Source organism: Paenibacillus sedimenti (genome assembly GCF_014534655.1).
Taxonomy (GTDB): Bacteria; Bacillota; Bacilli; order Paenibacillales; family NBRC-103111; genus Paenibacillus_E; species Paenibacillus_E sedimenti.
Genome location: NZ_JACVVD010000005.1, coordinates 402,984 through 443,976, shown reverse-complemented (window position 1 = coordinate 443,976; position 40,993 = coordinate 402,984). Strand labels below are relative to the sequence as shown.

Here is a 40,993-nt window from a genome sequence, read left to right as displayed (position 1 = left end):
ATAAAAGGCATATGCGCTCATCTCCTTAGATACAGAGATTCGACAAAGAACATCCATTTTCATGCCAAAAACGGATATTTTTTAATAATCGTTAGACAGACTGACGTGCGGAATTCCCGCATACGGCTCTTCAAATCATCTTACTGAACAACGGCCTTAGCCTTGCGTTTTCCATAGATATTCACATAAATGCGGGGTTCCGGCAAGGGATTTCGCTTAAGAAATTGGTTGAAACTCTCCCAATTGAAACTTTGTTTCTGGCTTCTGCGGTTTAACCATTTCATCAGCGCCTTTTCCACTTCTCTCTTGAATTTGGCTAGATTCGGGTGATTATCCGCGATCCCATAATATTGGTAATGCCCGGTTAATTTCCTGCGAATCGTTGCCATCAAGATTTCCAGCTTTTCATGGCGATGCTGTTTCATCCAGCTCCCGAAAGCCTTGAGTTTGATCTTGTATTTCTTCGCGCTTGTTTTGCGCTTTGCCCGGAAGGATGTCCCCTTTGCATTCTTGCTGCAATAATGAGTGAAACCTAGGAAGTCAAAAGTGGACGGTCTTCCACCACCATTCCTTTTGTACCAATCTTCCGCTTTACTTCCGAAGCGAATGATCTTCGTCTTCTCTTCCGCAATGCTCAGGTTGAACTCTTTTAAACGTTGGATCAGTGCCTCATAGAACTCTCTCGCATCCGCCTCGTATTGAAAGCAGCAAACAAAATCATCAGCATATCGCACCATGAATGCTTTTCCTCGACTCTGCCTCTTCACACGTTTCACGAACCATAGATCGAGAACATAGTGCAGGTAGATGTTCGCAAGCAGTGGGGAGATAATAGAACCCTGTGGGGTTCCTTCTTCCGTCGGCTCCAGTCGTCCCTCTTCCTGCACACCCGCTTTCAACATTCGGCGGATGAGGTGGAGGATATTTGGATCTCCGATGCGGAGTTTCAGGAACTTTAGCAACCACTCGTGATCTACGTGATTGAAGAAACCGGATATGTCCGCATCCACGATGAATTGAATCGATTGTTTATCGATGATCTGATCCAACTGGATGAGGGCTCCATGACAGCTTCGGTGCGGGCGAAATCCGTAGGAGCAGTCTAAGAAATCTTGCTCATAGATTCGCTGCAGCAGCTTATTTAACGCCGATTGTACGATTTTATCTTCATATGCTGCGATGCCTAACGGCCGTTTGCTTTTCTCATCCTTTGGGATGTACGTTCGGCGTGCGGGTTGCGGTTGGTACCCTTTCCGCTTGAGCCGTCCCACTAAATCCTCGAGGTTTTCTTCCAACCGCTCGGCATACTTCGCCTTAGTCACTTGGTCCACCCCGATTGCTTTGTTCGGATCCAGTTCTTCATGGCACTGTCGCAACAGTTCCTTATTCAGCAAGTGGTACATCGATGTGAATTGTTCTTTGGGTTGTCTTTTCGCAATTTCAGCTATTCTTGCTAGTTTTGTTTCCATGTGTGCACCTACCCCTGTGTGTAGCTCATGTTTCCTTAGCGAGAGTGATAATTTGTAACCTCCTTCCAGATGCCCTTCGGACAACTGTACTATGAAGTTATCCGACTTCCTATCGTGCCATTTGAACATCCTCTCTTTCCGGGTTGTCTGTTCATACTGCGGGAGTTTTCCTAAAGAGTACTCGTCTGCCGCAGAGCCGATAGGATCTCTCAAGATCCCATGTCATCATTGTCTAACATGCCCTGCTCTCTGACCCCGGGGAAGAGGCAAACAACTCGCCTGTTACGCTGTTTGTCTTGTGGTCTTCCGAGAGTTCAAAATCCGTCTTCCCTTTGGTGAATAAATTCCAAGTAAAAGAGGCCATCAAACGTTAGCTATGTTTTATTGTCACTTTTGTCTTTCTTAATCTTTCCTTCTAGCCTTTTGAATAATGAGAACACAAGTAGAAACAGAAGCTTTTTGAATGATCCTATCGTCTGATTTTAAATACATTCGAACACACTCATTATAGTCTTTTAAATCCTCTTCTGAAAGAGAGTCAAATAACTTACTATGCTTGTCCAATATCTCTTTTAGTAACAATTATTTCTCTTTATCAGTCCTTGTAATTTACTCCCATGTTCTATCTACTACGGAATTGTCGTCTCCTAAAAAAGTCCATTGATACTCCTGTAATCGGTTATGGTCTTCTGTTTAAGTAGCCCTTGGCTAATTGTTTTTATTTTCAAATAAATCCCATTGCTCTACACCTTTTAAGATCACTATAATAAGCACCTAGCCTACAATATAAGTAAGAACATACTCAATCAATAATACACTTACTAATCAAGTATGCTCTTTTAATGCAGATTACCGCTTCGCCTTATAAAACTCATGATACAGCTTCATCAGCGCCCGCTTCTCAATCCGCGACACATACGACCTGCTGATGCCCAGCTCCTTTGCAATCTCCCGCTGCGTCCGTTCTTCTCCGCCAAGCTCCAACCCAAAGCGACCCACCACAACTTCTTTTTCCCGATCATCCAATATATCTAAATTTTTATAAATCTTCGACTTCTCAATCTTCAGCTGCACCTTATCCACGACATCGTCGGCTTCTGTGCCGAGAATATCGATCAACGTAATCTCATTCCCCTCTTTGTCTGTGCCGATGGGATCGTGCAAGGACACATCCTTGCGCGTTTTCTTCAACGAACGCAGATGCATCAGGATCTCGTTCTCGATACAGCGAGCAGCGAAAGTCGCCAGCTTCGTCCCCTTGTTCGGCGAGAATGACTCAATCGCTTTAATCAGCCCAATAGTCCCAATGCTAATCAAATCCTCCAAATCTTCACCCGTATTGTCGAATTTTTTGACGATATGAACACAAAGCAACGTAAAATGTCTTGTTGCCGTAATGAGCAACCTTGATGAATACATAATTTCACATGAAAAATGTCACTTAACCCATAAGTTTGCCTGTTCTGCATGCTTATGCTTCCAATTCAGAACGTATCATTCAACATTTTAATCAACTAGGCGTAATATCCGCCCTTTGCAAGGTATTCATGGTGTTCAAGATAATGCTTATAGATCTTTCCAAATACTCTGTTGGCCATAGCCTTTGATTGATAATCATTAATTAATTTGACTACTTCATCCATTGGAGTTTCCATAGAAGTTTCCCCGCTTATCAATTTGGGTAAATCTATTTCGAACATCCCGTCCAGTTCCTCTAAGCATTTGCCAAACCTATACTTGGCAATGGTCTCTCTGATTTCAATTAATTCAAAATTCAAACAAATAGCCATTTCATAAGCCTCACTTTTGAGCTATAGTTTCCGTCCCTCGGTTTAGTTTAGATCTTCACTGTAGATACTTCATTAAATTCATTTTTTTCTCTTCCACATACTTAAACAAATTATCAAATATACTGTCATTGTCACGATAAAGATATAATTGATCAGCTTGTGTTGCAATTTTATTTAATAATTCCACATTTTGATTATCGTGTATTTCTGAGGAGTTGGTAACTTGATAAAGGGATAAATTATTTACATCTTCCCTTAGTTTTTTTGTACTAATCCCATTTAAGCTTAACAAGACTTTGATATCATTCATGATCTTAAAGTCTTTGGTTGCATTAATCCGATCCAGTGACAGTATCGTTTCTTCAATATAGTTGCCCGTTGAATTTTCTAAAAACCCAATAATTCCGTTCATTTGTAGTTCAATATCAAAGTCTAATATCAGTATTATGTCTTGTAGTATAACTGGAAGTTGAATGAAAATTTCTTCTTGACGGAGACTTTTGAAATTTTCATCATAAATATTCATTGCAATTTTTTCAACATGGTCCGCCTCATTAAATAATTAATCTATAAGCAGTATTTTAATATAAATATTTGGGGAGGGGGGTTCCCTTGATAATGAAAACTGCTTGTTTAATATGTGCCTCTTAAATAATCTGACTTAACCATTCCATAGTATACTAAGTCCTCATATTTCCCCGACTTCATTATGTGCTGAGGGAATGTACCTTCGTATTTCATCCCAATTTTACTCATAACTATATAAGAACTTGGGTTTTTCGTCATTGCAGTCGCTTTGGGCAGCCTCTGTTGCAAACCCTTGCCCCCAAAAAGGCTGACCTACCCAGTAGGCAAGTTCAGCGTGATTATGATTTTTAGAAATACGCAAGCTGACACATCCAATCAGTATTTCAACATCCTTTTTTACAATAGCTAAAGCATAGATATCCCCTTTTTCAGCGGATAGTCGAGTTCGTTCAATCCATGCTTCAGCTGCACCATCTGGATATGGGCGAGGAATAGAGAGAGACCTCCGCATAAAGAACTATCATTGAAAATTTCAAGATAATTACAAAAACATTCTTTTTTTGCTAAACTTATAATTATTTCAATAAAGGCTGCCATTCTTTTGGCAGCCTTTGCATGTTAATATCGTTCTTCGTTAACTTGAGTCCCCCGTTCCTTCAAGTTGATTGATTATTTTCTCTAAATTATAATACACCCCTTCGCCGCTGTACGATACAAGAAGGCGCTCAGGCGTACTATGATTTGCTCTTTGCGCTATACGCGGAATGGGGCGTCGATTTCATCAAGGTCGATGATCTTGCGGCCTCCAAACTATATGACACGCATCAGCCGGAAATACAGTTTACCGTAACGCTCCTTCCACAATAAGGGAGGGATTGTGGCCCTCCCCCTGCAATTCAAGTTACTTTCCGGCCGCATTCTGATCGAGCAGCTTATCGCCTTGCTCTTGAGCTTTCTTGAGAGTCGTAGCCACATCTTGCTTTCCTTGGATGAATAATTCAATATTTGGCATCAAACCGTCAACTTCCATAACGGAGTATCCCGGATGCTGCGAACGAATCTTCGCAAATTCCAACGTCTCCATGAACGGTTTCCAGTTCGGGTCATCCTTGAAAAACGGATCCTGCAGCGCCGGCTTATAGCCTGGCAGATTTAAGCTTGTTTTCTCCCATAACAGCGCATTGTCCTTATTAGGTGAACCGCCCTAGGTCGCCGCTGTCAGAAATTTCGTGATCATATCTTCCTGCAGAACATATTTGACTCTAATCTTATCTTGAGATTTATTGAAGGCATCCGCCATCATAACGAACTGTTTCTCACCTTCACCGCCCCAGTCTCCCCAAAACGTTATTTCTACGGGGGCTGCTTTAGCTGTTGCTGCCGGTGCAGTAGAGTCCTCAGTTTTTTTTGCTTTCTGCCGCTTGACCCCCTTAGTTGGTATGACGCAAATATGTCGATATGAATTTTTCACACTATTTAAATATCATTTGGATATATCAATATATCAATAAAAAAAGACCGCTAGATTAGCAGTCTCTGGTTGTCGCTTCCTATTCTGACTCCGTTTCTGATCATTTGGCAGGTCCTGTTGACTCCCCAATGATGAGTTTGGCGGCCAGACTTACTTTATTGGCCACCTTCTCCCCACGCTTAAGCTTCAATACGTTTTCAACCGCCAACTTACCGATTTCTTCCTCAGCCTGTATCAAATGAGTAAATTGATAGCCACCCCCAAGCGTCGTCGGAGGACTATCAAAACAAATAATGGATATATCATCGGGAATCCGAAGCCCCAACTGTTCCACTGCAACCTTGGCTAACAAGGCAATATTATATTCAATGGCGAACAAGGCAGTAATTTGCGGATTGTTCTGCAGATGCGCCTTAATCATGCTGATATCTTTCTCAATATTTGGTGAATGAAATGAATTTGGAAGTGTTGAGGTAATTTCATCTAACCAAAGCGAACGGTCAACCAAAACCCCGCGTTCCGCGTGGGCTCGGACAAAGCCTTCAATTCGGTCCTCAATAGCTGTTGTATCCATAGGCGGTGGTGTAAGCAAGCAAATCTGCTTATGTCCTAGATCAAGCAAGTAGTCAGTCCCCATGTGAGCAGCACTTATGTTATCGGTGCTTATCGAAGCCGCGGCTACACCTTTGAGATGGCGGTCAACAAGAACTAAAGGAAATTGCTTGATGACCAACTTAAGGATCTCAGCATTATAGAATTCTCCTTGTGCAGGAAATACAATGATGCCATCAACACCTAAATCAAGAAATGCACGAATGGCTTTTTCTTCATTCTCGGGCACACCGAACGATCGGCGCAGCACCAAGAAGCTGTCGTGCTCAGCGGAAGCCCACTCCATTCCATAAATCATCCCCGTACCGAAGGTATTTCCAAAATCAGTCATGACCAAACCGATCAGAGTTTGCCTGGATCTTTCAGTTCTCTCTCCCAAAGCTAGCCCTTCAGACTGAACTCCTCCCCTTTCCGCGACAAAAGATCCTCTCCCTGGCTTACGAACAATGATACCTTCTTCTGCAAGCATCTCCAGCGCCTTTTTACTTGTAATTCTGCTCACGTTATATTCATCCGCTAATTCCTTCTCCGAAGGAACACGGTCTCCAACATCGTATTTACGTTGCAAAATTTCTTCACGCAGCGTTTCAAATATTCGTTCGTATATGGGTCTAGAATCCGTTGACAATGCTTCCTACCTCCTGTGCCCAAACAAATGTTATATCAAATAATATTATTAATATATCATGTTATACCGACTTTGGAAAGAAGGTGCATTGATAAAAGAAGGACTGCAGTCCCCCCTCTAATATTAAAGTGCCCTTTTAGGCCTTTGTTTTGACGGAATTACTAAAAATGAACAAAAAAACACAGTCGCGTAATGGACCATGTTTAATAATGGCGATTACTATCCAAGGTTATCTCCGTGGGCCCTTTCCCCTTTTGAACCCATTTATTCCACTTTGGCAGAGCCGAATAGCCGTTCCATTACGGTTTAAACCCAGGGAGGAAGTTAACCGGAGACGGATATTGGAAGCGGCAAGAGAGCTTTTTATCGAACAAGGCGTTGAGAACGTAAATATGCATCAGATTGCCAAAGCAGTAGGAGTCGGGCAGGCAATTATGAAGTGATCGTGAGATATGTTTCCTTTTTGGAGTCTAAGGTTCCCTGGCTTTGTGCAGTCAGCCGGGCATCTACCGGACATCGCCCGCTTCAATCGCCCCTATGTCAATGGATGCGTACAACATGCAGGAGTTTGTATATCGATGCTTTAGAAAACGGCGATATTTCGGACGTTGACGTCTCGTACACCGTGGAAGTTTTATTGGCAGCTCTCCACAACATCGATTTTCATTTAAATGATGAAGAGCTTATGACGAATCAAATCTTACAAGGGATTGGAGTAACTATACCATGTCCATATCCTCCGGAAGTGTTCAAAAGCTTTTTCTTGAACAAGTCAAACGGCCGATTGATACTGCCTTAGCAGAGAAAATTGCGAATTTACTTTCCCCAATGATAGATGAACTGAATTCTATTGAACTTGCAATGAATGTACAGCCAAGTCTTGTGTTCCAGCCTATACATAGACGCGTAGAAAGGTGAAATTTCTGTGAGTCAAAACTTGGCCACCCTTTCCGTGTCGAAATTAGCGCCACTCATATACTCTCGACAGATATCACCTGTAGAATTAACGCAGGAAGTATTCCATCAAATTGAGGCAGTAGAACCACTGGTAAACGCCTATATCACCATTTTGAAGCAACAGGCGCTAGCTGACGCCCACGCTGCTGAGTACAACATTCTCAAGGGTAATTACCTGGGGCCGTTTCACGGCATTCCGATAGGCCTTAAAGATATGATAAAAACTCGAGGAATACGTACCACCGCAGGTTCAGCAATTTTAGCTAACTGTATAACTAATTATGATGCCTCCTGCGTCGTTCGGCTCCGGCAAGCCGGTGCTATTCTTGTAGGAAAACAAAATTGCCATGAGTTTGCTTTTGGGTCGACGAATAATAATCTTACTTTCGGCCCTGTTCATAACCCTTGGAATCTTGAATATATTCCAGGCGGGTCAAGCGGCGGGTCTGCGGCAGCGGTGTCAGCATCCGAATGTATTGCCGCCATCGGGACTGATACCGGTGGGTCAGTTCGTAATCCTGCAGCCTGTTGCGGCATAGTTGGGCTCAAACCAACCTATGACAGAGCAAGCACATGTGGAGTATTTCCCCTCAGTTGGTCAATGGATACCCTTGGTTTGCTAACAAAGACAGTCACAGATGCTGCCCTAACATTGCAAATTGTTGCCGGATACGATCCGTTTGATATAACCACGAGTTCTCGTCCTGTGCCCGACTATACTTCCGGGATTGAGGATGGAATTAAAGGACTTCTTGTTGGGATACCACGAAACTACTTCTTTGACCGAATCGATTCCGAAGTGAAAGAGCGGGTCGAGAGCGCGATTCACATGCTTACTAACTTAGGTGCCATCCCTGTTGAGATCACGTTACCCAATGTGGAGTTATCATTGCTATGCACATATACGATCATTTTCGCAGAGGCGAGCAGCTGCCATGAGCCTTTGCTGCAAAATTGGGCTAACTTGTACTCGCCTGATGTCCGGTTGTACCTTGAATCAGGCGAGTCATTGACAGCTACCAAATACCTAAAGGCACAGCGATTGCGAACCTTAATCAAACAAAGTCTCAATTCAATCATGGAACACGTGGACGTGATTGTTGCTCCAACCGTACCATCTCCGGCAGTGAAGATCGGTCAGAACTCCGTGGTGATTAACGGCCAAGTAGAGAGTATCACAGATGCCATGTTCCGATATACTTGCCCCTTTAATTTATCCGGACAGCCGTCACTTGCTGTTCCGTGCGGATTTTCGGAGAATGGGTTGCCGATCAGCCTGCAGATCGTGGGTCGCCCCTTTGACGAAAAGACTGTTTTGAGGGTAGGAAGAGCATTTGAGGCTTCTACGAAATGGCATTCCATACAACCGGCATTGAATAGCATTATTAAGGATTAGGCGGTTTCCCCAAAATAAGATTAATCATCATAGCAATAATATGGTCCGGACTAAAAGGTTCATTCATTTTAATGGTTATCCAAACGGATAAACCTATTGTCGTTATGAGAATATACATGAATTTTTCTTTTTTCGTGCTCCTCATTCTTTTTTTGAACATGAACGGAATTGCAATGGTTACCATGTATGGAATGATGACTGCCAGCACTCTTTCACCCTGCTTTCTTCAGACGCTTCAATTTAGTTACAATGAGCAACAAAATCGGTATGATAACTGCATACAACATTGTATAAATAAACATATATTTTTTATCCCACTCACGGAAATCGATTAAACTTGTATGGTTTGATAAAGCAAATCCTGAGATAACCCAAATAAGGGGTATCGAAATCATTGTTTTATTGCGTATGTTAAATAATGTGCAAATCCCCAAGACAATGTTGTAATATACCACACAAAGTTTAAAGAAAACGGTATAAAGAACTGCGATGGAAACGATAGCTTCAACGTGTTCAATAAATGCGTAAATTCGTAATTCTTGGAAAACAGTGAATAACGGGTACGTCAAGTGGGATGCCCTGGTAATCCCAATCACTCCGATCATGATAAAAATCATCAGACTGATAAACGTCGCAGTAAATAAAATGCCACTGAACACTGGTTTCATTTTCGATGTAGACATAAAAGGAAATATCATAGTTAAACAAATCGCCGTATCCATAAATGGAATTGCAAGTATATCGGTCGTTTCTTTCATCGTGTTAAATAGATCCAATCGAAAAGAGGGCATAAATCTTTCCCAGCTCCATTCACTAACAAGCGCAAGATATGTCACCCAAAACATGATAAAAATTAATGGAGCAATAAACTCGTTGACCCTTACGATAGCTGTAATTTCTTTTAGGGAAGCATAGCAAGCCAAACTAAGGAACATGATATGAAACATGGTGATTGGTGTTTTCGGCATAAGAGTTAGATGCATAAAGTCACCCACGCTTCGAGTTATCCAACTCGATAACTGGATAAAATAAAAAATGTAAACAAGCGACAAGAAACCGCCAATTGTCTTACCAAGAACTAGAGTATTTATCTCGACCATGTTTAAACCATTATGCAAATGTGACAAATATATCTATAAGGTCGCCACGATGATCCCAAATATCCCTGCCCATAAAGGTATCATCCACGCATCTTGCTTCCCCGTTGCAATTAAACCGCTCGGCCGTTGAAAAAATGAAGCGCCCAAGGAATACGATACAATTAATAAAAAGGTTTGCCAGCCTGTCATGCGTGCATATTCCACCCTCTATTCCTCCTTGATATCCGAAATATAAGGTCTCATCAACGTCCCTCCGGTAGACATGACAGCCTTCACATGAATAACAAATCGAGTCTTCTTCCATAATTCCGAATCTTTGTCTAATGCAGTCTTCCACTCTTTCGACCTTTGATATGCAATTTGATCATGGATCCCCAGTAAATCCCACCCTTTCTCGGTAGCCCTTTTAATAAAATCCCCTGCTTCTTTTTCAGCTATTGCATTAAATGCACTCTCGATCCGATTAACCTTATCTGTTCTCATTTCTTCAGCTGTATTATCGCTTCGCAACCTCAAATCAGAAGTAATTTGAAATGTGTAGATAGGTATTCCATCAGAAATTATTAATTTCTTTTTAACCTTTGATTTCCCGACTTCTACTTCCATCGGGAACCTATCAATAGTCAGATGTTGAAGAAATGATTCGGCATTCTCCGTTAGGTAAGAATACCATGTGATATCATTAATCGAGATTTTCCCGACCATCCTATCTCGTAAAAAAACAGCTCCCCCGTTCAAGACAAAGCTCCGTTGATAAGCGTCAATTTTCTCCAGATTCTTGGTTGTATTATCTGATTTATTTGCATTTAAACGTATGAAATTAACTACTGTTGCCTTCGAGCTATCTACTTTTTCAATTAAGTCCTTGAATCTAGAATTTTTTACAGCTCTTGCAGAGGTCTTCGATTGAATATTGATGATGGAAGTAAGAGACTTCCCGGGTATTTTTTCAAAGGGGATGTATGTATTCATTACCTTATTCATGGGCGAATCGGTCACTACCAATTCCACGTTTGCTCGACGATTGGATTGCAGTTCATAGGAGTTAAGCAATCTAGATATTCCATAGCGAGCAAAGGTTTCTGAAATAATTATTGCTTGATAATGATCCGGAAATAATTGACGGGGTAGAATATCTGAAACCTCATACGTAAAACTTGCATGAGCGCTGCTTCCAGTGACTTTATAAGTATAGACAGGCGAGCTTGGTCCACCACCTTGTTTTGCCGCAACACCTGAGGGGTTAATGCTTTGATAGTAAAGCTCCAAGGTTGGCTGGCCCGGAATTTTGTTGACACCCAACATGTTAATAATGGCCAACTGATTAATTTCTCTTTGGTCCCAGCATCCGCTAAGCGGAATGGGAATCCCTATTAAGATCACGATTGCCACTACATTTCGAATCCGCCCATACATCTTTATCACCTGTTTTTCTGTTTTGGTTGGAGCAACTTGGGGAACGTGCGCATCCAATGTCGAGGTACCCGAATCAGCTTATCTCTCCAGTCAGAAAGTACTGTCGGTGCAAATGGAGACAAATACGGGACTGAGAATGAATCTAGCGAAGCTAAATGAATCAGCACAAATAAAACACCACATAATATTCCGAACAATCCCATGAAGCCGGCAAGAAGCATAAAACTAAACTGGATCAAGCGTTGAGTAATCCCGAAAGTATAAGTCGGGGATACAAAGTTAGCAATGGCTGTTAGAGATACAACGATCACCATGGATGCAGAAACCAAACCAGCTTCTACTGCCGCTTGTCCTAGCACTAATGCACCAACGATCGAGATTGCTTGTCCGGAAATCCTAGGCATTCTCAGCCCAGCCTCACGCAAAATTTCAAATACACTCTGCATCAGCAATGCTTCGATTAATCCTGGAAACGGTACGCCTTCCCTTTGCGCGGATAGACTAATCAACAATGATGTAGGGAGTAATGCTTGGTGGAAAGTACAACGGCAATATATATTGCCGGGGTCGAACATGAGATCAAAAACGAGAAAAATCGCACGAAACGGAGCATGGTGGCAATATCCGCTTTTTGGTAATAATCTTCAGGCGTGCTGAAAAATTGAAAGAAAGTAACAGGTCCAATAAGAGCCATTGGTGTGCCATCCGTTAATATGGAAATACGTCCTTCTAGAATGTTGGCAGCTACTACATCAGGTCTTTCCGTATTAAGCACTGTAGGGAACGGGCTAAAGGCGCGGCTTTGTATCAACTCCGGTGATTCACCTTTTGAACTTCAATAATAAAACCTTTACTCTCCCCTTCTCCAAACAATAGCAAGCATTGTCCATTCAATAATCCTTTTACGCATTCTTTTATGTCCTTTGCCTCCGAAATGTCGGGGATTGGAATCAGATTCTTGATCCAAGCCAAATCGGGCTTCTGCTGTTCCGGCTCGCCTATTACATCTATCGTAAGCAGCGGGAGAAGAATAAGACGTTCTATTTTATTTCTATCTACAAGAGTTTCAAAAAAAATACAAACTGCATGCTCTCCAATCTTAGATGGCAGATGATACACAACGAGATCGGTTGGATTTCCCAAGGCCAGAACAACTTCTTGATAACTACCTTGCATGAAATTTGCCCCCCGTTTAGAAAAAGGTGAAAGATGTCTGTTTTAATATAACCAAATATTGCAAACATCATGTGTAACTACCTTCACTTTTTGTGAAAGTATCGCTTAATCACGTATATAGCTGTAGACAAAATAAAAACCCTCGAAGCTCTTGACATATCGATAATTCTCGATATTATTATGTATATGGAGCCTATCGAAATCTTTAAAGCATTGTCCAACGAGTCGAGATTGCAAATTCTTCATTGGTTAAAGGAACCCGAACAACATTTTACGCCCCATGAAGGGATTGATATGAGAAATATTGGGGTATGCGTCAGCCAGTTCACTGAAAAATTGAATATGACCCAATCAACCGCATCTCAATATTTGTCCATTCTCCAACGAGCCGGACTGATCAAGACAAAGCGTATAGGCAAATATACGTACTATACCAGAGATGAGGATCAAATACGTGAAATTGGCGCTTTTTTTAATAACCAAATATAACCGAAATTAAACTGAATGCTTCTAGAGTATTCAGTTTAATTTCAAAAATACATATCGACATATTCCGATATGTTGGTTATAATGTTGATTGAATCGACAATATCGAATATGTAGATGTGTATTTATGGAAGGAGCGATGTTCATGTCGGGAACATGAAAGTTTTAATTATTGGCACTGATTACATATCGACATATCACGATATGTAGAATATAATTTTATTCATCGACAGTAAATTGGGACATCTAAGAATGTGATTTCGGGATCCTAGATAAGATTTCAGGTAATAGGGAACTATTACATTAATTATTAATTTATTAAGGAGTGACAATTATGTCGAGTACATGGAAGATTTATTTTTTGGCATTGGTCAGTTTTTAGTTGGGACATCAGAGTATGTGATTTCGGGCATTATGGATAAGATCTCGGGTACCATGGGCATTTCAATCACAGCGGCAGGCCAACTTGTTACCATTTTTTCATTGGTTTATGCAATTTCTACGCCAATCATGATGGCACTAACTGCGAAAATAGATAGGAAGAGACTTCTCTTAAGTGCGTTAGGTATTTTTGTGATAGCCAATATTTTGTCATTTGCTCTACCAAAATTTGAACTATTTATCATAGCCCGTGTGATTATGGCTTTAGGAGCAGGGGTGGTCGTTGTGACTGCCTTGGATATCGCGGCCAAGATCGCGCCTGCAGGAAAGCAGGCAAGTTCGATCGCAACCGTAATTATGGGGTTCACCGCATCTTTAATTATTGGTATTCCCCTTGGACGCACGGCAGCCGCTGCATTTGGATGGCAATCCGTATTCGGTTTCATTGCGATAGCAGGACTTTTGGCGATCTTTGTCCTATCCCGGACAATTCCGCGAGTGAAAGGAGATGAGCCCGTACCTCTTGCTAAGCAGTTATCACTATTGAAAAACAAGAAAGTGGCACTTGGTTTATCGATTACGTTCTTTTGGCTGGGTGGGTATTCTATCGCATATACCTATATTTCTCCTTATCTTCTCGAAGTTGCAGGCATGAATGAGCAACTTTTGAGCGGGACTTTATTAGCGTTCGGCGTAGCCAGTCTGATCGGATCCAAATTCGGTGGTTACAGCACGGACAAATGGGGAGTATCTTCAACATTACTTGGTGGAATGCTCCTTCATGTCGCAGCTCTCATTTTGCTCTCCGTTACAGTTACTATCACTCATGAACCGTTTACGGTGATCGCTATATTGGTGTTATGGTCTTTCGCTGCATGGTCTTCAGGACCTACGCAACAGTTTAATTTGGTACGGATTGAACCGAATAATTCAGGGATCATGCTTGGCATTAACCAATCCATGATGCAGCTCGCAATGGCCGCGGGAGCCGGGATCGGGGGCATCGCTGTTGATCAAATATCCTTATCGTCCATTACATGGTTTGGTACGGTTGGCTTGGCGATCGCCATCCTTGCTTCAATTCTTTTAAATTTTGCATTAAAAGAAAAAAAGGTTAGACAACCTAATAGAAATTTACAAAAGCAACCCTCATAAACCGCCATCGAAAATCATATGGCCTTGACGGCAATGCTAAGCCTCAAGAAAGTCCCGTTCATCGTACCGGGGCTTTCTTTTTTGTTGAACCCCACCGCCTTCCAGACATTTTTCAGATAAAAAGTGACCAACTCTTGATCTGACCGGTCTAACTATTGTAAAGAATAAAACATATAGAAAGGAGCCGCTGAATGGAGACAAAAGATCTTGTTGCAAAAGCGACGGCAGGCGATTCCGATGCTTTTATAAAGCTCGTCAAGCAGTTGGAAAGTTCTCTGTATTATATGGCCAAATCCATCTTATATAAAGACGAAGACGTGGCCGATGCCCTGCAGGAAACCATCCTCAAAGCCTATAAAGCATTGCCATCTCTTCGTGAACCCAAGTTTTTTAAAACCTGGATGTTCCGGATATTGATTAACGAATGCAATAACATTATAGCTCACCGTTCCGGTACCGTGGTTTATGCGGAACTCCCACCGGTTGCCTCTCGCTCGGACGACTACGAGAAGGTTGACCTGAGAGAAGCCGTGGACCGTTTGGACGAACCCCATCGCATTGCGGTCATTCTTCATTATTTTGAGGACCTTCCGCTGCGTCAAGTGGCTCAAGTCCTCGAGATCTCGGAAAGCGCCGTGAAGATGCGTCTTTTTCGAGCCCGTGAAGCTTTGCAGAAAACTTTAGCTAATATACATGAAGGGAAGTTGAGCTATGGAAAATTTTAATATTGAGAAGGAATTGAAAAAGCTCGAATCTATGAATACCGAGATGTCGCCACTTGTCCGATCACGTTTGGATGAGACATATAGAATCCTTTCAAGGCAGACGCCGCACATTGGCAGAAAGAAATCTTCTCTTCTTCGACAGTTAACCTTATCAACGGCAGCGGCAGGCGTTTTAGGGATAGGGATGTTCGCTTCCGCTTTCTTGTCGCCGGTTATGGCGGAGACGCTAAAGCAGGTTCCGGGCATTGGCAGTATATTCAGCACGATACAAAGAGACATCGGACTTCGCACAGCCGGTGATTTCGGTCTCACTTCCAACGTTAATCGTACAGTTTCATATAAAGACGTAAAACTTGAAGTGACCGAAACCCTTTATGACGGTAACCGGGCTGCATTTGTGCTCAATGTGACGGCGCCGAATCTGGATAACGGAACTTATAACAATGGGAAAAAGAATATGAAACTCAGTGACGCGATTGAGAATGTCTTCTTCACGGTGGACGGCAAGCGCTTGAACGAAGGGGGCTTCTACGGAAGCGCTGGTGAGGCCCATCCCAATACACTGGTCTTTGAACACGTTGTTGACCCGAAAACCACCCCCGATTCCTTCAACAGCACAGTTATGATTAAGTTAGACGGGATCGACCATGAATTTGCCGTTGATATCCCCTTCTTGAAAACAACGAAAAAAGGGATCGAGATAAGCCCCAATATCGTTACTGCGGGCGGCGACCTTTCCTTCTCTCTCTCCCAGGTCTGGGTAACGCCGATCACGACCCGACTGACGACTACCACTAGCCTAACGGGTGCGGAAACATTGACTCACAAGGAGGAAAACCGTTTAATCAAGATCGGAATAGCCGTTTTTGACGATCAAGGACGCAGGCTGCCTGCCTTGAACGGGGATGGCATTATTGAAGGGAACCGTCTTATCTTTGACCGCCGCTACGCTTCCACCCCGGGAACGAGCAAATATTTGACGGTAAAACCCTTTGTCATTAAGGATGACTTCACAGAGGATGTACAAGAAGATCAGTATTTGAAAGCACTGGAAATGAAGATTGACCTTCCATCTGCCAACTGAACAGAGAAACAGACTGCGGGATCATTCACCGCAGTCTATCTGTTTATCGTTATTTCATAATTCAATCGATTAAAGGAGCGCCCCCATTTGTCTATACAATTTACTATTCCATCTTGGTATATTTTAGTTCCGCTGTTTCTGGTTCTAATCATTTTCTTTGGAATTAAGACTTTTAGAAGCAGGGTTTATTCGGTGGAGCAGTTTATCCTGCTGCTGACGTTTATCATCTATTCCCTGGCTGTTCTTCATTTAGTCTTTTTCCCGATTGACGTGAATATCGGGCTATATGCCAACCAGACACCATGGTATAAAAGCATTAATTTGATTCCGGTCTTAACCATTGACATAAAGACCTTTTTACTGAATATTCTCATGATGGTACCGTTGGGAATCAGCTTACCCTTGCTGAGATCTAAATCTAGCAACGCAGCGAGTGTCGCGAAGCTCACACTTTGCGCCAGTCTTTCGCTTGAGGTTATGCAGATGGTTATCCGGGTTACCCTTGGCAGCGGCAGAAGTTCCGATATTAACGACATCATTGCTAACACGCTCGGAGGTGTGTTCGGTTTCCTGATTTATAATAAGATGACACAATTGAAGGCCGTTCGATGGTTGACAGACCGATTTCGACTAGGGTAGTCTTTCCTGTCACGCATTACTAACCATTAAGTCTATCCTTAAGCGGAGTCATGTGGAACATCATTGATAAAACCATTCATTTTGAAGAGCGTGAAGGTAAAAGAAATTATTTATCTGAAATATATGTTCAGCAATTCCAAAAAACGGTTTAATAGTTGTTTATTTTATTAGACAAAGTCCTTGAATCCCAAGGACTTTTTTGTTCTTTAAAGACACGTTAATTTCGCCATTATAAGATCTGCAGCCCCTGTCTAAAAATTTTGAATCGGGACAAACTAAAGGCACCCGAGTCGGCGTTCAGCTGTAATGACGATGTGAATTCATCGAGCATGAGTTTCTTTCTATTATTTTACTATCAACAATAACATTTGCAGATAACTCGCCCTGCAGTACGCCCAATTGACTCATTAACAATCTGACGGACTGAGTACCTAATTCCGATGGCTGCAAATCCATGCTAGTCAAAGGGGGGTTCGATTGAACCATCATGGAGAGGTCTCCGCAAATAACGAATAGTGATATATCTCCGGGCACTGTTAGATTCAAATCCTTGATAGCATTAAGAACACTGAATGCTGTACGGTCGTCATCCGCAATAATCGCTGTTACCTCTATTTTCTGTTTACCGAGAATACGTATCGTCTCTTCATATCCATAGTCCATGTACTCGCTTGAGTGCAGAGCGGGCTTATGCTGAATCATGTGCTCTTCAACGTCCAGTCCATGATCATTCATTACTTTTATAAAGCTGGATTTTCTATCGATGGACACAGTCATCAGCTCGTTTGCATTTAAAAACAATATGTTTGTATGACCTTTGCCTATCAAATATTCACATATGTTGTACATAATTTTATGGTTATCATTATCTACGCTAGACATGTTATCCATATTTTTATTCATGACTCTACCGACAGTAACAAAGGGAATTTGCCCCACATGCATCAGATTGATTCGCTCATCTTCTGTTATGGGACTCATAACAATAGCGCCATCAATCGGATAACTCGTTAGAAAGGGTGTTTTTACCTGTTGCGTCGGAATAATGTCCAGCAATACCCTATATCCAAAATAGGATGCCTCTAAAATAACTCCATTGATAAACTGTGTATGAAACGCGCTAAAAAAGAAGTTGCCATGAGGTATTGTTAATCCAATCGCCATCGTTTTCTTCGTAACCAAGCTACGTGCAGTATGATTAGGCACATAATTTAATTGTCTAGAAACGTTCAATACCCGCTCTCTCACTTCGCTGCTTGTCGGCCTTTTTTGGCTGAATACATTGGAGACTGTCCCTTTTGAGACTTTTGCTAATCTTGCAACATCATCAATTTTAGCCATGGTTGGGTAAACATCCCTTCATTCCAATATCCAATTATTCTAATTGTTCATTTAGTTTTTCTACTAAATCAATTAATTCCATCGGATTGTTAATCGTATAATCGGGAATTTCACTTTCATCTGCATGAACTTTCGGATATCTAGAAGTCCAGTTCAAGAAAATGCTGGTTATTCCCATTTGATTCGCTCCTTTCACATCCCGGCTCAAATTGTTCCCTACCATAACGATTCTATAGCAATCCTGTTCACTGAGATCCAACGCGCCAATAGCCGCTTTAAACATACGAGGACTTGGTTTAGAAGCTTTAATCGTTTCTGAGTAAATCATCGTTGTAAAATAATCGTACACGCCATTTTGCGTTAACATATTTTTGAACGATTGCGCTCTGCCGTCGGCTACAAGGGCAAGTATATAGCCGCGTTCGGCGAGCGTTTTCACCATAAGATCGGCCCCCGGTATCACATCGGCTTGGATCACAACATCGTGTTCATCTCTAATTTCGGTACCTTCATCAATGATCGTATCTCCGCAATCGAGAAAAACAATAAGCTTCTTCGCATTAGGATCGATGGTTGTCGTATCATTCGTTGTCGTTTTATGCATGGTTTACACCTCTCAAATTTAATTGCATTGCATAATGACACGCAACATAATGCTTGTCGCTTATATCCTGCAGCTCTGGTTCTTGCTGAACACACTTGTCAGTCTTATACATGCACCTTGGATGAAAGTGACATCCGCTTGGCGGATTGGCAGGGTTGGGCACTTCGCCTTCAAGTATGATGCGATCCTTCTTATAATCTGGATCAGGTTCAGGTACAGCAGACAAAAGAGCCTCTGTATATGGATGCTTAGGATGCTCAAAGAGCGAATCTACTGGTGCTATTTCTACAATTTTACCCAAGTGCATGACCGCTACCCGATCGGAAATGTTTTGCACAATAGACAAATCGTGGGATATGAAAATATAAGTGATTTGCAGCTGCTGCTGCAGATCCTTCAACAAATTGATAATTTGTGCTTTAATTGAGACGTCCAATGCTGAAACGGCTTCATCGCAAACGATAAGCCTCGGTTGTGAAATAAGTGCCCTCGCTATCGCGATACGCTGTCTTTGACCTCCGGAAAAGGCATGAGGGTAGCGTTTGAGATAGCTGACATTTAAACCTGTTTGTTCTGCAATATGGGTAACTCTTTCATTCAACTCCGTTTTAGTCAGCTTAAAGTTGGCAAGCAGCGGCTCGGCAATGATGTCATAAACACTCATTCTTGGACTTAGAGATGAATATGGATCCTGAAAAATCATTTGAATATCTTTTCTGTATTTCTTGAACGCTTTACCGCGCAGGTTTAAAAAATCGACTTGTTCTTCATCCTCCGCCCGATACATGACTTGCCCTGAAGTGGCGTCCACTCCCCGCACAATACATCGGCCTAGTGTCGTTTTCCCGCAGCCTGATTCACCGACAATGCTTAACGTCTCACCCTCCATAAGTTCAAAAGAAATGTTATTCAAAACTCGAATATAGGAAGGCTTGCTAAACAACTTTTTATCGGATTTCACTTGAAAATCCTTATTTAGATGATTTACAGCCAATATGGTTTTTGACATCCTTATCCTTCCTCACTCTCATCTTTATAAAGAAAACATCTAACCAAGTGGTTATCGGATATTCGCGTTTTAGGCACCACTTGTTTATTGCAAACGCCTTCAATTCTATCCTTGCATCGATCGTAAAAACCGCACATCGGAGGCATGTTGGTTGCCATTGGAACTGTTCCATCGATCGAATCCAGGCGCGTATTTCGATCAGCACCTAATCTTGGCATCGATTTGAGCAAGCCTTTTGTATAGGGGTGTTTCGGGTTTTTAAAGATCTCTCCAACTGTGGATTGCTCAACAATTTTCCCCAAATACATGACCGCCACTTCGTCACACATTTCTGCGATAATGCCAAGATCATGCGTCACTAACAAAATGGCCATCCCAAATTCCTTCTGAAGCCCCTTCATCAGTTCCATTACCTGTGCTTGAATCGTTACATCCAGCGCTGTCGTAGGTTCATCGGCAATTAACAATTCCGGATTGCAAGATAAGGCCATCGAGATCATCGCACGCTGACGCATGCCGCCGGAAAATTCATGCGGATATTGGTTAAAGCGCTTCTCTTCATCGGAAATACCTACTTTGCTAAGCATTTCCAACGCAATTTTTTTAGCTTCTTTTTTATCCTTGGTGCGGTGAATTAAAATGGATTCCATGATCTGATTGCCGATCGTATACATGGGCGAAAACGCCGTCATTGGCTCTTGAAAGATCATGGAAATTTTTTGACCGCGAATTGATCGTATCTTTTTACCTCGTGGATCTAAGGATAACAAGTCTAAATTCCCGGAGTCAGAGTTATAAATAATTTTTCCCGAGGCTTCGCACTCTTTCGGATTTATACGAATGATAGCTCTACTCGTCAAACTTTTGCCGCAACCTGACTCTCCAACAAGACCTAAAGTTTTCCCCTTCTTGATTTCGAAATCTACACCGTCTACAGCGTTCATTACCCCGTTGTCCATTTGAATGCGGATCTTTAAATCTTGAATGGACAATAGAGGCTGATCGGATAGTGGAACTGAAGCTTGAGATGCCATGCATATCCCTCTCCTTGCTCTAATATAAAATTATTTCTTGTATGGATCGGCAGCATCACGCAATCCGTCTCCTAGAAAGTTAAAGGTTAATACCGCCATGATAACAAAGCCTAAAGGGATTAACTTCCATGGATACAAAGCAACATTCTCGATCTGCTGTGCCTCCTGGAGCAGAACTCCCCAGCTGGTCGCAGGCGAGCGTATTCCAAGTCCAAGGAAGCTCATTGCTGTCTCGCCGAGAATCATCCCGGGTATCGCCAGTGTGGTAGCGACAACCAGGTAGCTGATAAAACCAGGCAATAGATGCTTAATAATGATTTTAGCGTCATTAACACCGGCTATTTTTGCTGCTAATACATATTCTTCATTTTTCAACGAGATAAACTTCCCTCTAGCCACCCTTGCCAGATCCGTCCAACCTATAAACGCGAAAATAATGACGATGTACAAATACATGGTTACTACCGGTATGCGCGCCGGAATTGCAGCAGACAACGCCATCCAAAGCGGAAGTGTCGGAAATGAACGAATAATTTCAATGAATCGCTGAATAACCGAATCCAGCCAACCTCCGAAATACCCCGATACCCCTCCGATAAATAAACCTAAAACAAAACTTATAGAAACGCCGATAAGAGGAATGCTTAATGAAATTTGACTTCCCAAAAGAATCCGTGATAATAAATCTCTGCCCATCCCATCCGTGCCGAATATAAAAATGCGGCCGGGCTCATCCGTCCCGAATAGATGTAGATTCGTACGAAACAAGCCTAAAAATTTGTAGTTTTCACCCTCGACCAAAAACCGGATCGGGTAGCGAACCGTTTCATCCTTTACAAAAGTCTTTCTTAATGTAACTGGATCTCTGCCTGACTTTAGCCCATATACAAACGGTCGCAAATGCAGCTTACCGTCTTCATCCTTGAAGCTCACCTTGGCCGGAGGCGCATTTACATATTTACTATCGTAACTCTCTAAACCATAAGGCGCTAAAAACTGTGCAAAGATAGCACCAATATAGAAACAGGCTAGAATAACTAAACTGATACGAGCTAATTTATGCTTTTTCAATCTGCGATACATAAGTCGCCATTGTGAGCTGTAATACACATCGCTGTTTTTTCGCGTCTTGATTTTATCCGATATTTGTTTTTCCGTTAATGGTATTGTTTTCATAGGTTACATACCTCTGAACGCTGTGCGAATTTTTGGATCGAGCCATGCCAGTAAAATATCCGATATCAATGTCCCGATAACCGTTAACACGGACATAAATAATAACCACGTACCTGCCAAATACATATCCTGTGCCAATAATGCGTTATACATAACGGGTCCCTGAATAGGCAAATTTAGAACAATAGCAGTAATGGTCGAACCTGTAAAAATGGACGTCAGCGACCATCCGATGGTGCTAACGATCGGATTCAAAGCGGCTCGCGTCGGATATTTGAGCAATATTTTTGTTTCCGATAAGCCTTTGGATCTTGCCGTAACTACATTCGGCTTATTCAATTCATCTAACATTTGACCTCTCATCACTCGAATCAATTCAGCCGTGTTTGCGAGCCCAATGACAATGACAGGTATAATCATATGCTTTAATAAGTCCAATATTTTGCCTAGCGACCATTCGGCATTGACGTAATCACTGGAGAAAAGACCTAGCAATGGATCACCGAAATAAACGTAAGAAAGATACATTAAAATAATTGCCATCAAAAAGTGAGGCGTAGCCATACCCAGGAAACCGAATGCCGAGAAGATATAATCGCCTATCGAATATTGCCTTACCGCACAGTAAATGCCAATTGGAATCGCAATGCCATATGTAAACAGCATCGTTACCAAAGAGACAATCAGCGTTAGCGCCATATATTGTGAAATTACGGCCGTAACAGGCTTGTTATAGCTAAAGGAATAACCAAAGTTGAAATGCAAAACAATATTTTTCATCCAATCAAGATATTGGATAAACCAAGGTTGATCTAGTTTCAAGTTAGCTCTCATTACATCAATATCGTGTTGTGTCATGACCTCGCCCGCCGCAGACATTTTAGCCGCATAAGAGGAAACAAAATCGCCGGGCGGAAGCTGAATGATGTAAAAGACGATAATTGAGATGAAAACAATAACAGGTATTACCAAGATAAATCTTCTTAAAATATATTGGAGCATCTCAATCCTATCCTCTCCGATTAATTCGATAATACCTATGAAGAGAATAATGGGAGAAAATAAAATTCTCCCATTACTCTTTAACAGAAAACTTATTATTTAATGAAGAATTGCGCTGGATGACCGTGTCCAATACTGCGGAATTCATCTGCAAAGACTAATTCTTTAGGCACGTTGCCCATTTTGTTGGATACAACAATCAACTTCGGCGTTGGGCCCGTATAACCGATCAGCCACTGATTCTTTTGATGGAGTTTAATAATTTCATTGCTCCATTTCGCTATTTCCTCTTTGGTTGCAGATGCTTTCACTTTATTCCAGTAATCCAGAATTAAAGCTATATCCCCTTCAGGTTTAACGCCATCTTTCCCGTTAGATGAAGTATGCAATCCATAGCTTCCTAGCCATGGCGTCAATACTCTCAGTGGTACTAAGGTATCAGGCCTGAAAGCAACATTAACGAGTGATATGTTTTCTGTAGTTACAGGAATCTTATTCGCGTACTTGAGATCATTGTGAGTCCCGATATCGACAACCTTCAGATCAACCTTGAGACCAATTTGCTCAAAATATTTTTTTATTAATTCCAGGAAAGTTCCTGTTTTTGTGTCCGCTTCGATAATCGTAATGGTCAAATCAGAGCCGTCTGCATGTAATCGGAAGTTATTTTTATCTCGCTTCGTTAAACCGATCTCATCCAGTAATTGATTAGCGCGCTGCTGGTCGAACTTGCTCCATTGATCCGCCCAACCTTTTTGGAACCCTACCAAACCTTCCGGGACAGAAGCCTGTTGAGGAACACCTAAACCATTCGTAACAATCTCTGAAATTTCTTTTCGGTCAACCGCTACGGAAACGGCTTCTCTAAAACGTATGTCCTGAAACAACTTGCGGAGATTAGGATCTCCAATTGTTTGATTAAATTGAAGACCCGTACTCGACCAGTTTGGCGTCGTCCAAGGCAATACACTGTATCCGGCTTTTTTCTCGTTCTCTTTTAGTACAGTGAAATCTTTAAAGTCAAAATCAAGAAGATTGTAATCCCCAGCTAATGCGCCAAGAACTCTTTGGGCAGAATCCTGAACTTTGGTAGCGACGATACGGTCCATATAAGGCAGCTGATTTCCTTGCGCATCGACTTTCCAATAGTATGGATTACGCTCCATAATATATTGATTGCTATTTGGATCATTTTTAGCTACCCAAGCTCTTAAGGTTGGGATTTGCGGGTTAATCCAATAGTAATATCCCGTCGCTACCAAGAAAGATTTTACGTCTGCAAAGCCCCATTGCTTCGCAATTTCAAGCGCTTTAGCTTCGCCTATAAACTCTGGCAATATCGTTTTTTGGAAATGCGCCGGTGCGAAGAACCATTTGTTATCGATGGCAACACGTTCCAAAAATTGAACGCTTGGATACTTATGTGTAACTTTGAAGGTATAATCATCGACTTTTGTCACTTTCGCCAAAGCCTTATCTCCTGTTACAGGGTCTACAGAGTAATAGGCATCATATATTTTTTTGCCGAAAGTCTCTTTGGTGAGCATATGCTCCCAATAGAAAAGGACATCATCGGCTGTAAAAGGTTGGCCATCTGACCATCTCATGCCTTTTCTTAAATGAATCGTGAATTCAGTTGAGTCTTTATTGACTTCATAGCTTTTGGCAACGTTAGGCTCTACCGTACTTCCTTCCTTAATGAAACGAAAAAGCGCTTCCTCTGTTGGTTGACCAACTGTCCAGCGATCATTAGGTCCACCCCAAGGAAGTTTCCAATCCCCTCCATATTTTCCTATTTCGTTTGCAACTTTTTCAACCATAATATCTTCTTTAACAGGCATACGTTCGGTCACTGGCTTTAATGTACCGGCACTGACTAGCTTAGTTAACATTGGGGCTTCTTTGAATCCGTCTGCTATTAACGGAGATGAGGAGGAAGATGCAGGAGCAGGAGTAGTTGTTGTATTACTATTTGCTGTCTTTGCTTTTGAATCACTTTCATTCTCACATGCTGCAAAAATAACCGCAAAAATCATTATCATCATTAAAAAAAACGGACTGTATTTTTTCAAGGATATCCCCTCCGCAGTTATACTTGAACTTTCAATTTCTCAGTAGACACTAATAATTTTTCCCTCCACCCCCCAAATAAAATTTGTATTAAACCGGTTTAATTCTTTTTATGCATGTTCAAAAAAGAAAGAAAACCGTTATTAAATCGGTTTAATTGCATTGTCCAAAATGAAAGCGTTTTATTGACACTTTACTATATATCCAATATACAAAAAATATACCTCAGCAAAACAATTTCCGAGTAATCGAAAACGAAGTGAAGAGGGCGTCCTCAGGTTTAGACCTTATGGGACAGCCCCTCTCGTCTATTTCAGCTGGGCCAGCGCTGCCAAACTGACTGAAGATGTCAAATCGCTGTTAAAGCGATCCAGCACCATGGCTCGAACAGTGTACAGACTGGAGTCAAAATCAGCCGCGTTGAAGAAAGCGTTGAAGGTTTTGGAGGTTTCGATTCTGTCGGATTGAATAGCCACGATCCCTATAGGCGTGTTGCCTTTCATCAGTTGGAACACGATGACCTGCTCATCCGGACCTTTCACCGCTTCCGGCGTCGGCTGAACACTAATTTGGGCCTCGATGCCGCCATCTCGCTTGAGAACGCCTGTGGTCGTCAGCGTATATGGCGCCAGTCCGCTGGCCTGCGGGACGAGAACGGCAATCGCCTCGGTCGCCGCTTTGCTGCCGTCCGACAAGTCGGTGATCTCCAGAACCACCTGTACAGTCGTTTGCGCCTTTGGCGCCCGAATCGTTCCGTCCAGCGCAATGATGCTAGGATCGCTGGAACTTTGAATCGCGATGCGGAATCCATCCGGTACGCTTGGCAGCTTAAGCCGGGTGTCGCTAGGCGAAGGATTCGCGATTTGCTTGATGCTCGCCGCCAATTCCCGGGCCGTCATGGCCGTTGTCAAGAACCCGGCGTTCAGCCAATCGCCGTGGTCGAAGTTTTTGCCTCCCGCATCGTTCAGCGACAGGAGAATCTGCTTGGCTCCCTCCGGCAGCGGGACGTCGAAGTTCCATAGCATGCCTTTGCCGATGAGCGGCGAGACGGCAGCAAGCCTCCCATCCACATGCACGCTGAACAGCATGCTTGCGTATCCGCCTTCTTCCCTCACCTCGTCGTCCCCAGCGGCAATAGCGACAAATCTTTTAGCCCCTTTGGGAATCGTGTATACGATATCGGAATTGGCGTGAGTCCCCAAACCGCGCTCATACGTTTTGCCGCCCGCTCTTAGTGGATTGCCGTCAATTGAAAGCTTCTTCTTCGGTATGTTGTTCCAACCGGACGTCGCGCTGACCCAATTCAGTTCGTCCAAGTAAACCGACGGCAGAGGAGGCACAGGGCCGTTATGCTCCAAGGTGTACAGCGTTTTCGATACGGTGTTTGAGCTTGGTTGTCCTTTCACAAAAAGCTTGGCTTTTAGTTTAGCCGTGCTTACAGGGAGAGTAAAAGGTCCCGTATACAGCAGCGAATGTTGGCTCGGTTCGGTATCGTCCAGCGTATAGCGAATTTCGTAGTCGCCTCCCTCCGCATTGGTCTGTATCCTTACTTTCCCGCCTGGATTGACCCAGTTCCGATCCCCGTCGTACAGGATCTTTATGAGTGGCAAGGTCTTGTTGAATCGGGCAGTCACGGCGCTGCCGGCTCCTTCCCCGCTCGTGATGACCGCACGAAGGACGGCGGAATCGGTGATCACGATTTCCTTCTCGTATCTCGGAGAGCTAGCCTTCGGCTCGGAACCGTCCAGCGTATAATGAATCTCGCTCGAGCTGTTCGACGTTATCAAATGAACCGTACGTTTATCCAGAAATCCACCGCCGAATGGCTCCATGTCAAGCTGGCTGAATTTGGTCACATAGCCTCCGCTACCGCGCATCTTCATGCTTAATACGTCGCCTGAAGACACCACCTGCTTATCTAGGCTGTAAGCGTTGGGCTTCGTCATGTCGTCTGCATAGATGCTGGCATTGTACTTCCCGCTGCCGAGGAACGATAGGTTCAGGCCCATCGTACGCTCCTCCAATCCGTTCATGACGGCCACATACCAGGTCGTACCGGAGCGGCGGGCCATCGCCGAAACCTCTCCGATTTCGCTGCCGGGCAGTACGATCGTCTCATCCCAGGCCGTCGGCATGCTTTTGAACAGCTCTACGGCCGGATTCAGCAGCATGTTCTCCGGATGCTCCCCGAAGGAAAGAATCGGCGAGGTGAGGCTTAGCGCCGTGGCCACCTGATGGCTCCAGGAGCTTTTGCCCATCCGGTTGCTGAGCGACATCGGCGTATAGTCGCCGTGACCTGCCAGGTAGCGGGTGAACGGCAAGGTGGTGTTATGATCTGCAGGCGGCGCGCCTTGCTCCAGACCGTGCACGCCCTCGCGGGTCAATTCATTGGGATAAGTCCGCGACAAACCTGTCGGTTTGTTGGCTCCATGGAAATTAACCATCAGGCGATATTTCGCGGCGTCCTCCAGCGTGTCTTTATAGAAATTTATCTTGAACAGCTCTTCGCCGTCGATGAAATCGATCTTGACCCCGACTACACCTGCCTCTTTAGCCTTCTCGAAAAAGGCAATCCGGTCTTCGCGGTTGAAGAGGCCTCTGATGCCGAAGCGATCGGAAGCGGATTTCCATAGCCAGCTTTCTACATGCTTGGATTTGCCGTAGTCCACGACTTCTTTGACCGCGGCCCAAAACTCCTCAGGCGTTGATGCCCAGTCCGTCCATCCTTCGTCAATCAGATTGTACGGAATGCCCATTTCGGCGGCGTAGTCGATATAGAGCAGCATGTTGCGCTTGCTGACATCACCGTCCACAACCCAGGACCAAGTGGAGGATCCGGGCTTGATCCAATCGGTGTTGTTATCAAAGATCGGAGCTTGCGGCGGGCTCACATTGGTCAAGATGTCGTTGTTCACGAGACCGTTCAAGTCATCGGCTACGGTTACGATTCTCCATGGCGTCGAAACCTCGCCGGACAAGGTCCAGTTGCCGCCATTGATGAAATTGGCTTTGAAGTTGGCTCCGCCTTCGGCAATCAAGGTCATGCCGACATATTGAACGAGCGCTCCCTCGGTAATCGCGGCATACCCGGCGCTTCCCGGAAGCTTAATCGTCATCGGCGGGCCGATTTTCGTATTTACAGGGACAGATTGAGCACTCTGCTTCGTGAAGCGGCCTTCATAATTGGTTGTATTTTGCTGATACCAGACGGTGCTGTCCGCGGGCAGCCGGAAGCTGGTAGTTTCGCCAGAAAACACGCGGTCCGATGTTCCCGGCGGTATCACATACCGAAAAGCGATTCCATCGTCAAACAGTTTGACCTGGAGCTTGTAGTTCGTGCCGCTGTTCACGTCCGTAATCGGAATCGTCGTAAGCGTGTGATGATCCCTGGCTGTGGAATGATTGCCGACTATTGGATAAGTGATAGCGTCCGGAGAAACGGTAACCGCTTGAGTGCGGTCCCAGAGCACCCGTTCGCCGATATCGTGGCCGTCCACGGTGACGCCGAGCGCCGACTTTTCAACCACAGTTGCGCCGTTAAACTTCATAGAATAGGTCAGCCTTCCGTCAATCTGCTCAATCGTACTCGTGACCTGACCTCCGGGGCTGGCGATAACGACAGGCTCAGAAGGCGACCAGCCGCCATCTTCGTCTGTCAACAGGAACCGGGCGTCCAGCCAATCCGTATGGTCACAAGTCGGGTCGCCCAAGTCATCGGTGATCAGGGTCAGTGTCTTGGCCCCGGCCGGAATCTTGACCTGGAATGTATACGTTTCGTTAAATTTCAATTCCGGCGAACTGGCGATAACTGTATCGTCCGCCTTGACGTAAAATTTGGCCTTGGCCTTGACATGATCCGGGTTCGATTTGATCTCGTCGTCAATCCCGGCAATCGCCGTAAAGCGCTTGTAGGCCGGGTCGAGATTGTACACGATTTTGGAATTTGCATGCGAACCGATGCCCTTATTGTACGTTTTCCCCGCTGAGGTCAGCGTGTTGCCGTCCAACGACTTATCTTTCTTGGCGCCGCTCCAGTACGATTCCATGCTGACCCAGTTCAGGTCGGACACGTATACTCCATCGCTCACAACGAGGGAGGTTGAGCTTTCGTTATAGGTCACCCCGGTCACCGATGCATTGGTTGCCGTCGTACCGGTTCCTTCATCGAATGTGGAGTGCGTGATTGGAAGCTGCACGGAATTGGCCACGACGGTTCCCGGCAATCCGAACGGCAAGCTGCTAAGCAGCAAGCAAACCATCAAAAACAACTTGGCCGTAATTGGCCGCAAATAGCGTCTGTTATGCAAGCGTACTCTCCTCCTGATTCATGGTTTGGCCCAACTGTTGTTAGGGCAAAAGGTTTTGCATCAAATTGTAGATCGCTTGAGCATTCTGTGAACGAGTAGCGGCGGATTGAGCATCAAAAGTGCCCTCTCCGATGCCCTGCATCAGCTTCGCGGTCCATGCTTGGTTCACAGCTTCCCGGGCCCATCCGGAAATCTGATCCTGATCCTTGAAGACTGGCTGCGAAGCCTGCCCCGCATGAATGCTCCCGCGCTTGGCCTCATAAGCCTTTACGAGCAGCATAGCCATCTGTTCGCGGGTAATGGCGGCATCGGGACCGAACTTGGTATCCGTCAGCCCGGAAATCAACCCTGCCGCATAGGCTCTCTGGATGGGATCGGCGTACCAAGCATCAGCGCTTACGTCCGAGAAGGGAGTGCTTTCTTTGCCGGTTGGCAGCTCCAATACGCGCACGAGCATCGCCGTGAATTCCGCCCGCGTCGTATAGTCGTCAGGCTGGAACAAGTTTTCGGTTTTGCCCGACACGATATGCCGAGCAGCCAGCAATTCCAGCGTTCGGTTTGCCCAATGGCTGGATGGGACGTCATCGAACGATTTTTTATACGATATAGCCGCATAAGAACTCAGATGTTTAAGCTTGACTTGGATCCGCTCCGAGTTCTGATCCACCGTGCCGCCAACGTATTCCCATTGCTTAGTGTCATCATTGCGGTAGTAGATACCAAGTAAGCGTTCATCGGCCTTCGGATCGTAAGGCAGAGACAGCTCCATGTCCCCTGCAAGCTGAACGGCCCGAATTTCAGTGCCGTCCTTCGTTATCAGTGACACCTTGACGTCAAATATCTCGCCGGCCATTTGAAACTGAGCACCGTTCTGGCGGGTCAGACGCCCCATTTCCATGCTTGTGGTCGATTCCACTTTGACCTGCAGCACTGCCCCCTCCGCGTTGGCTGTCCGCATGAGCAGGGCCTGCACTTCGGACGGCCCGACCGTGAGATACACTTCGTGGAATAACACCTTCAGCGGCATATTCGCAAAATCCCCAACAGCTATCAACGCTGTATTTTGGCCCGCCTCTGGATGAATCGATGCGATGCCGTTCTGTATGACAGGCTTGAGCGCGGGCGTCTGGTTAGCCGGCGCTGGAACCGCTCCCCCGCCCGAACTGCCGCCGTCTTCTCCACGGCTCGGCGCAATAACTTGGAATTTCTTAACATCCTGCACGTCGCCGCTTCCGGCAATTACGGTATAGGTGCCCGGTACGGAATCATCCGGCAAGGTGAACGAATCGCTGAAGTCCCCTCCCTTTAAAACGTTCATATAAAGGATGCTTTGATTCGGTCTTAAGACTTTGACCGTGATCGTCTCCAGATCGGTGTGTCCCGACATCGCGACGGTATCCAGGGCTCTGCCGTCCTTGATATCCTGCAAAGCTACCGAGGAAGCCGAGAAAGCGTTTCCAGCAAAGCTCGACCAGAAGATGCCTGCAAGAATAAGCAGGCTTATTAGCTTTTTCATAACCCACCTCTATTCAATGAATTCTCCGTTGGCGGCATCCCGTGCAGCCCCTATCTAATCACGATTGACCCCTCTTCCATGTATGTATATAGGAAGACCGACCTGCGGTCGACCTTCCTATTTTTACGGTTAGCCTTCTTTCCTTTTCTGCCAAGTATTAATGAGGAATTGGGCATCCGTATTCAGAATCGCCTTTGCACGAGTTTGTACGTTACCGCTTAAAGCTTCATTATGCAAGTGTTTGATAAAATCCTGCATATGCTTTACCACTTGATCCTGTTTGCCTTTGTCCAGCTGATGCTGAACCTGCTTAAGTGAGTTGGACAGCTGCGGGACGATCGCTCCGCTCAGTTCTCCCGAATTCGTGAAACGGGTAATTAAATGCTCCATGGCATAGACGCTGGTCGTCACACTAACGTGCCTTGTGTTCTCCAGCCTGTTTCCAGAAGCGTCCTCCATGGTGACAACGGCCGTTTTCATTCCTAGATTTCCGGCCATATCAATGTCGATGCTTTGCTGTGTAGTCGGATCGATCTTATATTCCTTACCGTCAATGGTGATTTTCGCAGTCCTGATCGCCGATAAGTTATCCCATGCTTTGAAGTTCAGAGCCAAGTCGTCATCAAAGAAATCGCCATCTTTTAAAACAATTCCGTTAGCGGATAGAGCATAGGAAGGCAAATCCTTGTCGTCTAAGGTGATTCCCTTCGATACGTTCCCCGACTTATCCGCGTTCTTGATCATGATCGTATAGCTGTTGCTCTTATCAAGTCCCGATAAAACTGCAGTCTGTATACCTCTACCGACGTCAATTGCGTTACCGACCTGCTGCCCGCTCTTGAATACCGTGATTTGCGACTTTTGACCGTCGATGTCATAAGGGCCGTCCCAATACAATGTCATAGAATCGTTGCTGCGGATCACTTGCACATTCTCTACCTCTCCTGGAGGCACTTTGTCTGGCACGGATTCAGGCGGAGGAGGCGGCGCCGTAAATACGGACGGATCACCGAACGTAAATTTATCGAAGTTGTATAACCAATCATTGCCTTTAAACAGCATGAACACAATGTGTTTTCCGGTTACAGGGGTTGTGACATCTGCCGAGGTAACCTTAAAATTTTGCCACCCGCCGGTGCCCGAAACGGAGCTTGTTGCGATAATTGGGCCATTCATGCTATCGATTCTTACTTCTATCGTTCCTCCGCCGGTGGCGCTTGCCGCATTCACATAAAATTTAGACGGACTCTTAGTTCCAAAGTCAATGTAATTGTACATGGCATACGGCTTATTGGGACCGTATATTCCCGCCAGGTACGTTTGACCGCCGCCGTTTTCCTTACCAACGCCTACGCCGGTGGTGTAGTTCTCCGCCTCCAGCTTGCCATAAGCATCCCTTGCTTTCCCTTTCACTGTCGAAAAGGAAAACCAATCCAAATTGCAGGGCGCATCGCTTCCGTTTGTGCCGTGGAATACGAGATACACATCGTGGACGCCCACTGCCTTGGTATCATCGATGTTGGACATTATGTCGACCCAATTATTCCAATTTCCTAAAGCAGGAATTCCGATCACCCCCACGGTCGGCCCGTCCAGAGTGTCCAGCTTAACTTCAATCGTGCCGCCTTGATTCCCGCTGGTTACATGAACGGTAACTCCTGCCGCACCGGATCCAAAGTCAATGCCTTTATATGAGGCGTAAGCGTTATTTTTAATGCCATCCAGGAAGCCCCACTCAGCATTTTTGCTTAGACCCGAGCTGCTGTCGAAATTGCCTGCTTTCAGCCTTGCGTATGCGTCCGTTTTGGTCGGATCCGTTGTGGTGAATTTGAACCAGTTCAAATTGAACAAATATTGATCGTTCGTCTTCGTGAAGACAAGATAGACGTCATGTACGCCGGTTATTTTGCTCGGGTTCCCTTGATCGTCTTTAAGAACGGTTACGGCATCCGTAAAATTGTTCCATCCGCCTGTCCCCTCCACGTTTAAGGTCCCGACTTTAGGGCCGTTCAAGGCGTCCAGCCTGATTTCGATGTTCCCCCCACGCGTTCCGCTTGACGCTCTGGCGATAAAGCCAATGGCGCCTGCAGATCCGAAGTCGACATTTTTATAAGCCGCATAGTATCCGGGCTGTATGCCGCCGAGCTGCAACGAGCCATCCGTGCTACCTTCCATAACAAATCCGGTACCGATGTTATAGCTTTCCGCTTCTACCTTATTAAAAGGATTTTTGGAGGCATACCCGCCGAGAGCGACGTCCTGCGATTGCAAAACGGACAATGCTTCTACTGCGCCGGATGATGCCCAAGCCTCATAAGTTCCGGCAAGCAGCTGCCCTGACCAGTTGCCGTCGACGATGTTGTCGGCGTTTCGATTGTTCCATGCCGTTTGGGCGTTGAAAGCCGCCCAGTAATTAAAATCCGCAGCGAATTGCTTGTAGGCGCTTTCGCTTCGCTCGTTGACGGCCTTTTGCAGATAGGCAAGATTGCGAAGCAGGATCGTTTTGCCGCCTTTTAGGTCGTGGTTCGGTCCTTCATAGCGCAACAAACGGTTTTCATCGACTAAATGATCTTTGGTAAAGCTCGCCGCTTTCACAGCATCGTCAAGATACACGGTATTTCCGGTTATTTGATACAATCCTACCGCTGCGCCGATGAAAGTGCCCTGATTGTAATGAGTCGCATCGGGGACGGCGCCTTTCTCCATCTCGATGCGGTCAAACACTTTCCCGTTGCCGTCCGTAAGCATCGTCTTGCCCCATCGGTAAATGCGGGTGGCCGCATCCAAATAATGATCGTCCTTCGTAATGTTATACAGATAAACGGCCGCTTCGGCTGCGGGGAAGTTAATGCAGGCATTCTTTGTAGAGTGATCCGTATTCATCCACCAGATGCCGCCGTTCGCAAAGCTGTCATCCCATTGCGTATTGTAAACAAAGTCGAAATAATACTTGGCTTTATCCAAATATTTTTGATTTTTCGTTATTTCGTAGGCTCTTGCTGAACCCATCGCCCACCACATGATGTCGTCATTGAAATGATTGTTCGTCCAATCCTCCCCGTATTTCGCTACCGTACCGTCAAAAATGTCGTCAATCTGAGTTCGAAGCTGCGCTTTCAAACCGGCATCGGAAGTATGAAGATAGGCGTCCATGACCATTTCCCAAAGCTCCGCTTCTATCCAGAAGTCCATATAGTTGCTGCCGCGATTCGAATTTTTCCAAAAATACTTTGCGCTGCTGTCCCAGAACTTCGCGTTAAACGCTTGTATGGCTGTATCCGCGTCAGAGGAAGTAAATGCATTTGCTTTTGGGATTCCCAGCGCAGAAAATGATGTGAAAGCTAAAGAAAAGGCCGTAGACAAGAGTAAAAGTTTGAAGCGGTTCCTTTTTTTCATCAATACATGACCTCCGAAAAAATATGAATTTTATAAATTCAAATTCCGAGTGCTGTCGGGTTATTTGGATGATGCTATCACTTTGTTCACCTTGTCTGCCATATCCTTTAGCTCGGCTTCGCCCGCTTTGCCGCTCAAGACATTGTTCCAAACGGCATCAATGAATGGGTTCGCTTTCCCAGACCAGGTCGTCAGGAAACGCACCGGCTGAATGTTAGGTGATTTCAGAATATAATCGATCCCTTCCGCCAAATCCGTGTGCCCCGCTTTCTTAAGCGTATCGAAGTAAGCGCCTGTTGCCGATTTGTAAGCGGCCGGTGCGACCGGAGTGGACGGCAGCACTTCTTGATACATCGAGGAATCAAGATACTTCAGTACTTTCCAGACCGCGTCCGGATTCTTGATGGTAGCCGGGCTGCACCAACCGACGGCGTCATAAATTTCCGACTGCGTTTTCACAACCGGCTGAGGAGCATAGCCCCATTCTAGGTTAGGCGCGTTGCGGATCAGGTCGTCGGCCACCCACTGCCCTTGCATCGTCATCGCAACCTTGCCGTCCTTAAAGGACGCCATGACATTAGCTTGGTCAAACGTCGGCGGTATCATGGATTTGTCGGCAATCGCTTTCTGATACCTCTTCACGCCTTCGATAAACTGAGGGCTTACTTCCACCTTTGTCGGATTGACGATCGAATCGGTAAAAGGAGCGCCTCCCGCCGATACCGAGTACAGCGATACGTTAAATGCATCAGGTCGGCCATAATATCCGTATTGCTGAATGCCGCCTTTATTCGAAGTCAATTTGGCCATAGCATCAAAAAATTCGTCATAGGTCCAGCCCCGCTTCGGCTCCGGAAGCCCGGCATCTTTGAACAGCTTTTTGTTGTAGAAAACGCCATATGTATTAAGTAGGCCCGGTAATCCGTAAAGCTTGTTATTCGATTTCCAACTGTCGACGACACCCGGATAAAATCCGTTCATAAATTCCTGATCCAAACCAGCTTTTGCCGACCAGTCATAAAGAAGGCCTTTCGCCCCGTTTTGCAGCGTCATGTCGTTGCCGGTCATGAAAATATCCGGTGCTTTTTTGGCCGCCATCATCTCATTGATTTTGATGCCGTAATCCTGAAGCGGAGCAGGAAGCAGCTTAACGGTGATGCCAGGATTTTGTTCTTCGAACTTCTTCATCGAAGCCATGATCTTGTCGTTCATCGCTTGGGATTCCCAAGTCATCAGCGTGACCTCCGTGGTCGCCGCTTTGCTATCATTGCCGGATGTTGCTGCTGGAGCGGTCGTACCGCCGCTTGAGCTCGTGCTTTCCGAGCAACCTGCCACCGTCCCCAACGCCAGAGTTAACGCTCCTGTCAGACACACCAATTTAACCGCTTTCATTTCTATGGACCTCCTTGAATGGTTTATTTCAAGCCGGCGGAATTGACCGACCCGAGACCCTGCATAAAATACTTTTGACCAAGGAAAAAGATGATGATCATCGGCAGCATATAGATTAAATCTGCGGCCATGAAATAGTTCCATTGCGTCGTCCAATTTGACGCATACGAGGCAAGCGCGATCGCTAACGTCCACTTGCTTTGATCCGCGATATAAATGAGCGGCTCCAAATATTGGTTCCACGCTCCATTAAAGGCGAAGATCACCATGGTGACGATAACCGGCATCGACATGGGCACGAGCACATGCCAAAGGATTTGAAAATCTCCTGCCCCGTCGATCTTGGATGCCTCGTCGAACGATTTCGGAATCGTGCTCGTGAATTGGATGAACAAGAACGTAAATGTTGCATTACCGAGAAAAGCCGGTACGATGAGTGGAAGATACGTATTATACCAGCCAAGTGAGATGAACAGATGAAAGATCGGAACGAGCCCAACGAAGCCTGGCAGCATGAGGCTGCCAACGAAGAACGAAAACCACATTTTCCGCCCTGGAAATCGAAGCCTGCCAAGCCCGTACCCGACGAGGACGGAGCTGACGACTTGCCCGATCGTACAGGCGACGGCAATGAACAGCGAATTGCCGAACGTCTGCCAGAAGTTGATGGTCTGCGTCCCTTTCACGAAGTTTTCCAGATGAAACTCCTTCGGATACCAATCGGGTGGAATCTTGAATATTTCTTCATTCCCTTTCAGCGCGATTGTAATCATCCAGAGGAGCGGATACAGCATGGCGATGGAGCCGACGAGAAGAATCAAGAAACGAACCGTATCTTTCACTGAATATTTGGCCGTGCGGCCGGCTGATCGGGCATTATCAATTACCGCAGACTGGGAGACTGCCATTCGTTTCACCCCCTGTTGTCATTTTCGTAATGCACGAATCGATTGGAATACCGGTAAGTTAGTAAGGTAAAGAACATGATGATAAGGAATAGAATCCAAACCTCCGCAATGCCGTATCCGAACATTTTGCCGTTAAACACATCTCCGTAAATCTTATAGTTGAGCAACATCGTCGAGAAATTGGGACCGCCGTGGGTTAAGACGACGATTTGGGTGAATGCCTGAAAGGAACCGATGATCCCCAATATGAGCTGCAAAAACAATATCGGTGTAATCATAGGCAGGGTCACGCGGGAAAACGTTGTCCAGCCTTTCGCCCCGTCCACCTCCGCGGCTTCATACAAGTCTTGCGGTACGGATTGCAAGCCACTAAGGAATATGATCATCCCCGATCCGACCTGCCATAAGCCCGATAAGATGATGGACAGGAGCGCCGTATTCTCGCTCGTAAGCCAGGGAGCGTCCGGCAGGCCGAACAATCTCAGCACCTGATTGGCCAATCCGTATTGGGGTTGATACATGTATCGCCAGAGCGTTAAGGTCGCCACAGCTGGGATAACCGTCGGTAAGTAAAAGGCAGTCCGGAAAAACTTGATGCCGGGCAGCTTGCGATTGAGCAGCATAGCTAGCGCAAGGCCGAAGATGAGCGAGGCAGGCACATTAAGCAGAACGTAATAGAAGGTTACACGGAGCGACTTCCAAAAAGCTGGATCGACGGTAAACATATAAATAAAATTATCGAGTCCGACAAACTTGGGCTTGTTAATGCCATCCCAATCCGTCAACGCATAGTAAAGCGAGGAAATGAGCGGATAGGCGACGAATACACTGAAGCCGATGATCGAGGGAAGGATGAATAAGTACCCTTTGGTCCATTCAAGGTAAATCCTCTTCCTGGATGCTGTAATCAAACGTTCCGACCACCTTTCCTTATTCAAGCTTCCGATCGAGCCATTTGCAGATAAACTCGCCAAACAGACTGTTCGCCCAAGCGAACCACTCTCTTGTGAACGTCTCTGGCTCATCAGGATGGAAACTTTCGTGTATATAACCTGTGCCGGCGGTAGTGGAAGCTAGCATCCGTACAAGATCATCCTGCTCTGCCAGATCGGTCGATGTCAGCCCTTGGATGATGAGACCGATCGGCCAAACGTGTCCTGCAGGCGTATGCGGACTTCCAACGCCTTGCGCGAATCGACCCGACGAAAAATAAGGGTTATCCGGGCTTAGAACGAAACTTCTCGTATTTCGGTAGACCGAGTCATTCACGTCCCGATACCCAAGATACGGAATAGACAGCAAGCTCGGAACGTTGGCGTCATCCATCAGATTGTAGTTGCCGAATCCGTCGGTTTCGTAAGCATACATCCATCCGTAAACGGGATGCTTGATTTTGCCGTATGTCTCGATGCCGAATTCGACTTCTTCAGATATCATGTAAGCGCTTACACTCAAGCCGTGGTCATGATAAATTTCCTTGGCCAACTGTCCGATATAGCGAAGGATGACGGCGGCAAACATATTCGAAGAGATTAGGAAACCGAACTTGCAGGCATCGTCGCTTGGCCGGAAACCGGACCAGATCATGCCGGTATAATTAGTTCGGGTGCCTCTTCCGCCAAACGCCAGTGTGTCTGAGGGCGGGCAGCCCGTTCTTTCGAAGGAATATCCGGAATCCCGGTCATGCCGCTGTTCGATGCGCATGACTTCGACGATCCGATGAAACATCGCATGTACAGTTTCGCTGAATATCGTCCGGTCCCGAGTCGCTTCCCAATATTCCCTGCACAGTTGAACGGGGTAACACAGTGAATCCAATTCATACTTCCGTTCCCAAACCCAAGGCCCTTTTAGTGTTTGGTCTCCTGAGTGCCCATTTCCATTCGGCTCCTTATTGAATGCGTTTGCGTACGGATCAAGCAGCAGGTATCGGGCCTGCCGTTCAATGACCCCGCGTATCATCCGCCGAACATCCGGATCTTCGGCTGCAAGTTGAACATAAGGACGAACCTGGGCGGACGAATCTCTAAGCCACATAGCCGGGATGTCTCCGGTGATGACGAAGGACGTCCCGTCGTCCAACAGTTCCACTGTCGTTTCCAGCGTATTCGGATAGCATTTCTGAAAAATTTCAGAAAGTCCCGGGTCGATCCGCTGAAGTCGAAGAGCTGTTTCTTCGATTTTCCGATAAACCGCACTATACATAATCCATCTCCTATTCAGATTGTAATCGCTTCCTTTCATGATATTAATATAACATTTGTAATAAAAATATGTCAATATGTTATTTGTTTATATTGTATATATTATATTATATCAACCAAAAGTTTTAATCTCTATTGTCCTCCGAATCAGTTTGTGCTCGACCAGGTGGTGTTCCGGGTGACTTCTCCTGCCCATTTGCCCCTTTCCCCGCACTCTCACGATCCATTCTTCATTCGCAATCATCTCAAGCCCTTTTTTGACGTAATGCGGCTGACGCCGAACTGAGTGGACAAATCACTTTCCGAAGGCATACGATCACCTAGTTTGAGCTTCCCCGCCTTGATTTCATCCAGCAAATGACGATATATCTTCTCGTATAATGTCATGACTTATCAATCATTCATTGGTATAATATTGATATATTAATTACAACATTATTAACTTGTTATTTACAATACTATATTGATTGTTGACAGATTAGTAAGTACGGCTGTATATTTGTTGGCAAATATTTACAACCAACTATAGCTGGACGCGCGATAGCAATGGAGGAATGTTAGTACTTTACACGCTGATTCCATCTGACTTTCATTGGCATATTTCACAACAGGTGCAGACCGGAGCGCCACTTTTGCTATTCCCGATTCGTGTGCCAACGGGAGCGCAGGCCTTCTGGTTCATGTTGAGTTTCCTGTTCGGGTACTGCATCGTATTCTCGTTCAAGTTCTTTATCGGCTTGTTAGCCTTTTCACCGAGGTAGGAGGCTTCAGTATGATAAAACATACCATTCTCGACATTTGCTCGGGAGCATTCGTTCCCCTGTGTCTGTTTCCTCATGGCGTCATAGGGATACTGGAACTGAGGGTGCTCCGTGGCTGGTCTAATCTATCATTATTAATGGTCAAAAAAATACGACTCTATGAGCGGGTTTTTATTTACGTTACTGTATCCTTCTTTTTGACAAAAGTGATTTCTTAGCTCCTCCAATGTATGCTATACCGAGACTGCTCCATGAATAACTCTTCACTTACAATCATTTTCTTCATTGCTTTGCACTGCGCCTACTTTTTCCCCGAGCCATACGCCATTCTGTAGTAACCTTTGTTGCAGTTCTGTAATAGAAACCTCTCGTGAATTCAGAGAAGACTTCAACGCTAAATCTGCAGCCGTTCCAGATGCTTCTCCCATAGCGAAGCAATTGGGCATCACTCGTAGTGATCCTTGCACAACACGATCTGAGGAAGCTGCTCGCCCCGGCACCCACATGTTATCGATTCCTAATGGCAGCAATATTCGGTATGGTACGCCGTGGGATTGACCTGGTGCCAAATGGGTAAACGTCATTTATTGCTTGTTGCCGTTGTCATATGGATATCAATGTAATAAGAATTGCGAGCAATATCATCATGAAATGAGCGTGCTTGCAAATAATCATCCGCCGTGAGCACGTAATCTGAGCACCTCCGGATCGATAGGCACCCAATCTAGTGAATTCGCATAAGCTTGGCGGAAGTCTTCGTTGCAGGACTGCTTCATACGTTCCATCAGCTTCAAGCCAAGACCCCGAATAATAGGCTTTACTTTATCCGTAAACGGGCAAAAAGCTGGGACAAGCGCTACCGTCCCCATCCCCCCCAAGAACCCCCGCTGCTCAATTAATAGTGTCTTCACGCCGCCTGCTGCAGCACTAATGGCAGCCGCAATCCCTGCAGGTCCCTCTCCAATAATGACAACATCCACCTGGTGGGAGACTGGGATTGATTCCGCGGGTATACGCACTTCACCATAACTCACTTTGGTTCCTCCTCTGTTACTTGCCTTCTAGACAAAGACGTACTAAATCATTTACATCTGCAGTTGCGAGACATTCCACCGTATCAGCGGCACCATAATATATTTTCACTTCCCCTGAATCTTCGAGAATCATTCCACCTGGGAAAATGACATGATTACGGAATCCGCCTTCAACCTCATAAGCAGCTTCCGGTACGAGAAGCGGTGAACCTGACATCCCCACGAT

The 40,993-nt window shown here is 45.2% G+C and carries 37 protein-coding genes and 3 pseudogenes (1 of these 40 running past the window's edge); 8 read left to right on the top strand and 32 right to left on the bottom strand.

Annotated elements, in window-relative coordinates; all coding sequences use genetic code 11:
- Positions 1 to 140: 140 nt before the first annotated feature.
- The 8 genes and pseudogenes from ltrA to ICC18_RS17400 form a co-directional block, all read right to left on the bottom strand.
- A complete protein-coding gene (gene ltrA / locus ICC18_RS17430; protein ID WP_188175702.1) occupies positions 141 to 1,469 on the bottom strand; it encodes a group II intron reverse transcriptase/maturase in 1,329 nt (442 codons plus the stop codon).
- A gap of 849 nt (positions 1,470 to 2,318) precedes the next feature.
- Positions 2,319 to 2,840: pseudogene (sigK, locus tag ICC18_RS17425) on the bottom strand (RNA polymerase sporulation sigma factor SigK); the annotation flags it as partial.
- 143 nt (positions 2,841 to 2,983) lie between these two features.
- Positions 2,984 to 3,259 carry a hypothetical protein gene (locus ICC18_RS17420; protein ID WP_188175701.1) on the bottom strand — a complete coding sequence of 92 codons (276 nt, stop codon included), beginning with the start codon at positions 3,257 to 3,259 and terminating at the stop codon, positions 2,984 to 2,986.
- Between the two features lie 55 nt (positions 3,260 to 3,314).
- Positions 3,315 to 3,785: a DMP19 family protein gene (locus tag ICC18_RS17415; protein WP_188175700.1), complete on the bottom strand. Its 471-nt coding sequence runs from the start codon at positions 3,783 to 3,785 to the stop codon at positions 3,315 to 3,317.
- A gap of 222 nt (positions 3,786 to 4,007) precedes the next feature.
- The gene (locus ICC18_RS17410) at positions 4,008 to 4,298 is read right to left on the bottom strand and encodes a GNAT family N-acetyltransferase (RefSeq protein WP_188175699.1); all 291 of its coding nucleotides are present in this window, start codon (positions 4,296 to 4,298) and stop codon (positions 4,008 to 4,010) included.
- A gap of 390 nt (positions 4,299 to 4,688) precedes the next feature.
- Entirely contained in the window at positions 4,689 to 4,871 is a 183-nt protein-coding gene (locus tag ICC18_RS33805) for a hypothetical protein (RefSeq protein ID WP_223192635.1), read from the bottom strand.
- A gap of 120 nt (positions 4,872 to 4,991) precedes the next feature.
- Positions 4,992 to 5,258 (bottom strand): hypothetical protein, encoded by a 267-nt coding sequence (locus ICC18_RS33800; protein WP_223192634.1) that lies wholly within the window; start codon positions 5,256 to 5,258, stop codon positions 4,992 to 4,994.
- Positions 5,259 to 5,358: 100 nt separating this feature from the next.
- Positions 5,359 to 6,498: a GntR family transcriptional regulator gene (locus tag ICC18_RS17400; RefSeq protein WP_188175698.1), complete on the bottom strand. Its 1,140-nt coding sequence runs from the start codon at positions 6,496 to 6,498 to the stop codon at positions 5,359 to 5,361.
- Between the two features lie 341 nt (positions 6,499 to 6,839).
- On the opposite strand from ICC18_RS17400, the gene ICC18_RS34345 reads away from it, so the two are divergent.
- A complete protein-coding gene (locus ICC18_RS34345) occupies positions 6,840 to 6,941 on the top strand; it encodes a TetR family transcriptional regulator (protein ID WP_262495874.1) in 102 nt (33 codons plus the stop codon).
- A gap of 482 nt (positions 6,942 to 7,423) precedes the next feature.
- Positions 7,424 to 8,851 (top strand): amidase, encoded by a 1,428-nt coding sequence (locus ICC18_RS17390; RefSeq protein ID WP_312029546.1) that lies wholly within the window; start codon positions 7,424 to 7,426, stop codon positions 8,849 to 8,851.
- A 212-nt stretch (positions 8,852 to 9,063) separates the two neighbouring features.
- Here the strand turns inward: ICC18_RS17390 and ICC18_RS17385 are convergent, their stop codons facing one another.
- The 5 genes and pseudogenes from ICC18_RS17385 to ICC18_RS17365 all read right to left on the bottom strand — a co-directional run bounded on the left by ICC18_RS17385 (position 9,064) and on the right by ICC18_RS17365 (position 12,543).
- Positions 9,064 to 9,969: a GerAB/ArcD/ProY family transporter gene (locus ICC18_RS17385; protein WP_223192660.1), complete on the bottom strand. Its 906-nt coding sequence runs from the start codon at positions 9,967 to 9,969 to the stop codon at positions 9,064 to 9,066.
- A 15-nt stretch (positions 9,970 to 9,984) separates the two neighbouring features.
- Positions 9,985 to 10,155, bottom strand: a complete 171-nt coding sequence (locus ICC18_RS17380; RefSeq protein ID WP_188175696.1) for a hypothetical protein — start codon at positions 10,153 to 10,155, stop codon at positions 9,985 to 9,987.
- 3 nt (positions 10,156 to 10,158) lie between these two features.
- Positions 10,159 to 11,343 (bottom strand): Ger(x)C family spore germination protein, encoded by a 1,185-nt coding sequence (locus tag ICC18_RS17375; RefSeq protein ID WP_188175695.1) that lies wholly within the window; start codon positions 11,341 to 11,343, stop codon positions 10,159 to 10,161.
- Positions 11,344 to 11,372: 29 nt separating this feature from the next.
- Positions 11,373 to 12,142: pseudogene (locus ICC18_RS17370) on the bottom strand (spore germination protein).
- Between the two features lie 32 nt (positions 12,143 to 12,174).
- Complete coding sequence (locus ICC18_RS17365; protein WP_188175694.1) at positions 12,175 to 12,543, bottom strand: spore germination protein; 369 nt, start codon at positions 12,541 to 12,543, stop codon at positions 12,175 to 12,177.
- Between the two features lie 186 nt (positions 12,544 to 12,729).
- On the opposite strand from ICC18_RS17365, the gene ICC18_RS17360 reads away from it, so the two are divergent.
- From ICC18_RS17360 to ICC18_RS17340, 5 genes and pseudogenes are all read left to right on the top strand, one after another.
- Entirely contained in the window at positions 12,730 to 13,032 is a 303-nt protein-coding gene (locus ICC18_RS17360) for an ArsR/SmtB family transcription factor (protein ID WP_188175693.1), read from the top strand.
- A gap of 331 nt (positions 13,033 to 13,363) precedes the next feature.
- Positions 13,364 to 14,565, top strand: a pseudogene (locus ICC18_RS17355) (MFS transporter).
- A gap of 191 nt (positions 14,566 to 14,756) precedes the next feature.
- On the top strand, positions 14,757 to 15,290 hold the full coding sequence (locus ICC18_RS17350) for an RNA polymerase sigma factor (RefSeq protein ID WP_188175691.1): 534 nt from the start codon (positions 14,757 to 14,759) through the stop codon (positions 15,288 to 15,290).
- Positions 15,277 to 16,374, top strand: coding sequence for a DUF4179 domain-containing protein (locus ICC18_RS17345; RefSeq protein WP_188175690.1), 1,098 nt, complete (start codon positions 15,277 to 15,279; stop codon positions 16,372 to 16,374). Before ICC18_RS17350 ends, ICC18_RS17345 begins: the two co-directional genes overlap by 14 nt.
- A 192-nt stretch (positions 16,375 to 16,566) precedes the next feature.
- Positions 16,567 to 17,013 carry a VanZ family protein gene (locus tag ICC18_RS17340; RefSeq protein WP_312029545.1) on the top strand — a complete coding sequence of 149 codons (447 nt, stop codon included), beginning with the start codon at positions 16,567 to 16,569 and terminating at the stop codon, positions 17,011 to 17,013.
- Positions 17,014 to 17,310: 297 nt separating this feature from the next.
- On the opposite strand, the gene ICC18_RS17335 is transcribed toward ICC18_RS17340, so the two are convergent.
- The 15 genes from ICC18_RS17335 to ICC18_RS34785 all read right to left on the bottom strand — a co-directional run bounded on the left by ICC18_RS17335 (position 17,311) and on the right by ICC18_RS34785 (position 39,359).
- The gene (locus ICC18_RS17335) at positions 17,311 to 18,354 is read right to left on the bottom strand and encodes a LacI family DNA-binding transcriptional regulator (protein WP_188175688.1); all 1,044 of its coding nucleotides are present in this window, start codon (positions 18,352 to 18,354) and stop codon (positions 17,311 to 17,313) included.
- A gap of 34 nt (positions 18,355 to 18,388) precedes the next feature.
- Positions 18,389 to 18,958, bottom strand: coding sequence for an HAD family hydrolase (locus tag ICC18_RS17330; RefSeq protein ID WP_188175687.1), 570 nt, complete (start codon positions 18,956 to 18,958; stop codon positions 18,389 to 18,391).
- Positions 18,951 to 19,967 (bottom strand): ABC transporter ATP-binding protein, encoded by a 1,017-nt coding sequence (locus ICC18_RS17325; RefSeq protein WP_188175686.1) that lies wholly within the window; start codon positions 19,965 to 19,967, stop codon positions 18,951 to 18,953. The genes ICC18_RS17330 and ICC18_RS17325 overlap by 8 nt, the downstream gene beginning before the upstream one ends.
- A gap of 2 nt (positions 19,968 to 19,969) precedes the next feature.
- Positions 19,970 to 21,001: an ABC transporter ATP-binding protein gene (locus tag ICC18_RS17320; RefSeq protein WP_188175685.1), complete on the bottom strand. Its 1,032-nt coding sequence runs from the start codon at positions 20,999 to 21,001 to the stop codon at positions 19,970 to 19,972.
- Between the two features lie 30 nt (positions 21,002 to 21,031).
- Positions 21,032 to 22,177 carry an ABC transporter permease gene (locus ICC18_RS17315; RefSeq protein ID WP_188175684.1) on the bottom strand — a complete coding sequence of 382 codons (1,146 nt, stop codon included), beginning with the start codon at positions 22,175 to 22,177 and terminating at the stop codon, positions 21,032 to 21,034.
- A gap of 3 nt (positions 22,178 to 22,180) precedes the next feature.
- Complete coding sequence (locus tag ICC18_RS17310) at positions 22,181 to 23,179, bottom strand: ABC transporter permease (protein WP_188175683.1); 999 nt, start codon at positions 23,177 to 23,179, stop codon at positions 22,181 to 22,183.
- A gap of 95 nt (positions 23,180 to 23,274) precedes the next feature.
- Positions 23,275 to 25,251, bottom strand: coding sequence for an ABC transporter substrate-binding protein (locus tag ICC18_RS17305; protein WP_223192632.1), 1,977 nt, complete (start codon positions 25,249 to 25,251; stop codon positions 23,275 to 23,277).
- 306 nt (positions 25,252 to 25,557) lie between these two features.
- Positions 25,558 to 29,556: an NPCBM/NEW2 domain-containing protein gene (locus ICC18_RS17300; protein ID WP_188175682.1), complete on the bottom strand. Its 3,999-nt coding sequence runs from the start codon at positions 29,554 to 29,556 to the stop codon at positions 25,558 to 25,560.
- A 40-nt stretch (positions 29,557 to 29,596) separates the two neighbouring features.
- Positions 29,597 to 31,072 (bottom strand): S-layer homology domain-containing protein, encoded by a 1,476-nt coding sequence (locus tag ICC18_RS17295; protein ID WP_188175681.1) that lies wholly within the window; start codon positions 31,070 to 31,072, stop codon positions 29,597 to 29,599.
- A 129-nt stretch (positions 31,073 to 31,201) separates the two neighbouring features.
- Positions 31,202 to 34,468, bottom strand: coding sequence for a carbohydrate-binding protein (locus ICC18_RS17290; protein ID WP_188175680.1), 3,267 nt, complete (start codon positions 34,466 to 34,468; stop codon positions 31,202 to 31,204).
- Between the two features lie 60 nt (positions 34,469 to 34,528).
- Positions 34,529 to 35,860, bottom strand: a complete 1,332-nt coding sequence (locus ICC18_RS17285) for an ABC transporter substrate-binding protein (RefSeq protein WP_188175679.1) — start codon at positions 35,858 to 35,860, stop codon at positions 34,529 to 34,531.
- A gap of 23 nt (positions 35,861 to 35,883) precedes the next feature.
- Complete coding sequence (locus ICC18_RS17280; RefSeq protein WP_188175678.1) at positions 35,884 to 36,768, bottom strand: carbohydrate ABC transporter permease; 885 nt, start codon at positions 36,766 to 36,768, stop codon at positions 35,884 to 35,886.
- 5 nt (positions 36,769 to 36,773) lie between these two features.
- Positions 36,774 to 37,679, bottom strand: a complete 906-nt coding sequence (locus ICC18_RS17275) for a carbohydrate ABC transporter permease (protein WP_223192631.1) — start codon at positions 37,677 to 37,679, stop codon at positions 36,774 to 36,776.
- 19 nt (positions 37,680 to 37,698) lie between these two features.
- The gene (locus ICC18_RS17270; protein ID WP_188175676.1) at positions 37,699 to 38,973 is read right to left on the bottom strand and encodes a glycoside hydrolase family 125 protein; all 1,275 of its coding nucleotides are present in this window, start codon (positions 38,971 to 38,973) and stop codon (positions 37,699 to 37,701) included.
- 239 nt (positions 38,974 to 39,212) lie between these two features.
- Positions 39,213 to 39,359: a winged helix-turn-helix domain-containing protein gene (locus tag ICC18_RS34785; protein ID WP_188175675.1), complete on the bottom strand. Its 147-nt coding sequence runs from the start codon at positions 39,357 to 39,359 to the stop codon at positions 39,213 to 39,215.
- A gap of 167 nt (positions 39,360 to 39,526) precedes the next feature.
- On the opposite strand from ICC18_RS34785, the gene ICC18_RS17260 reads away from it, so the two are divergent.
- A complete protein-coding gene (locus ICC18_RS17260) occupies positions 39,527 to 39,733 on the top strand; it encodes a hypothetical protein (RefSeq protein WP_188175674.1) in 207 nt (68 codons plus the stop codon).
- Between the two features lie 263 nt (positions 39,734 to 39,996).
- Here ICC18_RS17260 and ICC18_RS35005 read toward each other — a convergent pair whose 3' ends face one another.
- The 4 genes in view from ICC18_RS35005 to ICC18_RS17250 are tightly spaced (at most 16 nt apart) and all read right to left on the bottom strand, a layout consistent with a single transcriptional unit that may run on beyond the window.
- Positions 39,997 to 40,317 (bottom strand): FAD-dependent oxidoreductase, encoded by a 321-nt coding sequence (locus tag ICC18_RS35005; RefSeq protein WP_312029544.1) that lies wholly within the window; start codon positions 40,315 to 40,317, stop codon positions 39,997 to 39,999.
- Positions 40,314 to 40,421: an FAD-dependent oxidoreductase gene (locus ICC18_RS35000; protein WP_312029543.1), complete on the bottom strand. Its 108-nt coding sequence runs from the start codon at positions 40,419 to 40,421 to the stop codon at positions 40,314 to 40,316. The genes ICC18_RS35005 and ICC18_RS35000 overlap by 4 nt, the downstream gene beginning before the upstream one ends.
- Positions 40,405 to 40,767 (bottom strand): FAD-dependent oxidoreductase, encoded by a 363-nt coding sequence (locus tag ICC18_RS34995; RefSeq protein ID WP_312029542.1) that lies wholly within the window; start codon positions 40,765 to 40,767, stop codon positions 40,405 to 40,407. The genes ICC18_RS35000 and ICC18_RS34995 overlap by 17 nt, the downstream gene beginning before the upstream one ends.
- A 16-nt stretch (positions 40,768 to 40,783) precedes the next feature.
- On the bottom strand, positions 40,784 to 40,993 hold the 3' end of the coding sequence (locus ICC18_RS17250; RefSeq protein WP_188175673.1) for a glycoside hydrolase family 130 protein. The gene runs 795 nt beyond the window's last position; 210 of the gene's 1,005 nt are visible here — the last part of the coding sequence; its start codon lies beyond the right edge, outside the window; the stop codon is at positions 40,784 to 40,786.

Coding starts and splice junctions, on each gene's coding strand:
- ICC18_RS17420 (WP_188175701.1), bottom strand. CDS start 3,259: ATGGCTATTTGTTTGAATTTTGAATTAATTGAAATCAGAGAGACCATT.
- ICC18_RS17410 (WP_188175699.1), bottom strand. CDS start 4,298: ATGCGGAGGTCTCTCTCTATTCCTCGCCCATATCCAGATGGTGCAGCT.
- ICC18_RS17270 (WP_188175676.1), bottom strand. CDS start 38,973: ATGTATAGTGCGGTTTATCGGAAAATCGAAGAAACAGCTCTTCGACTT.
- ICC18_RS17360 (WP_188175693.1), top strand. CDS start 12,730: ATGGAGCCTATCGAAATCTTTAAAGCATTGTCCAACGAGTCGAGATTG.
- ltrA (WP_188175702.1), bottom strand. CDS start 1,469: ATGGAAACAAAACTAGCAAGAATAGCTGAAATTGCGAAAAGACAACCC.
- ICC18_RS33805 (WP_223192635.1), bottom strand. CDS start 4,871: ATGGAGACGTTGGAATTTGCGAAGATTCGTTCGCAGCATCCGGGATAC.
- ICC18_RS35005 (WP_312029544.1), bottom strand. CDS start 40,317: ATGACGTTTACCCATTTGGCACCAGGTCAATCCCACGGCGTACCATAC.
- ICC18_RS17310 (WP_188175683.1), bottom strand. CDS start 23,179: ATGCTCCAATATATTTTAAGAAGATTTATCTTGGTAATACCTGTTATT.
- ICC18_RS17315 (WP_188175684.1), bottom strand. CDS start 22,177: ATGAAAACAATACCATTAACGGAAAAACAAATATCGGATAAAATCAAG.
- ICC18_RS17290 (WP_188175680.1), bottom strand. CDS start 34,468: ATGAAAAAAAGGAACCGCTTCAAACTTTTACTCTTGTCTACGGCCTTT.
- ICC18_RS34785 (WP_188175675.1), bottom strand. CDS start 39,359: ATGACATTATACGAGAAGATATATCGTCATTTGCTGGATGAAATCAAG.
- ICC18_RS17350 (WP_188175691.1), top strand. CDS start 14,757: ATGGAGACAAAAGATCTTGTTGCAAAAGCGACGGCAGGCGATTCCGAT.
- ICC18_RS17325 (WP_188175686.1), bottom strand. CDS start 19,967: ATGTCAAAAACCATATTGGCTGTAAATCATCTAAATAAGGATTTTCAA.
- ICC18_RS17280 (WP_188175678.1), bottom strand. CDS start 36,768: ATGGCAGTCTCCCAGTCTGCGGTAATTGATAATGCCCGATCAGCCGGC.
- ICC18_RS17285 (WP_188175679.1), bottom strand. CDS start 35,860: ATGAAAGCGGTTAAATTGGTGTGTCTGACAGGAGCGTTAACTCTGGCG.
- ICC18_RS17415 (WP_188175700.1), bottom strand. CDS start 3,785: ATGAATATTTATGATGAAAATTTCAAAAGTCTCCGTCAAGAAGAAATT.
- ICC18_RS17295 (WP_188175681.1), bottom strand. CDS start 31,072: ATGAAAAAGCTAATAAGCCTGCTTATTCTTGCAGGCATCTTCTGGTCG.
- ICC18_RS17260 (WP_188175674.1), top strand. CDS start 39,527: ATGTTAGTACTTTACACGCTGATTCCATCTGACTTTCATTGGCATATT.
- ICC18_RS17320 (WP_188175685.1), bottom strand. CDS start 21,001: ATGGCATCTCAAGCTTCAGTTCCACTATCCGATCAGCCTCTATTGTCC.
- ICC18_RS17345 (WP_188175690.1), top strand. CDS start 15,277: ATGGAAAATTTTAATATTGAGAAGGAATTGAAAAAGCTCGAATCTATG.
- ICC18_RS17330 (WP_188175687.1), bottom strand. CDS start 18,958: ATGCATAAAACGACAACGAATGATACGACAACCATCGATCCTAATGCG.
- ICC18_RS17335 (WP_188175688.1), bottom strand. CDS start 18,354: ATGGCTAAAATTGATGATGTTGCAAGATTAGCAAAAGTCTCAAAAGGG.
- ICC18_RS17365 (WP_188175694.1), bottom strand. CDS start 12,543: ATGCAAGGTAGTTATCAAGAAGTTGTTCTGGCCTTGGGAAATCCAACC.